Genomic DNA, 52,927 nt, shown 5'->3' with positions numbered 1-52,927 from the left:
GGGCACGCGGCCCCCAGAATCAGTGGCCCGGGGAGGAGAAAACTCTCCGGAGCGAAGCGGAGGGACTCACCCCGTGCGGCCCGCAGGGACGGCCGATTCGAGAGCGCAGCTCGAGGCCGTTGAGATGTGGGGGCTGCTCGTCGACGTTCGTCGTGCACGAATCCCGTGTCCTGGAGGATCGTGGAATTCGTGGGGTTCTGCGTGCGCTAAGCCTGTGTACAGTGGGAGTTGCAAGAAGCGGGACCCCGCCCGGTGTGTAAGACCGGACGGAGCCCCTAGGTGGGTTTAGAAGCCCCACCAGAACCTCAGGAGTGCCAAGAGGGTTCGAGCGCCATTCATGGCCAGGTTTGCCCGCCTGGCTCGGCGCTCGGCCCTCTTCTCCTTTTCCAGTTCAGGGTCCGTTGCCGGTTCCTGCTCTGGAGTCGGAGTTGTTGGTTCTGGTGTCTCTGATGACTTTTCAGTCATAGTCCCCACCTCCTTCCTCCCGACTGATTCGGTGGTCCCTTGCGGGGCCGCCGCGCCGGGCGCTTGGAGGGCCGGTCCCGCGTGAGCGACCGACACCAAAGACTCTAGGTAGGACTGCCGACAGCTACGGGACGCGGGTCCCCGTTGCGCCGCCCTGAGAACCTCGGTTGACCCTTGCAGGCCTTCCGGGCGCTCCAGATCGCCCAACGGCGTCCGGACTAGCCGTCTCAGCACCTGTCGAAGACCAAGTCGCCTGTCGAACGGTCGCGGCGGTCGAGATGACCCGCATTGCGTAATACGAAAATGGAGTATCCTAGGTGCATGGGTTCCGAGACGAAGGTGCAGACGGTCGATGGCCAGCCGGTCACCGACGCTCAGATCCAGGCGTGGGCTGATGAGGCCGAGGCCGGCTACCCGGTCGAGCAGCTCCGCAGGCGGGGCCGGCCGGCGAAGGGCGATGGGCCCGCCGCCGTGGTGCCAGTCCGGATGGACCCGACGCTGCTCGGCGCACTGGAGGCGGTTGCCCTGGCGCAGAACGTGACGCGCTCCGAGGCAATTCGGGCGGCCGTTAGTCAGTACGTCGACGCCCAGTGATCCGGCGCTCTCGCCTGGTCCTGCGTCCCTAGTGAACATCCACAGCTCCGCCCTCAAGCACGGCATCGATCCCGACGATTCACTGCACGCGGCCGCGTCGCCGGTCTACCGGGCTTGGCTCGACGACGACAGCCCTTCGCGCGAGCTCCTCCTGGGTTTCGATCGGCAGGCCCGGCTCCTGGAGATCGTCGTGCTCACCTTCGACAGCGGCGATCAGCTGGTCATCCATTCGATGCGTGCGCGCCGGCAGTATTACGACCTGCTCCAGGGCTAGAGGCAGCGGCCCTCGCCGGGCGCCCCGTTCAGGCGCCCGGCGCGCCGGCGCGGGGCGTGTGGGATCAGCGCGGGGGGAGCGGGTCGCGACGCGCAGAGCGCAGCCTGCGCCGGTTGTCGCGTGCCGCCTCGTGACATCGGGGGCATTCGTTCTTGCCCCGGCGCCTCGCCACGGCGGTGACAACGGCCACTGCCGTCGGGATCAGGCGCATCACGGTGTCTGCGTTGGTCATCATCCAGTCCAACATCGGGTTCGGTCCCTTCCGCTGCGGGCGCTCGGCCGCGACTCGACCGAGCTGCCCTTACACCGAAGAGGAGGTGCCGATCAGCCCCGGGGATCGGACACCGGAGGCCGAACTTTCTTCAGGGGCCCCCGGTGGCCAGTACGGAACGCGTCGCGTTTCAGGGGCGAACCGCTGAGCGAGGGGCACGACCCGTCATTGTCTCCGTAGGTACTGACATACTGCGCTACGGAGCGCCGATAAGTCAGCCGGCAACCCTGACGCCGGCTAGCCGCAATGTCTGAGTCTCGAGGTGGGCGCGGTCGCGTTCCTCAGCGGTGTCGGGCAACAGCGCGAACTCCTGGCTGTCGTCGACGAGGTGCCGGTCGAGGCCAAAGCGGGCGCGGTGGCGTTCCCACGCGGCCACGGACGCTTGCTGCAGGGGCCGTGGGAGCTGGTCGTAGCGGCGCTGGCGCTCGCTGACGCGGGTGGCGTAATCGGGGCGGGGGAGTGCGTCGAGCCAGGCGCGGTGGCGCGCGGGTTCGTCGACGCCGACGCGGATGCGTCGCTGGGCCAGGTGGGTCTTAAGGCGTTCTTGGTCGAGGACAGCGAGGGCGTCGAACTCGGAGCGCCAGGCGTCGCGTCGGCGGTCGCGCTCCGTGGGGTCGAGGGCGTTCCACCAAGCGCGCTCGCGGGTGAACTGGGCCTTGTGGGCGCGTGCTCGTTCAACGTTCCAGCTCGAGGTGGCCGACCGGTAGGCGGCGCGTTCGGCCGTGACCTCGGCCGAGAGTTCGTCGTGGCGGCGGGCGGCTCGCTGGGTGTGCTCGAGGCCGGGTGCGTGGCGCACGACCCAGGTGCCATCGGCGGTGCAGTGCGCGAGGCCGGCTCTGGCGAGCTCGGTGAGGACCTGATGGCCAGTACGTGCTTGTGCGGGGCTGGGCGAGCTGATGGGGGTGTCTGTGAGGGCGCTGGCGTGCAGGACCTGATCAACGGTCAGGGCCTCCGGGCTGGAGGCGAGGGCGCGCCAGAGCGCGTGGGCATGTCCGGGGAACTGGGTCCAGAGGCCGCGGGGGAGGGGGGTGTGAAAACCAGGTGGGGGGATTTCCCGCACCCCCTCGTCAGGGGCCGGGTGAACTTCGAACTCGTAGCTGGAGGAGTCCTTCTTGGCGGGGTCCCAGGTGTCGGTGTGCAGCACCCCGACACCGCTGCAGGCACCTGCAGGGACATCAGCTGGGCGGCCTGATGGGGGGCCGTCGAGGAGGCGTAGGGCGGCGCGGATGGTCTTGCGGTCGCGCAGGCCGGTGTCGAGGACGAGATCTCGTTCGGGGACGGGGACGCGGCAGGTGTCGGTGCGGGCCATGCGGTCCAGGACGTGGTGGCCCACGAGGAGCAGCGAGCGGCGCCGGCGCAGCGGGAGGGTCCAGGCGCGCTCGAGGAGACGTGCACGGGCGGCCGCGACCGCGGCCGCCACGGCAGGGCTCGGCAGGTAGCTGGGCTCCGGGCCAGTGAGGGGGGCGGTGTCCGCCGAGACGGCACGGCCACCGACGGCGGCCGCGGTGCTGGAGTTGGTGGCGTCGCGCTCGACGACGTCGTTCCAGACCCAGGCGATCCAGCGGCGGCGGTTGCCGCGGGCCTTGCTCATCGCGTCGGGGTGGGCGGCGGCGATGAGCGCCCACGCGGACTCGGCGGTGTGGCCGGCGTGGAGCATCGCAGTGGTCGCGCGCAGCTCGTCGGTGGAGCGTGACTGGTCCTCGCCGCCGTGGGGCGGCGCGACACCGGTGCGCAGGTAGGTGGCCCACTGCGGGGGCAGGTCGACGCGTCGGCGCGGCCGCGTGGGCGCCAGCGGCGTACGGGCGACCGACGACCGGCGAGCCGTCGGGCGCGGCGCCTGGGGCGGCATGCCGGCGCCAGGGGCCCGCGGAGCAACGGGTGCGTCGCTGAGAGCGGTCCTGAGGGCTCGCAGGGCCGTGCGGAGATCTCCGTAGGGCTTCGGGTGGCCACCGAGGCGGTGTGGGGCGCTGAGGGGGCGTACGTGGCCGGAGCGGCGGGTGTCGATGGTGCGCGCGGAGGCGCGCATCGAGACACGGAGGCGCTCGACGGTCGCGTGGAGGTCCTCGACGTGCTTGCCGGCGACGACGAAGAGGTGGTGGCGGCCGTCAGCGCCGCCGGAGGGCCGCACGAGGTGCCAGAGGTCGGCACGTCGGCACCAGGCGGCGAGCTGCTCGACCACGGCGTGGCCACGCTCGCCTGAGAGGTCGACGTCGACGACCTGGACCTCGGGGCGCACCCGTCCCACGACGGTGGCCACCGCGCCTTCACCGACCAGAGAGAGCCCGGTCTCGAGGGTGGGGACGCGCACGCCGGGCACGGCCTGGTTGTCCGCGGCGATCGCGAACCAGGCCGTGGGAGAGAACAGCAGCTCGTCGAGCTGCAGCAGCGTGCTCACGCGCAGTCCCCCCCCACGGGGGTAGGCGAGCACCCGGCCGCCACTGCGGTGCAGAGCGGCTGGGTAAAGACACGCGGAGGCGGCGATTTGGGCCTGGCTCCGCCCAGGCACGGTGTTACCATCGGATCGTCTCTTTCGATGGGTTGGAGACGCGTAGAAGCCCTCATCAGGCTTCGTGTGGATTGATCACCGTCTAGCGGTGGCGGTCAGCCGAGTTGGTAGCTCGGACTGCCGAACAAGAGTGACTGCGAGGCCCGCCCCCCAAGGCGGGCCTCAAGTCATTTCAGGACGCGCTCTGCAGAGGCAGCTCCTGGTCGTCGTGGGGGCGCACGGGGCCGTCGTACCAGGCCGGGCGTCCGTTCGCGTCAATCGCGAGGTTCTCGAGGATGAGTTCGAGGGCTCGTCCCTGGCTGACGCCGATGTAGTCGGCAACAGCGTTGACCTTCGACTTCAGTGGCGCGTCGATCTTCGCGGTGAAGTTGGCCTTCGAGCGCACCGAGCCATGCGGCCGGTACGGGCGGTGGGTCGTGGCCATCGGTTCCTCCTCAAGTCGCGAACTTGCGCATGCGCATTACGGGCATTCAATCGCCCGGTGGCCGCAATGCTCGACATTTAAGGGTCGTGTCGGCGTGTCGCTTGGACCGCGCAATGCGTCGGGCGCCGACCGCGGCTACTCGCCGGCGACGAAGTCGTGCAGGGCCGCCTCAAGCTCGGCGACGCGGCCCTGGTCAACGCGGTAGATGACCAGGCGGCCGTCAGTCTCCGACCGCTCTTCGATCAGCACACCGGCGTCATGGAGCAGCTTGGTGTTGATCGACGCTGCACGCCTGGTAACGCCGAGAGCCTCAGCTGCGTGCGATTGAGGTCCCGGCGTCTTGAGGTAGTGGCGGATCAGGTGAGCCCGGAGCGCAGACCCGAAGACCCTCGTAGCGATCTCGACATTCACCGGCGTCTCCGCAGTGGTGACGACGATGACCTTGGGCACGTCGGCATTCTGCCTGACCTGGTTCTACGCATGGCACACCTCCGCAACATGGTTCATTAAACGTGCACATCTGGTAGCGTAGCGGACGCAAACGCTCTGCATTGGTGTGCAGGAATTGACCGATCGGACTGCAGGTCCTCGCATTACAAGTTTCTGCACCGGAACGCGGTGTCGTGACATCGCGAATGGGGCACTCAACCCAGCCGGGTGAGGGCCCGTTGGTTGGCGTTGTCGGTGGCCGTCTTTAGATTTTGATGGTCCAAATACCGCTCGGGAGGATGGACATGGGGAGCTCGGGATCTTCGTCCCGGGTCCCGCCGCGACCGGTTGTCCGGCTCGTGGTGGACCCGGTTGTTGGTGGAGTGGCCGTGAACGGCCGGGCCGTGATCGTCGCGGCTGGCATCGATCCGTACGTCGCTGGTGTGCACGAGGTGGCGCGTACGGTCGCGCAACCTCTGGGGCGCGCCGTGCGCTGTGTGGGGGAGGACCCCGACGGCGTCGTGGAGTTCGTGGTCGACCCGGACGGCGGGAGCTGGGACGTCGTCGACGTCTCGCCCTCACCGGCGGAGACAGTCGCACCGCGCACGGCTCCTCGGTCGGCACCGTCGTTGGCTCCTCCACGGGCTGCGAAACCGAGAGGGACCGGCGGCGGGGTCTCAGCTCGCGGCATCGCCTCGAGCGGGCTCGGTGGGCGGCTCAAGCTCGGTGTCACCGCAGGCGTCATCGCTGTGGTCGGCGCGACGGTCGGTGCCGTGTGGTCGACCAACCAGATGGACTCCGCCGGCAGCGACACCCGCCCGGCGGGGTCGTCCTCGTCGTCTCCCAGCCCTGACGCGGACCGCGAGAGCGACGCGTGTGGGTTCCGTGCGTTCGTGACGAGCGCCGTAGGGCTCAGCGACGCCCAGGGCTGCGACAGCGAGGGCCGGCGATGACGACCGAGACGGCGAACCTTGTCGCGCGCTGGACGGTCGCGCCGATCGACGCCGGCGCGACGAGCGAGCTCGACGAGCGGCAGGACGTTGACGGGGAGCGCGACCAGCTGTGGGCTGCTGTGGATCTGCCGGTGACTCCGACCCGCCCGGCGACGGTCTCGCCGCGGATCACGCGCCCGGCACCGCGAGACGACCGGTTCGTCTGGGTCGGCGCGCACGACGGCGCAGGGGAGACCTCGCTGGCCAAGGCAACCGGCCTGGGGCTGCCGCTGACACGTCAGTGGCCGCTACGCGCGATCGGGTGGCCGGGCGACGTGGTGATCGTTGCCCGCGCGACCTCCGAGGGCCTCTCAGCGGCATCGACGCTGATGCGCGAGGTCCTCTCCGGCGCGATCGACGACGTCCGCCTCCTGGCGCTGGTCGTGGTCGCCGACCGGCGACGAGGTGGCCCCGGTCGCGACGTCCAGGTGCGGTTGCACGAGCTCGAGGCCGTCGCTCCCACGATCATCCGCGTTCCCTGGATTCGTCTGTGGGAGCACGTGCCGGGCGCACCGCGCCCCATCACCCAGCAGCTAGCGCGACAGCTGATCGACCTTCAAGCCCACAGCGGCTGAAGACCCATTCGTCCTACACCCCACCCCACACAGCACCACTCATCTCGGAGGACACCATGAAGATCATTCGCCGCATCGCCACCATGACCACCATGACGGTGGGTCTGACCCTGGCCACGCTCGCCGTCGCTGGGCCGGCCTCGGCGTTCGAGGTCGACCCGGAGCCGACGCTGCCGGGCGGTCTGCAGGAGAAGGCCGACACGCTGCTCGGGGTCGTGATGGGCGTCGCGATGCTCGCGTGCGTCGCGGGCGTGCTGATCGCAGCGATCAGCATGGCCGTCTCGTACCAGCGCGGCACGGTCTCGGAGCACTTCGGCCAGCTGATGATGGTGATGGTCGCTTGCATCCTCGTCGGCTCCGCGACCTCCATCGTGTTCTTCCTCGTCTGAGGCCCTGGCCATGTTCAGGCGAGACGAGTACGACGAGCCCCGCCGGGGCTGGGTGAAGATCGCCGTTGCGGTCGTGATCGGCGTTCTGCTCGCCGGCGTCGCGATCGCCGGGTGGACAGTCGGGCGCGACAACGGAAACGCCAGCAACACCACCGCGTCAGGTGGGTCGCAGAGCACCGACGACGCACGCGAGCCGTCGTCGTCGATCTGCGACCTCCCCGACGGCGACCAGACGGTCCCCGAGGTGCCCTTCGAGGTCGAATCCTGGAACACCGACTGGTCCCTACCGTTCCCCGAGGACTCCGAACTCGGGCCCTGCGAAGAGAGCTCAACCGGGGTCCGGTCCGGCTACGCACGGAACCCGCAGGGCGCAGTCTCGGCGGCCGCCGCCGGCGTCGCGGCGATGAACACACGTGCCGTGATGCTCGAGTACGTCGAGACCCGCGCGACCCGGGCCGGCGAGTACCTGGGCGCCGTGCGAGAAGCCCGAGCTGGCAGCGGTCAGCTGGCGGGCGAAGGCGACCTGGAGGCCGATCTGATCGGTGCACGTCTACTTCGGTACGACTCTGACCGGGCCGTCGCGAGCCTGCTGTATGAAACGCCTGACGGTGCTCTCGTCGTGTTCTCTGTGGACCTGCGCTGGCAGGACGGTGATTGGTACCAGCAGTTCACGTACTTCGACGATGACGAGGTGCCGACCGGGCAGGTCCCGACGACAGAGGGCTTCTTCGCATGGGGCCCGAGCTTTGCTGATGAGCCGGACACCGAAGGTTCCAGCAGCAGCGACCAGGGCGCCGGGGAAGTCGTGGGAGCGACCTCAGCGGCGTTCGGGCCGGGTGCGGGTGCGGCGCCAGTTGTGCGGACGGGCGCGGCGATCACCGTCGAGTCGTCCGCGCTGGCTGCCCCTGCGGTCGCGACTAACCCGGCTGCCCTGCAGGCGGAGGGCGACAACTGCGGAGGGCTGATTGCCGGTTTCAACTGTGGCCTCGGTTCGGTTGCCGGGGACCTGATCGGTGCTGGAGGTGACGCGGTCGAACTCGGTGAGGACGTCGTCGACGTCGTGAGGGACCCGGGGGGCGCGGTCGCTGATGCTGGCAACGCGCTACTGGGTGGTGCGTTCGGTCAGCTGGCGCAGGCGGCCGCGGACGGTGCTGAGTGGGCGTTCACGACGTTGATGACGGCGTGGATGCAGTACCCCGACCCGAGCTTCGGCTCTGGTGGGGTGGTGGCGTGGGCGAACGCTCACCTGGCCCCGATCGTGGCGCTCGTTCTGATCGGGGCGACGTTCGTGACCGCGTACCGGCTGGCGGTCACGCAGCGGTGGGAGCACGGACGGGAGTACGCCTACGCCGTGGTGCGCGTCGTGCTGATCACCGGCGGGCTGGGGTTCGTGCTGACCGTGGCGCTCGAGGCGGGTGACGAGTTCACGAACTGGATCATGTCTGAGGCGCGGGTCGAGATGGACCTGATGCAATTCGAGAACGTGTTGATCGTCTTCATGCTTGGGCTGCTGGTGATCATCATTCAGCTGGCCCAGCTCGCGATCATGATCGCCCGCTCAGCGGTGGTGCCGCTGCTCGCGGCTGCGTTGCCGATCGCCGCGGCGGCGTCGGTGGGCAGTACCGGACAGCAGGCCTACTACCGGATCATCAGCTGGTTGCTGGCGTTCGTGCTGATCAAGCCGGTGACGGCGCTGATCTACGCGATCGCGATCGTGGGCACCTCGAGCGACGACCCGATCGAGAAGATCGGCGGGATCATGCTGATGCTCTTCTCGCTGATCGCCCTGCCCGGGCTGCTGCGCCTGGTGGCGCCGGTCTCGGCATCGATGGGCGGCGCCAACGCCGGCGCGATGGCCGGTGCTGTGGTCGGCGGCGCTCTTGCGACGGGCGCGGTCCTGGCAACCGGTGGTGCGGCCGCGGGCGGCCTCGCGGCTGCGGGCTCTGGTGCCGGGGGCGCCGGGGCGATGGGGTCGGTGGGCCGCCTCGCCGGCGGCAGTGCCGCGTCGAGGGCCGGGGGTTCTCTCGGGGGGTTCGGCAGCGGTTCCGGTGGCGGTTCTGGTGCTGGTGGGGGCTCGGGTCCGTCGGGGTCGGGCGGCCCTGCGGGCGGCCCGGGTTCTTCTGCCGGATCGGGCGGGTCGGGTGGCGCTGACAAGGCGCTGGAGACCCCTGGCGGTGGCGATGCCCCGACGGGCGGCGCGTCGGGCGCCCAGGGCGGCCAGGGCGGCTCGGAGAGCGGCGGTGGGGCCGCTGGCGGAGCTCCTGGTGGACCCGCGACGGGCGCCGGTGCGGCCGGGACGACTACTGGCGGTTCGGGGCCAGCGGGCGCGAGTCCGACGTCGACCTCGACGGCTGGCACTGCACCTGGTGCCCGGCCTCAGGCGCGCCCCGGCTCCGCGGGCAGCGGATCGGGCAGTTCCAGCGCTGGGAGTTCCGGCCCTGGCGGCGTCTCGAGTGGCGGTGGGGGCCAGGCGTTGCCGGGGACGGCTTCTGGGAGTCGGCCGGCCTGGCAGGCCGGGAGTGCGGGCGCATCGGGCGGGCGCCGTGCTGCCGATGGAGCGGGATCGATGATCGAGGGGGATGAGTCATGAGCACCAACGACGCCGCTACGGCGGCGCGCCCGACCTACGGGAACTGGGCGCAGCAGAAGTCTCCGGGCGTGATGGGCGCGGGCTTCGTGGCGACGGTGGTGCTCCTCGGCGGCCTCGTCTTCTCGATGGGCGTCTTCATCTTCCTCCAGTCGTTCCCGACCATGCTGGTCATGCTCGCGGTGACCGGCGTGGCGTTCGGTCTCCTCGGGACCCCTGCTGGGCCGTGGCTGGTCCGGCGAATCGGGTTCGCGCAGGTGCGCAACCGGGGTGAGCACCAGTGGCGCAGCGGGGTCTTCTCCCGTAACGCCCCGGTCGCCGAGGCGGCCGCGGGCACCACTGGCGTGATGCGGCTGCCGGGCACGCTGGGCCGCACGAACCTGCTGGAGAAGACCGACCCGTTCGGGTCGAGCTTCGCGGTGATCAAGAACCCGCTCGCGCGGGGGCTCTACACGATCGTGGCCAGGTGCGTCGCGGACGGACCCGGCCTCCAGGACCAGGAGCGCATCGACGGCTGGGTCGCGGGCTGGTCGCAGGTGCTAAGCCACCTGGGCCAGGACCCGGGCCTAGTGGGCGTCAAGGCCATCTGCGACACCGCGCCCGACCCGGGCGGACGGCTCTCGACGATGGTCGGTTCGATGATGGACCCCGGCGCGCCCCAGCTGGCGCGCGACGTGATGGACGCCTGCGTGGCCGGCTACCCGTCGGCCTCGAGCGAGAACGTCACCTACATCGAGCTCACCTACCGGGGCCGGCTGCTGAACCGCCGCAACGACGAGACCGCGATCCTCTCCGAGCTCGCGCGCCGCGTGCCGCAGCTGGTCTCTCGTCTGGGTGCCGCTGGCGGCGGCGCGGTGTCGATGGTGACCGCGGCCGCGCTGCCGCAGATCGTTTACACCGCCTACGACCCGGCCGCGCAGCCGTGGATCGAGCAGGCCGAAGCCGCCGGCCACCCCCAGGTCCTCGAATGGGGCGAGGCGGGCCCGGTGGCCTACCAGGAGACGTGGGACCGGCTCACCCACGACTCGGGGATCTCGGTGACGTGGGAGCTGTCGCAGGCTCCCCGGTCGGTGATCACCGAAATGGGGTTGAGCCACCTGATCGCGCCGCACCGTGACTTCACCCGCAAGCGGGTCGCGCTGCTGTACCGGCCGATGACGCCCGACCGTGCGGTGACCTCGAGCGAGCGGGACGCGAACGCGGCGATCTTCCTTTCGAGCCAGTCGAAGAAGCGCACCACCGCTCAGGCCAAGCTCCGGATGCAGGCCACCGACCGGTCCCGGCTCGAGGTGGCCACGGGCGCCACGCTGACGCCGTTCTCGATCCTCATCACCGGCACCGTCACCGACGTCGAGGACCTCGACCAGGCGGTGGCCACGATGGAGTCGAACGCGGGTGCGGCGTCCATGCGTATCCGCCGCGCCTGGGGCAGCCAGGCCGCGGCGTTCGCCACCACGCTGCCGGCCGGCGTGGTGCCGTGGGAGCACACCGTGATCCCCACCCGTATCCGGGAGTACTTGTGAGCGCCCGGCGTACCCACGCCGGCGGCCCCGGCCGTCCGACGGGTGGGGGCCTGTGGGCGCGTCTGCGCCGCACTCAGACCGGTCACCGGGCCGGCCAGCAGTCCGGTCGGCAGGCCGGGGCTGTCGCGCGGCCCGGGCGGCGCCCGGGCGTCGCTGCGCCCGGCGCCGGTGGGCGTCACGCCCACCAGGCCCCCGCCCCCCTGTCCGGTGCCGGGGCAGGTGCCGGGCCGGGTGTCGGGGACGAGACGGGCCCTGAGCCGTTGGAGTGGCGGACCAACCCGCGCACGGCCCGGGGGTTCAAGGGCCGTGGCGGGGGCCGGTGGGGAGTCATGCCGACGCCGCCGTGGTGGCGCGGCACGAGCGTGCAGGTGTGCGGTCTATGGCCGTTCGCGGGGGGTTCGTCGCGACCGGCGATGGGTGTCCCGGTCGGCCAGGACATCATCACCGGCACGACCGTGTGCTGCGACGGGATCACGTGGTTTCGCCACGGCCTGATCTCGACGCCGTCGATCTTCGTGTTCGGGCTGCCGGGGTTCGGCAAGTCCACGTTCGTGGTGCGCCAGATCGTCGGCGCCGCCGCCATGGGCACCGTGCCCGTGGTGTGCGGCGACCTGAAGCCGGACTACTCGGCCGTCATCGAGGCCCTGGGCGGCACGGTCGTGCGCGCCGGCGGGCCCGATGACCGGATGAACCCCCTGGACCTGGGCGCCCTGGCCGAGGCCGCGGACCGGCTGCAGGGGCGAGCTCGCGAGGACCTGCGGACCGTCGCGGTCGACCGCTGCACCCAGACCACCGCGGCACTGCTCAGCATCGCCCGCGGTTCCACGCTCCTCGAGGCCGAGGAGATCACGCTGCGCACCGCGATCCGGCTGCTCCATGACACCCGCCCCAGCCCAGGCAGAGATGCGGATGGGGAGGCCCCGACGCTGGCGGACCTCCTGGCGCTGCTGGAGAACCCGCGCCCCGAGCTCGTGCACGCTCTGCGGGCCGAGGACGTCGCGGCGTTCAAGCGCGAGACCCGCCACCTGACGCTGTCGGTGGCCTCCGTCATCGACGGGCGTCTGGGGCCGACGTTCAACGGGCAGACCACGCAGCGTCTGCGGCTCGACGCACCGGCGCTGTCGATCGACATCTCCGCGGTGCGCGACCGGCCCAACGCGATCCTGTCGGCCGTCATGCTCACCGCCTGGTCGGAGGCGTTCGCCGCGATCGAGGCAGCGAACGCACTGGCGGACGCCGGCGTCGCACCGCAGCGGTCGTTCCTGACGGTGATGGACGAGATGTGGCGCCCGATGGGGCTGCCCGGCGTCGGCCTGGTCGACCGGATGAACTCGCTGACCCGGCTCAACCGCGAGGACGGAGTCTCCTACATCTTCATCTCCCACTCGATGAAGGACCTGGAGTCGATGGAGTCGGCCGCGGACGTGCAGAAGGCCCGCGGGTTCGTCGAGCGGGCCCAGATCGTGGCCACGTTCGCGCTCGGGGCCGACGACCTGGAGGCGCTCTCGCGGGTCAAGAAGCTCTCCGCGGCCGAGATCGCCACGGTCGCCGGCTGGTCGACCCCGCCCGGGTGGGAGCCGCAGATGATCAAGAACCCCCACACGGGCGAGGAGAAGCCCGCCCCGCCGCCGGACGCCGGGAAGGTGCTGATCAAGGTCGCGGGCCGTGCCGGCGTCGCGACCCAGGTCGCGATGAGCGCAGCCGAGCTGTCGTTACACGACACCAACCACCGCTGGAACCGCGGTGGGACCACCATCGTGGCCCTGCCAGACGCCGGTGTCGCAGAGGGCGTCGCATGACCGCCCGGCGGTTGCGGCGGGCGGCCCTCAAGACCGCGCTGAGGACCGGCCTGGCCGCCGCGGTGAGCGCGTCGGTCGTGCTCGGCGTCGCCGGGTGCGGCGTCGAGGCCCCGGATCTCGACCGCGCCGCGGACGAGCAGACCACCGGCCCCAGCGCTCCGGGCGAGACCGACGACCCCCACCAGGAGGGCGGGGAACACCTCCACGAGGAGGAGACCGCGCCCCCGCAGGCCCAGGACGCGGTCACGGTCGCTGGCCAGTGGTTGGAGCTGTGGGCGCGACCGCAGGTCGGCTACGCCCAGTGGTGGGCCGACCTGGAGCCGCTGATGACGCCGGCAGGCCAGCAGGCCTACGTGGCCACCGACCCGACGCTGGTCCCGGCCCTGGAGATCCTCGACGCCGGCACGCTGGACCCCCAGACGGTCGACACCTCCGCGGTGGTGCGGTTCACCACCGGCCAGGGCGTGTTCAAGGTGCGGCTGAGCCGCACCGGCTCCCAGGCGGGCTGGAAGGTCGGACGGGTCTACTTCCCCGACCAGGAACCCGACCTCCCCGCCCCCAGCCAGCTACCGGGCCAGACGGGCTGAGCTGATGGACCTCCAGCGCAGTTCCGCGATCCTGCTCGCGCCCGTGGTGCTGGTGGCCGGGCTGGTGTTCGGTTTCGCGCTGCTCGCCACCGCCGGCGGCGCAGACGCCGACGCCAGCTGCCGACCCGGCGGACTGGGCCCCGGCATCGACGTCGACGCCGACGCTGCACTGCCCCCGGTCGTCGGGCAGTGGGACGCCGAGCAGGTCGGCAACGCCGTCGCCATCATCCGCACCGGCGCAGCGCTCGAGCTGTCGTTGCGCGCTCAGACCATCGCCGTGATGACCGCGATGGGCGAATCGAGCTTGCGGGTCATCGACTACGGCGACACCGCAGGCCCCGACAGCCGCGGCCTGTTCCAGCAGCGCGCGAACGGCGCCTGGGGGTCCTATGAGGACCGGATGGACCCGGTCAGGAGCTCGGTGAACTTCTACCGAGCACTCGTGCGCGTCGAGGGCTGGGAGGCGATGGAGCCGACCATGGCGGCCCACAAGACCCAGCGCAACGCCGACCCGTTCCACTACGAGCGGTGGTGGCCAGAGGCCGTCACGATGGTCCAGACCGTCGCCGGCACCGTGAACGGGGTGCCTCTGAGTCCGGAGGCGATCGCGGGCGCGCTCACCGCGTCGTCGGAGTGCTCGACGGACGCGGGCACGGCCCCGATCGCCGTGGGCGACGTGACCTGGCCGGTGCCGGCGCACCTGGCCGACGCGGACCGGGGCAATTGGGGCAACGACGGTGGCAACTGGGCGCGTGGTCACACCGGCACCGACTTCTCGGTGTTGTGCGGCACCCCGGTCCTGGCCGCGCATGCCGGCGTCGTCGAGATCGACACCGGCCAGTCCTGGGCGGGCCCGTGGCTGGTGAAGGTCGTCACCGGTCCGGACACCACGGCGAGCTGGTACGCCCATATGCAGGCGGTCAACGTCACCGCGGGCCAGCAGGTGACGCCCGGTCAGCAGCTCGGCGAGGTCGGCAGCGAGGGCAATTCCACCGGTTGCCATTTGCATTTCGAAATACACAGCAATAACGGCTCGATCTACGAAGACAACGTGAATCCGAGCACCTGGTTGCGCGACCGCATTCAGTAATTCTATGGGTAACTGCACGACTATTCGAGCGGAGATGAGCCGTCATGAGCGGACGTAGCACCGGCCGGAACGACCGGCGACGTGAGCCCGGCGCCAGCTCGGGCGCCGAGGTCATCGCCATGGCCCTGTTTGTGGCGGCGGTCGTGCTCGCCGTGGGCGGCGTCAACGTCGGCATCCGCGTCGGCTACGCGCTCGAGGGCACCGCGACACGGGTGCCGGCGAACCCGTTCGAGGTGGTGTTCGCCGTCGTCGCCGGCGACCTGGCCTGGCCGACCGCCGGCACCTGGGTGCTGGGCGGCCTGCTCGCCCTGGGGCTCGCCATCGTCATGGCGCTCGTGGTGTCGAGTCGTCGTCGACGACGTCGACGCTCACGTGTCGACGCCGCCAGCACCTACATGGGCCGCGGCCGCGACATCGAGAGCCTGACCCGCAAGAGCGCCGCCGCGAGCGCCGCACGGCTGAACGTCACCACCCATGCACCTGGCGCCCCTGGTGGCGCCCCGTCGCCGGGGGTGCCGATCGGGACGGCCATCGCCGGTGGGCAAGAGCTGTTCGGGTCGTATGAGGACCAGCACCTCGACGTCGCGGGGCCTCGCACCGGCAAGACCAGCTCGCGTGCGATCCCGCCGATCCTCGCCGCCCCCGGCGCGGTGCTGGCTACCTCGAACAAGCGTGACCTGGTCGACGCCACCCGCGACGTGCGCTCTGCGGCCGGGCCGGTGTGGGTCTTCGATCCCCAAGGCGTCGCGCTCGAGGAGCCGACCTGGTGGTGGAACCCGCTGTCCTACGTCACCGACGAGGTCCGGGCCGAGAAGCTCGCGGAGCACTTCGCGGCCGCGAGCACTGGTGAGCGCAGTGACGGCCACTTCGAGACCCAGGGCGAGTCGCTGCTCTCGTGCTGCCTGCTGGCCGCGGCCCTCGACGAGCGGCCCATCACGCAGGTCTACACGTGGCTGACCCGGCCCGGGAACGAGGAGCCGGCCGAGATCCTGCGTGCTCACGACTTCGCGCTGTCCGCGGATCAGATGGCCGGCATCGCCACCACCGCCGACAAGGAACGCGCCGGCATCTACTCCACCGCCCGACGGATGGCGGCGTGCCTGACGTACCGGCACATCGCCAGCTGGGTCACCAACACCAACACCGGCACCGACACCGGTGCTGCCGCTGGTGCCGGGGCGGGCGGGTCTGGTCGGTCGCATTTCGACCCCGCCGAGTTCGTGGCCGGCGGCGGCACCTTGTATTCGCTGTCGAAGGAGGGCAAGGGCTCCGCGGGGCCGCTGGTGATGGCGTTGACCGCGGCCGTCGTCGAGGCCGCCGAAGACCTGGCCACCCGATCGGCGGGCGGGCGCCTAGCGGTGCCGATGGTCGGGGTCCTCGACGAGGCCGCGAACGTGTGCCGCTGGCGCCAGCTGCCCGACCTCTACTCCCACTACGGCTCACGCGGGATCGTGCTCATGACGTTCCTGCAGTCCTGGTCCCAAGGCGTCGAGGTCTGGGGCAGAGACGGGATGACCAAGCTGTGGTCGGCCGCCAACGTCAAGGTCTACGGCGGCGGTGTCGCCGAGACCGAGTTCCTCGAGAACCTCTCACGCCTCATCGGCGACTACGACCGCGTCACCTCATCGACGTCGCGCGGCAAGGGCACCCGCAGCGTCTCGCGACAGCTGCAGCGCGAACGGATCATGGACGTGGCCGACCTCGCGGCCCTGCCGCGCGGTCGCGCCGTCGTGCTGGCGTCCGGCAACCGGCCCACCCTGATACGACTCAACCCGTGGATGGCCGGCCCGCACGCGGCCGCCGTACGCGCCTCGATCGCCGCCCACGACCCTCAGGCCGCGGTGACGCTGCACAAGGTCGACACCGGCGTCGACGAGCTAGTCGCCGGCGACACCGTGTCGACCGAGAAGGCGCCCACATGAGCGAGCGGGCCGACACCGAGACCAACACCCCGGCCCATGACTGGGCCGATGACTGGGCCGACGCAGACCTCGACGTCGACCGAGCCGGCGACGTCGACCCCGAGCTCGCAGACATGGTCGGCGAACCAGATCAGTCAGACCCCCCGGACGGGGCAGCTGCTGCCGGGGGCGACGAGCTGTACTACGGCTCGGTCGACGAGTTCGTGCGCGAGTACCTCATCGGCACCTACCGGCGCTCCATCAACGGCCGCAGCCGCGTCTGGGCGGCCCGCTGGTGGGAGTTCCCCGAGGCCATCATCCGTCTCGAGGCGCTCTGGCGGGCCTGGGAACACCTCCGCCTCGATCCCACGACCGGGATGAGCGTGTGGTGGCGCGACCACGCCGACCACCATATGGCCATCCTGATGGACCCCGACGGCCCCTTTGCAGCAGCCAACCCCGACGACACCGCCAACCACGCCGCCAAGGGCAAACCACTGCCGTACGAGCCACCACCCGAGGGGCTGTTCTAGACCGCAACTCGAAGTCTGCACAACGTCGTCGCCGGGTCGCTAACCTGCCGCTTCACTGCCCGACGACCGCGCGATCCGACGCGCTGTCCATCGGTGCATTCACCACGGAGACCTGGGGAGCAAGAAGTGCTGGCTGTTGTGAGCGCTGTCGCCGCCTGCACGGGTGTTCTCCTCAGCATGTTCGCCCTCGCCCTGGACTACCGGCGCCGTCTGCGATCAGCCATCCGTGAGGACCTCGAGCTCGCCGAGAGCTTTAAGGCGATGGATGCTCAGATTGCTCGCCGTCTGCGAGACCGGGCGACCGTCAACGTCACCGACTACCTGAACGTCCGCCCCGACCCCGACCCCAAGGCCGTCCGTCTCGGCTTCGTCGCCGCAGCCTTGACGGCCGGCGGTGTCGTCGTCGTCATCTGGCTCAGCCCGACCTGGGAGCTTCCCCTGACCTTCGGTGCGTCGCTGGCCTTCGGCGCAGCGCTCGCCATCCCTATTTCCATCGTCCAGCACATGGTTCAGGGGTGGCACGACCGGCGACTGCACCGACCGACTTCGGCGACTCCGGCATGACTTCGGCAGCGAAGGGAGTGATGGGGACTATATGCGCCGCATGGGGATCTCTCCCCACGGGAGCACTTCGCGGGTAGTCCGATCGGGTCATTTCTTAACTGTTCCTGAGAATCGCGCCCTCGTTACCGAGGGGTAGGCCGTCTACTTCCGATGCTTGCCTGGGGAGGGTCCGGGCCGATCTTGGGGGAGTGGCCATGTGGCTGCCTGTTACTACTCGCGGCGTCGAGATTCCACGCTGGTTGGCGACCGGTGTCGCCTCGACCGCGTTGCTCGCGATGGTCTTCACGACGAACGAGCTGATCCTGGACCCGCCTGCGGCTGCCGCGGTTGAGGAGCCAGATCCGGCAACTCTGTACGACTCCAACGGCGACGGCATCCCGGACCGCCCCGACCGGGTGTCGGCCGCGCTGCTCGCCCGCCAGATCGATCTCCCGGTGGAGGACATGTCGGCTCGGACCGAGTCGGCGACCACTGTGGTCGAGCCCGACGGCGCCCTGACGCTGGAGGACTTCGGTGGCCCCGTCCGTATTCAGCGCGACGCTATGAATCCTGAGACCGGCGAGGCCGAGCCGTCGTGGGTCGACGTGGACTACACGCTCACCGAGATCGACGGCGGCCGCTACGCCCCCGCCGCGTCGCCGGCCACGGTGATCGTGGGCGGCGCCTGGAACGGGCAGCCTGAAGCTGCCCGGGTCGAGTTCGACGACGGCGCCGCGCTCGCGATCACGTGGCCCGGCGGCGATCTGGGCGAGCCGAGCGTCGAGGGTGGTGTCGCGACCTACGAGATCTCTGAGTCCATGGACCTGGTCGTCGCGATGACCACCGCCGGCGCCTCGGCGTGGGTGCGGATAAACGATGAGCTCACGCCCGCTGAGACCACTGCCATCGAGACCGGGGGAGTGACCTTCGGTCTCCGGACCACCGGTGGCGCCAACCTCATCACCACCGAGGACGCCCTCGCCGCCGACCCCACCCTCGCCCCCGACGTGCACACCGACGGCCTGGTCCTCACCGACCCTTCTGGTGAGGCGGTCGGCGCGACCTCCGAGCTCGTCGCGTGGGACGACTCCACCACCGACGCCACCGGCATGCCCGACGAGACCGTCCCCCTCGAGGTCCAGCTCGAGGCCACCGGCACCAGCGGCACCGGCGCCGAAAAGGTCACCGCCCACGAGCTCACCGTCACCCCGCCCGAGGGCTTCCTCACCGGCGACGACATCGAGTACCCCGTCGTCATCGACCCCCAGGTCGACCGCCTCACCCAGGTCCAGGACACCTGGGTCCGCCCCGACATCAACGGCGGCAACGGCTCCGACATGAAGCTCCTCGTGGGCCCCACCACCGCAGGCGGCAACGCCAACAAGGCGCAGTCTTACCTGCACTTCAACACCGCGCCGCTGGTCGGCAAGGACATCGCCCGCGCCCACCTCGGCCTCTACCAGTACTACGCCGGCTCGTGCGCGGCGAAGACCATGAACGTCCACGGCGTCAACGGCACCTGGACCGAAGGCAACATGGCCTGGAACACCCAGCCCGCCGTGCACTCCACCCAGTTCACCGCCCACTCCGCCAACCGCGGCGGCACCAACTGCACCGGCACCAACGCCGGCCCCGGCTACACCGAGGTCAACGTCACCCCCATCGCCCAGAACTGGGCCGACGGCTACTGGACCAACCGCGGCGTCCGCCTCGCCACCCCCGCCAACGCCGACGCCACCTTCGAGCGCCGCTTCTGCTCGATGAACACCTCCACCGCGTTCAACGTCTGCAACACCGCCGCCTACAAGCCCTACCTGCGCGTCACCTACAACGCCGCCCCCTCCTACACCTCGATCCCCAAGCTCGCGCTCGGCGTCGGGATGACCTGGAACAACGTCCTCAACGTCTCCACCGGCCGCCCCACCTTCGTCAGCGCCTCCGTCGACGAGGACGGCACCTGGATCCAGAACCGCTACGAGGTCCGCCTCAACAACGCCGCCGGCAACGTCGTCTCGACCTGCCTCACCGACTGGATCAGCTCCGGCCAGGCAGAGTCCTGCCAGATCGGCGCCGCACTCACCAACGGCCAGATCTACGTCATCCGCGCCCGCGGCGAGGACGAGAACGGCGGCATCGGCCCCTGGTCCGGATGGCGCACCTTCCGCGTCAACAACGTCGCCCCGGTCATGAACACCAACCACAACTGCGGGCCTTACGCCAACGGCACCTGGTACGAGACCCTCCCCAACACGAGCGGCTCCACGACCTGCGCCGTCAACACCACCGGCGCAGTCGAGGTCCGCTGGGAGGTCAACGGCGAATCTGCCGGCTCCACCCGGCCCACCGCAGGCGGGACCTCCAGCATCAACGTGCCCGTTCCCGCCACTGGCTGGACCAACGTCGTCGCCCAGGGCTTCTCCTCCGCCGGCGTCCCCACCAGCCGCGTCACCTACGGCTTCGGCACCGGCGCCGCCGGCCTCAACGAACCCGTCGCCGACACCACCTCCTCGACTACCTTCCCCGTCCAGGCATCCGCCCCCCAAGGCGCCACCTCCGCCGCCGTCCAGTGGCGCGTCGCGCCCACCACCGAAGGCGACACGACGACCGGCTGGACCAACGCCACCAAGGTGGACGTCGCCGAGACCGGATCGCCCTGGACTGGAACTGTTACCGCTCCAAGTGGCACGTCCATCTCGCAAACTCCTCGCGTTCTGTGGGATGCACGGGGTGAAGATGACATCGACCTGGGCGCACTCGTGCAGGTTCGAGTTCGCTTCACCTACCCGGGCGGTGGCACGAAGGACTCGCCTTTCGAGCGGGTGAACGTGATCAAATCCGCGTTCGGGGAGAACTTTCCTACCCAGGCCGTTGGGCCGGCAGCAGTTGCGCTCGCAACCGGCGAGATGAGTGTCGGCGGGGCCGACATCGAGGTTCCCGGCTATGGCGAGCCAATCAGTATCGGGCGCAAGCATCTAACACTTGCGGGCGAGACCACCGGCCCGCAGTCCGTGTTCGGACCCGGGTGGATCGGAGACTTCAGCGGCCCCTCATATGGCGCTGCGGGCTTCACCCTCGTCGACCGCACCAACCTCGACGGCACCCTGCAGCTCAACGACAACTCCGGCAGCACATACGTTTACGCACACGAATCCGGGACTCGAGCTGCGCAACAGACGGGCCTCTACCTTGGCGTTGGCGAGACCGCCTTCGTTGGCGACAGAGTGAGACTGGATCCCGTCACAGGTGAGCCCGGTGTCTCCCACCGCCTCGTCATCGTCGACACCGAGAACACCACGTCGACGTTCAAGAGGATCTCGACGGGCGCCACCGGCTACACCTGGGTTACCGAGTCGGTGAGGGGCCCTGAGAGCAACTCCACCACCACTTACGCCTACAACGCCGATGGCACTACGGCCTGGATCATTGCGCCCGCACCCAGCGGCGTCAGCTGCAGCCCTACGAGCCTTGTGCGTGGTTGCAGGGCTCTTGAAATGATCTACACCGGCAACGGGACCGGCGCTACCGGGACGAAGCGGCTCACCGAGGTCCGGCTGCGCATCTGGGACCCCAAGCCAGGCACCGACGGGCGACCCAACCCGGTTACCGCAGAAATGGTGTCCGTTCCGGTCGCGAAGTACGCCTACAACAACGACAACATCTTGACTGCAGCGTGGGACCCCCGCCTCGGAGACGGCACCTCGGCGCGAAAGGTGGAGTTCACCTACACCGACATCACAGTCGGCTCGTCACCGAAGAAGATGGTCGCCACCATCAACGAGCCCGGCGTGGTCCCGTGGGAGTTCTCCTACGACACCCAGGGTCGTCTGACCACAGTCGAACGCGCACACGATCCCCTCGTCAGCACGTCCTCCAAAGCAACCTGGCGGGTCAAGTACAACGTTCCCCTGTCAGGTGACGGCCTCCCGGATCTCACATCGACCGCGACCCCCGCCTGGGGCCAGCCTGCGGACGCCGCGCCCATCTATGCGACAGCCGTGTTTGAGCCCGACTACACCGGCAACGCTTCTCCTGCTGCAGGCGACTGGTCGTACGCGACCATCTCCTACTTCGACAAGAAGGGCCGTACCACGAACGAGGCGGTCTACGGGGCGGGGCAGTGGCTGATCGAGTCCCAGCGCTATGACGCCAAGAGCAACATCGTCTGGGATCTGGACGCTGAAGGTCGCGACCGCGCCCTCGAGGACGGAGGTGCAAACGCCGAGCTCTCCGCAACGGCAGCTGACCTCTACGCCTCACACACGGTCTACAACAGTGCAGGCACGCGAGTAGAGGCGACATATTCCCCTAGCCGGGAGGTCGTCCTAGAGGACGGCTCCATCTTCATGGGTCGCACTCTGACTGAGACCGTCTATGACGACGAAGCCCCAGCGTCTTTGATGCCTGGGCGGCCCACCACCGGTATCCCCGAAGGGGATTACGACCTCGAGATCGAACAGACAAGTGCTGTCGTTGGGTCTTACCCCGCCGATGCATCGACCACTCGGCACGACCTTTCCCGCAGCCGTAATCAGTACCACCCGCTGACCGCAACAGACGGTGATGGTTGGACCTTGAAGGCACCCACCCGGGTGCTCGTCGAGGACCCATCCATCACTACGGGCCCCACGCCGGGCTGGGCTGTCTCGCTGACCCGCTACGACCAGCAGGGCAACATCACGGAATCCCGCACGCCAGCGGTTACCGCGATGGCAAATGGCCTCGCTGCGACGTCGTCCGACCCGCGCACCACTCAGACGATTTACTACACCGCCGGTGCCAGCTCCATCACCGCATGCGGTGACAAGCCCGAGTGGGCAGGGCTCGTGTGCGTCGTCCGGCCGGCTGGCACACCCGCCGTGGGCGCCCCCGTTCCGACCGACAGCACCACCGGCTACTCGATGCTCACCGTTCCCGTCCGCGAGGAAGAGTCGTCTGGATCCGCGACCCGGGTCGTAGTGACGCAGCTCGATGCTCAGTCTCGACCCACGGTGGAGACGACCACCGTCGGAACAGAGAACCTCACGACGGCCACCAGCTATCACGAGCTCACGGGTGCGGTCACTTCAGTCAGCAACGGCACCAGCACACAAACCACGACCTACGACTCTTGGGGTCGAGTGGTCACCCAAACTGACGGCGTAGGCAACACGGCCACGAGCAGTTACGGCACTGACGGTCGACTCGCGTCGCTCAGCGACGGTAAGGGCACCTACAGCTACACCTACGACGGCACGGACGCCTTGGGTAAGACCGAACGCCGTGGATTGGTGACGAGCCTCGACACTGGATTCACCTCAGGAGATGGTGACACCATCACCGCTGCGTACAACCACGACGGCAAACTGCTGGTCGAAAACTATCCCGGCGGATACACCGCCACGACCAGCTACGACATGGACGGCAACGCAACCGACCTCTCCTATACGCGCACAACAAGTGGCGGCACCAGCCCCGTCATTGCCTACACCCAGACCTACGACGCCGACGGCCGCGTGCGTTCCGGCACGAGCCCCACCGGCACGGTGAACTACACCTACGACAGCCGAGATCGCCTCGCGCATGTCCGTGACACAGATGCCGCGGGACAGTGCACTAGCCGCACCTACACGTTCACGCCTGACTCGAACCGATCAACCCTGAACTCGTACGGCCCGGGCAATGCAGGCGCATGTCAGACCGACCTCAACCCGGCAACGACCGCCTACACATACGACGCCGCTGACCGCCTCACGGGCGGCAGCATCACCGGGTACGTCTACGACAATCTGGGCCGCACCACCACGGTTCCGAAGGGCCACACCGACCGCTCGACATCTGCGACCGCAGGCGATCTCACGCTCGCGTACCACCCCGACGACATGGTGAAGACCCTTAGTCAGACGGTTCCTGATCCCGCGGGCGGTGCCGGCACCATCACCCGCGCGCAGACCTTTACCCTCGACGCCTCCGGGCGTGTGTCAACAACCTCCACGAGTAGCAACGCCACGACCCTGCAAGAGACGACCCACCACTATTCGGACACTGAGGACTCTCCCGCCTGGACGCACACCCGTCAGCGACCCAACGGCGCGGCCCCTTGGACCGACTCCTGGGAGCGCTTCATCGCAGCCGCTTCCGGCTCGTTCTCGATGACGCAGGACCAGGCCGGGGAGATCAGCCTCAACATCGTCAATTTGCACGACGACATCACCGCGACGATTGACCTCGGGACCAACGCTACGGGACCAGGAATCCTCGAGAGCTACACCGAATACACCGAGTACGGCGCTGCTAAGAACTCTCCCGGAGTGGAGGGTCGCTACGGCTGGCTCGGGCAGAACCAGCGCGAGAATCAGGGCATCACTGGCGGACTGACAACAATGGGCGCGCGCCTCTACAACCCAGCCACGGGGCGTTTCCTCTCCATGGACCCCGTTCGCGGCGGAAACGACAATACGTACGTCTACCCCACGGACCCCGTCAACATGACTGACCTTGACGGCGAATGGGGGGTTCCGAAGTTCGTCAAGAAGGCCGCCAAGAAGGCAAAGAGGCGACTGAAGAAGGCGGCCAAGTTCGTCAAGAAGCACCGGGTCGACATTGCTCTCACGGCGGCTGGTTTCGTCCCCGGAATTGGACAAGCTGCTTGGGCCGTGCGCGGGTATCGCGCGTACAAGGGATACAAGGCCGCCAGAAGCGCGCGCTCCGCAGGTCGCGCGGCCTCTCGCGCAGCCCGCCGGGCGCGATCAGGCAGGCGTTGTCGCAACAGTTTCGTCCCAGGGACGCTAGTGCTGCTCGCTGATGGGTCGACCAAGCCGATCGAGGACGTTGACGTAGGCGATCTGGTGTTGGCGACCGACCCCGCGACGGGTGAGACCGCCGCAGAGGAGGTCACCGACCTGATCCTGGGTGAGGGTCTCAAGGCTCTCGTACGGCTCGGGACCGACGCCGACGCCGACGGCGAAACTGAGTGGGTCACCGCGACCAGCAACCACCCCTTCTGGGTCAAGGCGAGGGGCTGGACGAACGCCGGCGACCTCGAGGTCGGCGATCTGCTGATCAGCGATGACGGCCAGCTCATCGAGGTCACCAGGCTCTCCGAAACCGTACGCATGGCGGCGGTCCACAACCTCACTGTCGACCGTATCCACACGTACTACGTTGTCCCATCTTCACCGGACGGCACCGCGAGTGACCACCCAGTTCTGGTGCACAATTGCTTCTCAGACCATGCGCGGGAGCGGATGGAGGAGAGAGGAATCTCCGAGGATATGGTCTACCAGGCAATAAGGACCGGCAGGAAATCGCGGGGCAATAAGCCGAACACGTGGCATTACAGGGGCAGGAGGGTCTGGGCAGTGACAGACCAAAGGGGCTGCGTTATATCGTGCGGTTGGAACGGAAAGAGGTAAAGACGTGCTGATTAAATTCGATACCGAGGCGGATTGCGCGTATATGTACCTGAAGGAGCAGATTGAAAACGGGGAGGCGCGCCGGAACCTTGACGACTTGGTCAGTCCGACTGACCTAGCGGCCGACATCGTTGTCGATCTTGATGAGGACGGGCATCTCTTGGGGTTAGAAATTATCGGAGCCTCGAACATAATGAGCGCCCTAGCCGTGGATGCCGGCGGCCGCACTGAACGACGGCAGTATCCCGTCCACCTTGACGCGACCAAAGATCTGCTACGCGCCCCGCTTACTTCGAACGAGCGGACGGACGTAACACGCGTGCTGCGATTAAATCTGCCAACAGATGTGGCGGGGCAGATTGATCTGCACATCAACAACAAGGGGCAACTTCTCGGCCTCGAGGTCGACCGCGCCAGCGAATTCGTTCATGCCGATACCCTCGCGGCTGCGACCCGGGTGTGAGTAATCGGACAAAAATTGATACCCGTGGCCTACCGTACCTGGCGGGAAACGGCGCTGAGGCGTTTAGGTAACCGGCGGGCGCGCCGCTTGGCTGGGGCGAGACTCCTCCGATAGTGGATCCCGGCAGGCGTGCGAGCTGGCGACGTTGGAACGGTCTTCGCATCGCACCCGCGCTGCCAAAGTGGCACCACCGGAACCGAAAGGCGCCTTTCGTGGCCCGGGTGCGGCTAACCTACGAGACTCCAGCCCCGAACCGTTCGCGGGCACGAACGGTGACCTGGTGGTGCTGACGCTATGGGTGAGATGACCCGGATGATCTACGTCGATGACTCCGGTGTGGAGGACCGCGGCTGGATCGTCTATGGCTGGGTAGAGGTGAGTCCGGAGGGTTGGCGCCGTGGCCTTCGAGCATGGCTCGATCTGCGCAAGCGACTCTTTACCGACTACGTGATTCACGTGTCCACCGAGCTGCACGCCACGAAGTTCCTTCAGGGTCGCGGCGAGATCACTGCAGCGCCGCCAGTGCGGTTCGCGAATCCTGATGGCACGATCCGATGGAAGGATCTCGGCCGCGAGGTCGGTGAACTGTGCTTGGAGGTCATCCGAGACTGTCCTGAGATCCGCGTCGGAGCAGTGCATCGCCATACCGCCGCCCGGGGGACGGCCTACAACGACGAGAAGCATGACGTGTATGCAGCGCTGGTCAGCCGATTCGACCATGAACTTCGCGCGTCCGACGCGTACGGCTTCATCACGATGGACGGCCAGGACCTGCGCTACCGAGACGCCCACCGGTCTCTAAAGTTGGATGATCGTCACGTGATCGAGGACCCGGCCTATCACGACAGCAGGATGTCCCAATGGACTCAGATGGCTGACCTAGTCGCCTATGTCGCCTACATGAATCTGAACCAGCACGCGGGAAATCAGTTCGCGTGGAATTGGTTCAACCATTACCTTGGGATTTCTGGCACCCTCGACCAGATCTAAGGCCAGCTTGCGCGGGAGGCTCTACCCGTGAACTAGGTCAAGACGCAGCAAGACCCGCCTTGCCACGAGTAGTGGGGCGGGTCCGCTCCAAAAAGGTAGCATCAGTCCTGTCTAGTCGCAAGGGCTTCGAGCTGGCACGAATCGCCGCGTGTCCCGTGGCACAGAGGGATGCGATCGAAGCAGCACCACCCTTGTGCCCTCAAGCCTCCAAGCAGCGGGATCCTCGACGTCACTACCGTGGCCGAGACGAGTCTGGCCCGGCGTCTGACCTGCGCAAACGGCACCGCCGATAATTTATATTATGTCGACCTGACAAGAATTAGCGTGCTCATCGCGCCCGAGCACCTCAGGCCTACGAGAGGTCAGGCCTCGCCGCCAATGATGCGCAGCCGGCGGGGATCGGCGGGGAGGCCCTCCCATTCAGAAACACCACCCACGCGCGAGGGCTTCTCCTCATCGGGAAGTTGGTCGGTGAACAGCGCCAAGGTGTTCCCCCGTCCGGTCGACGAGGGCACCAGGATCCCGCGTCGACCAAGCTGGTGAGCCGCTGCTGCGATGCGCGCGCACGCCTGATAGGCCACGCCATCGTGGCCCTGCGGCTCACACATCAAGATCGCCGCCTCCAGACCGAGATCGAAGCGAGCCGTCGCCCCCCGAAGGTCGACGATGTTCGAGACGTTGACTTCGCACGAGATCAGGGCCAACCGGGCGGCCGGGGCCGTCGGATCGGCGCTTTGATCGCTGGTGTGGCGGTACGCCTCGATCACACACCCGTCGTGATCATCGTTCAAGTACAAGACCCTGAAAGACTTCGGCGGCCCCCAACGCCCTCCAGCGTCACTTCCCGCTAGCGCCGATCCGGTACGGGCACGACGGCTACTGGTGAACCGGTAGTAGTTGCCTTCGATCGAAACGACAGGCACGGCGTCGACGAGGCGGACGAGCTGGCGGTCGTTGGACATGTCAATGGTTTCCGTCCGCGATTCGGTCGAGGAGATTGATGACTTCGTCAGTCCGCCCCTCTGCCAGCAGATCTAGCGGACGCCCCCCGCCGAGCATTCGGTTGCGGGCATGTAGCCACATCACCGCACCGTCGTCCTCGTAGATCTCCCTCACCAGATCCAGGACGTACTGCAGGTCGAGTAGCTGACGCAGCTTCTCTTTGCTACCCGGTCCAGACCTTCCCGCGGCCCAGTTCTGGATCTGGCGCTCCCCCACCCCCACGATGCGCGCCAAGTCCGCAGACGAGAGGTCCGCTTGTTCTCGCGCCCGCGCAATGACACGAGCAACACCTTGGTTGCTGGCACTTTCCTGCGATGCCTGCGCAAAGGTCATATCTCTGCATCTCCTTCTCCCGGTATCAGGGCGCTAGGACAGCAGCCTAGGTCAACCACGCCAGAAGTGCATACCGAAGTGCGGTACGAAATTCGCCGCGAACACCATCAAGAGTTCGTGCTAGAGTTCGTGCCCGGCGACGAGCTCAGGACTCAAGGAGGGCCCGATGAGCGAACTTGTACTGCGGGGGCGTCACAACGATCACCGTGTCATCGAGGAGCTGCTGACGGCTCCCAGTGCTCTCGGGCCACGCCGCGCGAGGTACATCAGACGTGTCGTGGTGGACGCCACAGCTGTCGTGCGCACGACAGCGTTCGCCGAGGCAACGACGGCCGCGGCCGTGCAGATGCTTGTCGACCCGCAGACCAACCTTCTGTTCTCCACACAGGGCGCGGACGACTCGTGGGCCAAGTTGCCGTTCGCGCACTCCCGCGCGGTCACCCTGGACGAGCTCCGGAGTTCAACTGGGCGACGCGCTCTCATCGAGAACATCGTGGAGTTCGAGCTGGACCATGGAGCCACGGCGATCATCCCGCCCTACCTCCACCTGGAGAGGTTCAGCGACCTCGAGATCGAGCTTGCGTGCGCCCTGATGCAAGAGACGCATCACTACGTCCGCGAGGACCTGCGACTCAACTACGACGTGTTTCCCGTCGTCAGCATCGCGCGTCACCGGGCAGGACTCGACGGCGACAAGTGGAGCAACTACTCCGGCCGCGTGATCTCCGGCGCCGCCGCCGTCGCGACTGGACCGTTCGCTCTCGGCCTCTCTGGATCGTCCAAGATCACCGAGGCGTCGCTGCACAAGAACAGTCGGATCTGGCGCCGCGCAGCTCGGGAGGGCAAGTTCATCGCGTGGCACGCGGGGCAGAGTGGCCCGCTCGCGGTTGCCCTCGGTGCCGCCGGGTACGAGGTCGGAATGTGCGCGAGCGAGCGCTACGACGTGACGGGCGAGCGTCGTAACCGCGCGCCCGGGAACGACGGCGACGGCCCTCGGTACACCGGCGCGTACATCGATGTTCTGGGCCGCTCAATCTCGCTCAACGCCGCTCGTGACTTGGGCGCACTCAAGAAGTTGCGAGCCGACCTCGCATGCCTCGATCCGGGTTGCTGCCCACGGGGGGTCGAGAGCAGCTTCGGCGATCGACGCCGTCAGCACGCGGTCCGGAGCCGGATCAACGACCTCGAGGCTCTTGACGGCATCGGCGCCCGCGGATGGAGACTGCACCACCTGGAGCGGCGAGCGAGCGAAGCCGCGGCGGTCGCGCGAACCGTTCGCCTCGCTGCAGACAACCTCGGTCTGCGCGTGGGAGTCGACCCCAGCGAGTACGAGGCCACCAGCCGTGTTATGCTCGGCCTGCTTGAGACCGCTCGCCTCGCGATCGCGTGACCTTGGGACACACACCCGCTCCATGGGCCGAGCTCCGACTTGTTTCTCACTCTGGGACCACCCGCAGGTTGCGGGTTGGTACGCGGCCGGCTAAGTGGAACTTCTCAGCGGCCGCGCTCACCGCCGTCACGGCCCCGTTGGGTGACTTGGAGGCCTAGCGCCCGTCGAGATGTCTGCGACGTCTCCAGGGCCTTGTCAGTGACGGCCGCGGTGACGGCCTCGGTGGCCGGTTTGGCCTGGCTGACGTCGGCGAGCATCCGGGCAGCCACCACGTCGGGGGCGATGCCCTTCGCCTCGAGCTGGGCCGCGGTCTCGGCACGTCGCTCACGACTGTCGTAGGCGGCCACGCCCGCGACGCGGGCCAGCACTGCTCGCTCGTTCGCCGCGGACGCCGCGGCGACCTGCTCAAGGGCCGCGGCCCGCTCGTCGGGATCGGGCTCGTAGAGCGCGGCCGACCGGGCCTGCTCGGCCTGCTGCTCGCTCTGCTGGTCGGTCTGCTGGTCGGCGCGCTGCTCGTCGAGCGTGGCGGTGGCCATCAGTGTCTGCGCCTCGACGCCCTGGGCGGCGGCGCCGACGCGCGCGGCCTCAGCCCGGATCCGGCCCTCCTCGGCGAGCTGCTCATGGGCTCGGACCGCGGCGGAGAGCACCTGGGGGTCGAGCGCTCCGGCGCCGCCGGCAGCGTCGAGCTCGACACCGAATCGGTCCTTGACCTCGGTCTCGATGCGACGCTTCACCCAGTCGGCGTTGAGGTCGTCGGCCGACCAGGCGTAGGCCGTCCGGTAGGCCGATCCGATCATCTCGGGGGTGGCCTTGTCCCACCACTCCGGTCGGGTCACCGCGGCGAGCTGGAAGCCCGTCACGCGGCGCTCGGCCTCGTAGCGCGCGCGGACCTCGCGGGCCTCTTGCGCGGACTGCGCCTGCGCGCGCCGTAGCGCGTTCTCCCGGGCGCGGGCGACCTGCTGCGCCACCTGCAGGGCCGCAGTCATGGCGACCCGCACCAGCCCCTCCATCGCCTCGTCGACGCCGTCTCCGCTACCTGCGGTGTTGTCCATGACCAATCCCCGTCCTCTCGATTCATCCCGAGCTGCTTCGAGCTGCAACACGACCGCCGGGCGATCATCGGGCGGCCCACGCTGCTACCAGGTTGTCCCCGTCCCAGCAGGGGCAACCTCACCTCACCGTTCGACCTCCCCATGCTCGCGGGCGTCCCGCCCGGGGCCGCCGGATCGACGCGACGTCGCCGCCGCAGGCCCGACCGGCGGAGCCGTGCTGGCTTCCGTTGCCGGCCTGGCCTGGCTGGCGTTGACCACCTCGAACATCGCCCGCACCTGCGGGTCGACCGCCTCCAACGCAGCCGCGCGACGGACCGCCCGATCGTCGTGACGATCCCGCCGCCCGGGCTGTTGATCGTGCCTGCGCTCCGGGTGGAGCGGCTCGAGCGGTCGTGCTGCCACCGTGGCGTCCGACAGGCGATCGTGGACGGCCACCAGGGACGCACGCGCCGCTGCGAGCTCGACGTCGGCCTGGCGGTGGTCCTGCGCCGCTCGAGCGGCCGCCATCACCCCGGAGGTCAGGCGGATCATCTGCCGCACCATCACCGCCTGCGCGACCGGTCCACGGCCGCCGTGCGCGACGCTGGCGAACAACATCGCCGCCCCCGAGAGAGCCACCGTGCCGGCCTTCTGGGGGCGCACCGTGCGACGGTAGGTCTGCGCGGACCTAGACAGCACCTCGGACGCCGCGGCGAGCTCACCGGGCACCGCCTCGGTCGCGTTGGACCACGCCGCGAGCGCGCCCGCGCTCTGACGCGCCACCGTCGCCCAGGTGTCGCGGTCGGTGACCGGCACGGCACGCAACCGCTCGACCAGCTGCTCGACGCGCTCGGCCTGCGCGGCCCACTGCGCCGGCGTCGGCTCGACGTTCTCGCGGCCCGGCGCGACCACACGTCGACCACGCTTCGCAGCGGCCCACTCGGCCGCGGCCTCGCTCGCACCGGTGGGGGTGTCCTCCCACCCGTCGCGCAGCCGCGGCAGCGTCAGGTCGCGGCCCAGGTGGCCACCGCCGTACCAGATCGGACGCTCCCCGTACTGGGGACGCTCGGCCACCGAGTAGCCCGTCACCACGTCGGTGCGGCCGTGCGCGAACCGGGCCTGTACCAGCAGGCCGTCGCGTCGGATCCGGCGCACGAACTCGCCCTCGGAACGGCTCGCCGACGCCGACCCACGGACCTTCAACGCGAGTAGGAACCGCGGCTCGTCCGTGCGCATCTCGGCCGCCACGAGCGCGGCCCGGGCGTCGCCGGTGAGGTCCTCCCAGCGAGGACCGCCCGTCTGCTCGCCAGTCGTCCCAGCGGCCGTGTCGCCGGCGTGCTCACGGTCGTAGCGGGCGCGCGCACGTGAGCGTGCCTGGGCCTCTCGCTCGGCCGGGTCGTAGCCGCGCGTGGCGCGCTCGGCCTGCACCGACTCCAACGTCTCCAGGTCGTACTTGATCTCGAGCGCGCGCGAGGCCGCCTGCACGCGCGAGTAGTCCTTGTGGGTGGTGGCCTTGGTGCCGTCCTCGCGCACCAGGTTGACCGCGATGTGGATGTGGTCGTTGTCGTTGGTCGACAACCCGTGGTGCACCGCGACCCACCGGCACGCGGCCTTGGTGCCTTCGTTGTCGTCGAAGCCCATCGCGCGCACGAAGTCCGACGCGATCGCGCCCCAGGTCTCGTCGCTCAGCTGGCCCTCACGGGCCGCTAGCGACAGCGAGCAGTGCCACACGTGGCCGCCGGCGACGTCGACGCCGAACGCCTTGCGTGGGCGCTCGAGGTGACGCGCGATCGCCAACGCCGAGTCGCGTCCCAACGAGTCGTCGTCGTGCCACATCATCAATGCCTCGTCGCCCGCGACGAGGTGCGGTTCGGTGTGCTCGTTCGACCTGCCCGGGCCGGTCAGGTACACCAGCAGACCGGCCATCCGGTCGCCCTTGGTGACGTTCGGCATCACCGGACAACACCCGCCCCAACGCCAGCCCGGACACCGACCACAACACCGGCCACAACACGGGCTCGGACACCGGTCATGACGCTGCTCATCGTGGGCCTTCGCTGAGGGCATCGACCGCGTCGTCGATGCGGAACGCGAGACGGCGGACCGCCTCCAGCGTCACGCTCATCTCGGCCTGGACCTCACCGGTCGCGTTGGTCGCCTTGGCCATCTGGTTGACGTTCGTGGCCAGACCAGCAAGGACCCGGTGAAGCCGGAACAGCTCGGCCAGGACGTCATCACGCACCAGCGAGTGCGTCGCCGCGTTCGCGGCCCCACCGGCCAGCGCCGACTCCACTAGCAACTTCGGGATGCTCACCCCGTAGCGCAGGGCCAGCGCGAGCAGCTGGCCCTCCTCCTCGGGAGTCACCTTCACCTCGTGGCGGTGCTGACGACCACCCACCACGCGACGACGCCGGCGCGGGGACCGGGCAGGCCGACCAGCGGAGCTGTCGGCACCCTCGCCCGGGTCGTTCCCACCCCAGACAGACACAGCCTGTCTCCTCCTCAGCCCAGCGCAGCGACCCCACCCCCTGTGGGGACTGAGACCCCAGTCTGGGGGACGCTAGGCGCAGTCGCAACCAATCAGCCGTGCTGATCCTATAGCTTGCTCCGTCCGGGGCACGATTGGCAGTTCCTAGCGGCGGCAGCCGGTAGAGGTCGCGGGACGCGACCAGTGCGCAGCGCCGGCAGCGCAGCGGCACGACACAACCAAGCGTCTCGGCCTTCCGACCACACCGACCACTCGCCTAGGCTGAGCGCATGTCGAACACACTCAGCGTCGAGGAAGCCGTCGAGCGCGCCAGACGCCTCCAGGACGACCGAATCACTGCTGTGCGCGACGTCGCCACCGCACGACAGAACGTCATCGACGTCCGCGCAGAGACGGACCGCGAACTGGCCGAGCTCCAGGCCAAGATCGCCGAACGCATCAGCACCGCAGAGCGCGAGGACGCCCAGACGTACCGTGCCGCGCTCAAGGCCGGATGGACCGAGAAGGAACTCCGAGAGATCGGCTTCGCCGAGCCCGACAAGAAGCGCCGCACACGACGCACCCGCGCCATCAGCAGCGGCACCAACACCGACACCTCCGACGCCGCGCCGGCAACTCAGGATCACGGCACCGACACCGACACGCAGCCCACCGAACACGCCAACAACTAGGCAACGCGCTCCAGGTCCGTGGGCCCCTCCCCGACGCCGGATCGTTTCACCCTCGCCGGCCCCCGCGAAGGGCGCTACGCGTCACTCCGTGATGCGGCTCCGCCGCACCCTTCACAGAAACCGTCGAGCGCAGAGACGCGGCATCTATCGGGGGCGGGGCAAGAGTGGGGACGTTCAAGACTCATCACACGAGACGGCGCCGCCAGTACCCGATCGCTGACTCGTACTCGTACTTTGTGGGGCGCGCCCCGCGGGTAGGCAATACGCTCCGTTGGTGCACGAGATCGACAGCAGCCAACCTCGCCCGAGCTACAGCGAGACGTACTTCAGTCTGCGCGCCCCCCGGGTTGCGATCGTGTTTCCTGCCTCGACTCCACACTGGGACTACTTCGCGCGCCGGGCGCTATGGCAAGCAAACCAGTTGTGGGGCGGCGCTGGGTTCGTCCTGGTTCCCCACCTTGACGGCGTCGTGTCCGATCACGTCTTACGGGCCGTGGCGGCCTACGACCCCGACTACGTCGTTCCGCACCAAGTCGACTGGCGGGAACTTTTCACCGCTGACCGCTCCGCAAGAGCCATGTTCGGCGACCCCGATGGAGAGAGCTTCGACGCCGCCGTACTGGATGACTGGCCGGCCACAGCAGACGCACACGACCGGAGAACAAACGCGGCTCGCGACCACGTGTCGCTCACCTGCCAGGTGTATCGCCGCCTCGACGAGACCGTTCCGCCACCGGCGCAAGACCGAGAGGCGCTGGTGCGCTGGGACCAGGCGTGGAGCAACCACGAAGAATCGGTCATGTCGCTCGACACCACCGTGGCTTTGTCCCCCGTCGCAGGCGTCGGAGAGGTGCCCGGCCTCTGTGTAGCTGCGCCGCCGGGGCTCCGCGGCCCATGGGGTTCTTGGACGGCCGCCCTCCTGGGATCGGTAGACGAACCCGAACTTCCCAGTCCCGATGAGACCGATGGACCAAACCCTGCCCCCGATGCACTCTCGCCCACCGAAGCTCTCGCAATGGCCGAATGGTTCTACTCCCTCCACGTACGTCAGGCCTTCGGCACGAATCGACGGCCGCCAGCTCACTTGATCCACCACGATGGCGGTCTCAAGCTGGGCGCCGACACCAAGACTCTGCCGCAAGCCTGGGATCGATCCACGCCTGGCCTTGTGTCCGTGGGCGATGCCTCAGCGCGCCGACGGACGACCATCGTGGTCGGCGACACCCCAGACGACTTCGCCTTGGCACTGATCTATGAGCGGCTCTACGGGAAGGCCCTCTGGATCCACAGTGACTGGTCTCCCCTGGCCCCAAACCTCACCGAGGCCGGCCGCCACGGCGCTACCGCCCTCTCACTGCTGGGCGATCAACTGCTCCGACTAGGACACGCGGTGATCACAACCGCATCCGCAGACAAGCAGCTCCTGGACGGGATCGCAGACCTCATCCTGGGCGAGGAAACCGCAGCCAACGACGGCGAAGGCGAGAGCCATTCCGAGGTACCCAACGAGGCGTCAACGGAGCGCCGGACCAAGCTCATCGCACGACGGCGATTGCTAACCGACACGTCCCCACAGTTCCCCGCCCGCGGGATGCTGCACCTAGCCGTGATCGATGAGTACTCGACCAGAATGACGTTGCCCGTCCTGGAAGACGACCAGGCCACCACATTCACAACAACGCCACCACCGCTACGACCCACCAACACTCAGCTCGACGGCGTTGACGTCATCTGGCAGGTCGACCTACGCATCGAGGGGTCAACCATGCCCCTAGGACGCGGTCTTCACGGCGAACAACTCGCTGCGCACGCCGACGCCAAGTACGAGACCTGGATCCGGTCGGGTAACCGCAGCGTCAGTTACGAAAGCCGCCGTTATGACTTCATCGCCGCCGGCGCCACCCTCGAGCAGCGCCTCGCGCGGCCTCGAACGCGATCGCTCAACCTCCAGGCGTGGTGCGACGCAATGGCGGGGCAGGCCGGCTACGACACCGGCTGGTCCGACGCCGGGCGCCGAGCCCACCTACTGGAACAGATGTGGGGCTCCCGGCAAGCAATGAGCGCCGACTTCGCACACAACTTCACCGCGCTGGCGAAGGCGTTCGTCCCCACCGGCAAGAGCACGCGGACGGCCTATCCTGAAGGCGACGGAGTCTTCATCACCGGTGTCGGCGGCTTCCTTCCCTTCTCAACTATCCGAGACATCCTGGTGCCGCGAACGAACGACGACGAGAGCGAAAATGATCGCGCAGCACGGGAGCGTGAGACCCGGATCGAACTCGACATCCATCTCGCGCGTGGCGTGATCCGCCGCGGCCTGATGTTGCAGTGCCGCACCTGCGAGACCCTCAGCTTCGTACCCGTGGACGACCTCGGCCAGCGCAACCGGTGCGGCCGCTGTGGCTCCTACAGCGAACTCACCCTCCAGACGTGGCGTCAGCCTGCCAACGAACCCACCTGGTTCTACGACCTTCACCAGGTCGCGCGAGATCTCATCAAGAACAATGGCCACGCGCCAGCCTGGTTGACTGCCCATCTGTCGAGAAAACCGAAGAACTACACCGACTGCGCCGAGCTGAACCTGTACCAACTCGGAACTCGGCAGTCTGTTGCCGAAGTCGACCTCGTCGCACTCGTCGACGGCACCTTGATCACCGCCGAAGTCAAGACATCCGACTCCCTGGAAGGAACGGCGCCACGCCGCGCTCAAGCTGCCCACAAGCGGCTGCAGTGGGCAGCAGTGCTGCAGGCCGACGAAATCGTGCTCGCCTCTACTGCGGCCGCCTGGGAGTCGTCCAGCATCACCGTCATGCGCACCAAGATGCGCGACGCGATCAACGATCGGGTCTTCGCGCCCGACCGGACACCCCGACTCCGCCTCATCAACAACCTCGGCAGCGACGCTGTGACCGACAAGTACGTCGACCTCTGACACCTCGCCACAGACTGCCGCGGACAACCCACCCAGGACGTGAAGCGCGCGTCTAAGCGTGTTGACCGCTACTGGACGGCGTTGAGATCGTCTTCATTGCGCGCGAGCGCTCGAGCGACCGACGACTTGCCGACGCCAAGCACGGTCGCGATGTGCTGGATGCTGTGGCCGTCCTGGCGCAGCCTGACGGCCGCCGCGGTGCGCTCGGGGGTCATCACCGAGGGCCGGCCACCGACACGGCCCTGGGCACGTGCGTGCGCCAGGCCACGGCGGGTGTTCTCTCGGATCGTGGCCACCCGCAGCTGGGCGAGCACCGCCATGATTCCCACAATCGCCTCCCCCATCGGCGTGGACGTGTCGACGTCAAGGAACGGCTCCGTCAGGCTCCGCAGCCGCACCCCGCGCCGGCCCAGGTCGCGTATCAGCTCGATGGCCATCTGCTCGGTGCCCGCGATGCGGTCCAGCGCACGAATGACCAACGTGTCTCCCGGGCGCAGGTAGTCCCCGCACGCCTTCCACTGCGGCCGGTCCGCAATCCGGCTGGACTCCCCGTGGTCGACGAACACCCGCACCGCGCCAGCGGCTCGCAGCTCGGCCTCCTGGGCCTCCGGGCTCTGCTCACGCGTGCTGACCCGCGCGTACCCGACGACGTTGCTCACCGCTCCATCTCCTCCCCCGGCCCCTCGACCGGACCCGCCGCACTGGCCGGGCGCCCCAGCTGACTCCTCGACCGGTCCCCCGCCTCGTCGACCGTCCTGCCGTGGTCGGCCTCGCGGTCTCGGTCAGCGCGGCCGCCGGCGTGCGTGCTCGAGGGAAACGACAGCCGCGCGAGCTCGGCGGCCTGCCACGCCGGGTCCCGGCCGGCCACGGGGGCCGCCTCGGTGACGATCCGGTCGAACATCGCGCGTAGCAGCGCAAGGTCGTGCTGGTCGGACGCGGCGCGGCACGCGGCGTCGTTGGTCGACCCGTGCACCAGGCGCCAGTCGAGCTGCCAGCCCGCGTCGCGCGCCACCCGGTTCCACAGCACCCGTTGGGTACGGCCGTTGCCCTCACGGAAGGGGTGGATGTAGTTGAACTGGTCGTAGTGGTGAGCCAGGCGTTTGATGAACCGACCGCGCTCCATGCCTCGCAGGTGGTCATCGGCGCGCAGCTCCTCCGCCGCGTACACCGAGGCGCGCTCGATCATCGAAACCGGCAGGAAGTAGCCGGCTCCCTCGACGTTCTTGCGGACGTCGACGGTGCGCAGTTCCCCCGCCCAGTCGTAGACGTCGCCGAACAGGTGGCGGTGGATCGCGCGCAGCTCGTCGAGATCTCCGGTCGCCTTCACACCCCATGCCGCCGGCCGGTCCGTCAGCTGCACCAACCGGACAAACGCAAGGTCGCCCTCGATCTCCTCGAGAGCGACCTTGGTGCGGGCGCCGACCTTGTTGCGCAGCAGAACCGTGTCCGGGTCCAGGTACGGATCGACGAACAAACCGTCGGGCTCAGTCGAGGCCATAGCGCGATCGCGCACGCGCCACGAGCTCGTCGGAGTCAATGCGCCCCGCCACGTACTCCGCAGCGTCGTCGCGGCCGCGGGCCGACACCGTCAGGCCCTCCATCTCGCCACTGTGGATCGCCTCGGCAACACGCCGCTCACGCTCCCCCACCGACGTCGCACGAACCCCGGAAACCGGCGTCTTCGCCATGACTGACTCCTCTCGACCTACACCCGATTCTACCGCGCATCCCGAAAACGATCCAGCGACCGTTTCGGGACAGAATGGTTTCGGTCCTGGGTTTCGGGACGCGGAACGCCGGCGTGTCCACGTCTCCGGACGCCGGCAGCGGGGCGGACCAGAAACGAACGAATTCGATCTGCGTGTTTGTCGGCCTCCCGCTTGCGGCTCGGCCAGGGGGCGCCCGCATCTTCGGAGAATTTTTCTGGGTGGGTGCGCAACCGGACGGTCTGCTCAGTAGTCGTGTGATCAGGTGGCGCCGGGACGATCCGGTGCGGCGGTGATGAGCGGCCACGCGGTGGTAGCGGGACGGGGAAGCATGGTCGGCAGCAGTGCTCGGGCACGAAGGGAGCAACGCGTTCAGGAGATCTACGCCGTGTCGTATCGGCGCCTGGTCGCGCAGCTGACGGTCGTGTCGGGTGATCATGGCGACGCGGAGGAAGCCGTAATGGAGGCTTTCGCCCGTGCGCTCGAGCACCGGGGGTTCGTCGAGCTCATCAATCCTGAGGCGTGGCTGCGCACGGTGGCTCTCAACCTCGCTCGCAGTCGCTGGCGGCGCACCAGACGTCTCACCGACCTGACGCGCCTCGTCGTAGCGGGCGAGCGCGCCCAGGCCCCGACCGACTCGGCCGGCGCCAGGGTGTCCACGGACCAGTTCTGGGCTGAGCGGATGGACCTCCTGACCGCCATGCGTCAGCTGCCCACCGCGCAACGAGAGGCGATCGCCTTGCACCACCTCGCCGACCTGTCTGTGCACGAGGTCGCTGAGACCCTCCAAGTGCCGACCGGCACCGTCAAGGCCCGACTCGCTCGCGGCAGGACCGCCCTGGCCCGGATCCTCGACGACACCCAGCCCCACACCCCAGCACACTCACCGGCACGCTCGTCTGTGGAGGACCCGTCATGAATGACCTCGACCCGCGCCTGGAGCGCGCCCTGCGTCCGATGGTCGACGACGTCGCTGCCGCGACCGATCTGCCTGCGTTCTCCGAGGTCCACGGGCGTGCCCAGCGCCGGCAGCGGCGTCGCCGCACCCAGATGGCGGTCGCCTCGGTCGCTGTGGCGGCCTCGCTGGTGGTCGGTGTGGTGGGCCTCGACGTCCTCGACACCAACGACTCCTCCCCCCAGCCAGCTGGACCAGCCGGGCCGACGGGTTCGTCCTCGCCGGCCCCCACGGCGGTCGAGCCCACCCGCACCGACGAGACGGATGGAACGGACGGAGCGGAGATCTCGGGCGAGGCTGCGGATCTCGTTGCTGCGCCCACCTCGGTGGCGCACAGCTCCAGGACGACCTCCGCCGGGGACGTGGCTACGGTATGGGGCGACGCCACCGGTGAGAACTGGGCGTTGGCGATCCGTCCCGTCGACGGTGAGACCACCGCGGTCTCTCTTCCCGCTGCGGCTGTGCCGCCACTGCTGGTGGCCCACGCCGACGGGTTCCTCGCCTTCGACCCCACCACCTCGACCGCGACGGCCGTGGACCTCGAGGGCAGCGTCACCCAACCCGAACCCACCGGCGGCAACCCGTCCCCCAAGGCCGGGGACGTCGCCTTCGTCGCGGCCCCCGGCGCAGACGAGGAGAGCACCGTCCGGTTGTTCTCACCCGCCCGCGGTGAGATCGCCCAGTTCCCACCTATCGACGCCGACACCGACGCCGACGCCGACGCCGCGGTCGACGCAGTCACGGCCGCGGTGGTCACCGGCTCCGGTGACGTCGTCGCTAGCTGGACCACGTTCGAGGACATCGAGGCCGACCAAGGCGCCCAGGCCGGTGTCGCACGATGGGACGGAAACCAGTGGGAGAGCACCGTGCTCGACACCAGCCCGGTCACCGGCGGCGGGGTGCAACCCACCACCACCAGCGGTCTTCTCGCCGCGGCGGGTACGTGGCTGGTGGCCACCACCTCCTACGATCGCGAGGCCACGTCGGTCAGCACGATGTGGACCAGCCCCGACGACGGCGCCACCTGGACTCAACAAGACCTCCCGGCCACACCCGCCGCCTTCTCCGCCATCGCGATCACCCCCACCGGCACCCTGGTCATCGACGACGCGGAGACCACCAACGTCATCCGGATCCCCGCCGGCGGAGAACCAGCCCGCAGCACCGACCCCGCGCTCGACACCGGCCCCTACCACTACCTCGCTGAGAGTCTCTGGGGCGCCGGCGACACCATCTGGGGCCGTGACACCGACGGCACCACCCTCTGGTCCACCGACGACGCCACCACCTGGACCCCCACACCTGTCGCTGGCCGTTAGCCGACGAAGCCCGAAACAACGAAGAAGCCGCAACTCCGTGGCCGAGAAAGATCACCGGCTTACCGACGACCGCCCGTCTGTGAGAGCCAAGAGGACCGTGATGTGCCCGGCGTAGAGGACAACGTCGAGTCGGTCGACGGCGTACTCGATGCTGCCCTGGCCCTGTCAGCACTGTCATGCGTTTGGGGAGAAGCCAGCGGAGGGAGCCTCTTCGGCATGACAGATCGCGAGGAGTTCGGCGACGTGGTGGAGTTCGAGGACTTCGTCATCAAGCTGTTGGTCATCGACCAGCTGATGAAGGAGGGCGCTGTCGTTCCACCCCACCCCACTGCGCACAAATGGCTGGAGGCCACCCGCGGGATCGACCCTCACGAGGTTGACGACCTGATCTACGACACCTACGCGCACAAGAGGATCCCGGAGATCGAACAGTGGGCGCGCGACCTGGAACTCGACAGGGCGCAGGTCTCGCTGGTGCAGCGCCTGGTCTGGGACGGCGGGATCGAGATCTTCATGCTGATCGCAGCCAGCTGGGACGGCGAGGACGACCTGTTCGACCCGAGAACCTGGGTCGATGTGACCCCTGAACGCTTCCCGATGCTCGAGTCCGTGGTCTACGTCGAGCCCTTCGAGGACGACGTAAGACGGGCCCTAGAGGACGCCGGCGTGACGCTGCGGCACGTCTGACCAGCGCGATGACGACCTAGGCGCCGTAGTTCCGGTCCGCGCTCAACCGCGCGGGAACGCGATCCGGGCGGGACACGCACCTCGCGCCCCCGAATCGAGGCCGGTGTGGTGCCCGGCCCCTCCCCCGGACTGCTCACAAACGACCCATTTTGAGCGGGCTGCTGGTCCCGGCGGACACCGTTCCGCGAGGACCGGGCCGTTTGTCGTCGAGATCTGGCGGCGCTCCACAGCGCGGTCAGCGCGGTCAGCGCGGTCACGTGGATGAACCACGCTTGGTCCAGGAACCTGGAGGAAACGCATCAGCCAGGAGGGCCTTGTGGCCGCATTCATGTTCGACCTGCGTGAACCACTCACCGGGCGCTGCTCTTACCGAGGGAGACGAGGTGGTTCGGGGTGGATGGTTGCGACAATGCGCCCGGACACTTTCTCCACAACCTGAGTCGGGCCGCCAACCTGATTGGCTACCTTGGCCGCGCGCCTACGCGCGGCGTCGAGATCGCCGCCGGGCACCACCAGCCGGTCGATAACTTTCAACGCAGCCAGGTCTCGCGAAGACCATTCGATGTAGCGCACCAGGTACCAGATGGTGTTGGGATTCACGAGATCTCCTCTCTCGCGCCAGCGTCGCGACAGGTCGGGTGGCCCCCGGTGTTCAGCGAGTCGCGTCTGGATGTCTGCACACAGCTAATACTCCGGTGCGTAGATCGCCGAGGTAGACCGGTGGCAGCCCGGGTGGAGCTGCGGCCAGGCGGAGGTCCCAGGTGGGCCCGGCAACGATCTGCCAGTCCTCGAGGGGCTCGTACGTCACGGCCTCCAGGGCGCGGTAAACGTGGCGCCGCAAGGCGACCAGCTCGCTGTCAACGATCCGCCACAGCCGGTCGTCGTCGCGAGGCAAGAACGGCGCAGCCCCCAGCGGCAGTGCAATCACGTACTCATGTCCAGGGTGAGACGCCTCGACGTGGTCGAGCATGGCGTCGACCAGCCGGTGAACTGAGCCCGGCTCGACCGCGGCGATCGGGAGGTCGGGCAATAGCTTCATGACACCTCCACCGTAGGCGAAGTACCGGCGGCTTCGTGACAAAATGTGCATGTTGCAAGCCCGACTGCGATCGGATGGGAACGTGCGCATCCCGGGCGCGGTGTGGGCGCGGTGTGGTGTCGGGCGGTCCGCTTCGCGGGCTCGAGCGTGGCCAAGGGTCTTCCTCCTCAACGATTTCAGTGGTGACGGGGCAGTGTGAGAGTGACGTGGGTCCCCGCTCCGGGCCTCGCTAGCGACGGCGATGGTGCCGCGGTGGGCCACCTGCAAGCCAGGGATCCCCCCGATCTCTGCGCCGATCTATGCAGATCCCCGCGCGTTGTCATGGGGCGGCACCGTCACGCCCGTGTGAGACGGCGGTGCTCGCGCGGTGGCGGTCTCGACGCCCGAGCGTCAAGGCCCTCCGGGGAGCTGCCGGGTGCGCACGAGGTGCTCGGCGACGGCGCGTAGCTTGATGTTGCGGGTCTGCGAGATCCGCGCGAGGGCGGCGAAGGCCTGTTCGGGGCTGAGGTCGAACCGCTCCATCAGCAGGCCGGTGGCCTGACCGATGAGGGTCCGGGTGTCGAGCGCCACGACGAGGTTCTCGCTGTCCTGCGCCGCGGCGAGGGCCACGCCGACGTGGGCGGCGAGCGTCGTGGCGTGGTGGATGTCGTCGGTGGTGAACGCCGACGGGGCGGCGCCGTACAGGTTGAGGGCGCCGAGGGTGTCGGCGCTCGAGAACAGCCGGTGGCTCAGCATGCTGCGCATCCCGAGCTCCCGGGCGACCCGGGGGCCCCAGCGCGGCCATCGGTCGTCGGTCGTCAGGTCGTTGCTGTGCACGAGCTCGTGTCGCTGCAGCGCGTCGAGGCACGGACCCTCGCCGAGCTCGTACTGCCACTCGTCGATGTCGCGGGCGTGGGGATGCGTGAGCACGGGCGTCTCGATGCCGGTCTTCGTCACGATCGAGACCGCCCCGATCTCGCACCCGGTGATGACGGTGCGGGCGGCCTCGACGGCGAGCTGCATGGTGGCCACGGTCGAGCGCTCACCCTGCATGCTGCGTGCGATGTCGGCGAGGTCGCGGTTGAACTGCTCGGGGCCCGTCATGACACCCATCGTGCCCCAGCCCAGACACCACGTCTGACGAACATGCAGCGACCCGGGCCGCGGAGCGGCCAGCAACGGGACGTCGGTGACGAGTCGGACGGCCTGAACTGGTCAACGACGGTGGCGACCGGCTCCCGGGCCCGACCGACCCTTCGCGCCCCAACTTGGCCGCCCCCTTGGTCGTCGCGGAAACGCGTCTCGCCGGGACCCCCTTCTGGCCAATTCCCATCTGAGCGACCGCCGGGCGACGAATAGAAGTTGTCGTGGTTTGTGCCTGTAGGTGCTCCCGGAGGTGTCTCGATGGAAGACCGTTCTGAATGCTTCGCGCCCGGTCGTGAGCTGCGGGTGAGACCGTCCCCGGCGACTCGTCATGGCTGGTCGTAGAGGTGTGCCTTGAGCGCCGGCCGACCGACTTGTGGATGGTTGTCCTCGAGCAGATCGCGAAGGACATCGTCGAAACAGCCGCCGAGACTGGCACCAACGGCGCCCAGACCGTGACCGCGGCCGCGGCCGCGGTCGCAGACGGGGCCGGGGCCGCTCCGGTGAATGACCGCGGGGTGGGTTTCGGGGTCGGGCACACCGAGTGTCGCGCCTCGGAGCTGGAGCAGACGGTGGCGACGCTGCGCGACGTCGTCCGAGTGGTCGACCAGGTCCACGCCCACCTCCAACGTGAGGGCGGAGACCACGAAGAAGCTCGCAGCACCCAGCTAGACGCTTTGCTATCGGCCGGCCGCGGCGACGCCACCACAACCGTCACGCGACATCGGCGGGTGGTCTGATCCACGACCGGGTACAGGGCGTACTTGCGCGCTCGCTACCTCCCCTCGGCGACGACGCGCTCGCTCGCCCAAGTGCCCGTGACGGGGGGACCCGCTCACCGCACGACACGCGCCCGGACAGCCCGGACGGGTCGCCGGCGGTCGAGTGCCGTTGGGGTGTTGCTACACCCCACCTGGAGGTCGCATGACCCACGCCTTCAACATCTCCGCCGTGCTCGCGCTCGGAGCAGGACTGGCCGGAGTGCTGTGGCGGCTCCTGGTCGCTGAACGAATAAGGGATGCGCGCACGCACCGCCTCGAGCTCGCCGGGCGCCATCGCGCCGCGAGGTTGCGGACCCACGCCGGCCTCGCCTCCGCGACCACCGTGACCCTCGCCGCCGCCACGGGCACCATCTACCTCAGCTCCACCACTACCGGCGCGCTAGCTGTCCTGCTCACCGGCACCGCCATCCTCGGCAGCGCCTCCCTGGTCGCCCGCCTCCACGGCCCCCTGATCGGACGGGACCAAGACCCAGCCGCGCGCGGACGCCTCGGCGAGTGAACCCGAACCGCGGCACCCCAACGAGAAGGCCAAGCCCCAGGTGGACCTAGAAGCCGTTCGCACACCATGAGCGTTCCGGTTAGGAATCGCCTATCGGGACGACGGCCTTAGATCAGGCCGCCGTGCCGAGTGCTGAACGTGTTTGTGCGCAGATGCATCAACTGTCCCTAGACGCAAAGACCCTCGGCTCCACATCCACCGTTCGGTAACCAAGCGCGGCCGGCTGTGTCACCCTCAATGCGGGGGTAGGTGTCATGACAATGGGCGAGGTCGACGCCACGGGAGACCCGGACCCGACAACGGGATCCGAGACAGAGCCAGACCAACCACAGGTGGAAGGTCCACAGATCGTGCAGGTCGCCCGTCTGCGGGTGGGCGACCGAGTGGTGCTGTCGTCCCTCGAGCACTGGGGCTGGCTCGAGCTCGTCGCCATCGACGGCTCGGCGGCCACCGGGTACGCCTACCTGCTGACACTGCGAGCGCGATGCGCTGCCACACGACGGCTCGTACACGTCACGACCTGGCGCCACGGCTGGGACACCGCGGCCAGGCTCCCCCTCGACAGCACCTCTGCCACGACCCTCACCGCCGGGAGCCCTCCCGCGCGCGCTCGAAGACGCGGGCGCGGCAGGCGCTGAGCGTCGACGAGCCGCCCCTCGTCTAGCGAGGGTTCAGTGCCGACCCACGAACGACGAACCGACCCCTGGAGTAGGCGGAGCAAACGCGGACAGCCCACGACGACCACAGATGACGAACCTCACGGGTCACCGCGGCGAGCTGACGCTCCTGAGTCTTTGCGCAGGCGACGGAGGTCGTCGGATGTGAGGTCGAGAGCCGCGGGGTGGCGGCCGAGGTCCTGGGCGCCCTCGTCGGCGTCGAGGCCGAGGGCTGCGGCCATGCAGGTAGCCACGCGCAGCAGGTCGCGGCTGGCGGGAGGGGTCGGTGAGCGTTCGACCCGGGCAATGGTCACGCGGGTGCAGGGCCCGAGGACCTGCGCCACAATCTCGGCGAGCCGCGTCTGCGACATGTACTCCCCGCTGGGAAGGCGCGTGCTGCGGCGGACAGCGCGGAGCGTGGCTCCCCACGGCGGCGTCGCCTTCGCGAGGTGCTCGACCAGGCCGGGAATATCGGTACGTAGAACGGTCGGCACCGGGGCACCTGGGTCGCGTTGGGTGAGGATCCCGTCTCGGACGGCCTCGGCGACTTTGGCGGTGGTGCAGCCGGCGATGCGGGCGGTCTCTTCGAAGGTCGCCCACCGGGCGCGTTCGTCGAGCATCTGCTGTAGCGAGGTCTCGGCGACCCACCACCGGCGTCCCTGCTTCACCCCGTCCAGGACGCCGGTCCTGAGCATCTTCAGCACGTGGGCGCGGGTCATGTCGAGGGCGACCGCCGCCTCGATGGTTGCCACGCACTCCTGTGGGGGTTCCGGTCCTCGTCGAGGTCCGGGGTCGGCGCGCCGGGCGAGCTCGCGCTCGGCCAGCTCGTCGCGCCGCCGACGACGCGCCCGCTTCGCCCGTTCGCGCTCGGCCCACCACGCGGCGAACTCCCGCACCGACTCCGCCTCCAACGTCGGACGGCTCCCATGGCGAGGGCGGGTGCGTAACAGCGACTCAGGGCGCCGGCTGTGCCAATCGATGACTGCGATCGAGCAACCCACCAGCGCAGCAGCGTCGGGTTGCGTCAGCCACGTCGGCTCGCCACCGGCCCCGGAGCCCTCCTCAACCGCGTCATCAACGGCTCGATTGCCGGCGCCAGTCGCCAGCTCGACGTCGTCTTGTCCGGTAGTCGTACCCACGACACGAATCATGCCAACGCCGGCCCCGCACGAAAGCGGACTGAAGGACGCAAGTCCCCACGTGAGACTGCTGGCAGCACATCCGGACAACCGGGGTGTCTGCGAACGGGAACCGATCGTTTGAGGTCCTAGCGCCAGAAAACGCGGCGGCTCAAAATTTGCGCACACACTTTGGCCATACTCCGTCTCTGCACCTCAAGGCGGGTGTAAACAAGAGTCCATGGCATCCAAGGCACGTAAGGCGTTCAACACAAGCTGCGAAGACATTGACCGCCTTCTTGAGATTCACGGGTCAATCGCAGGCGACCAGCCTGGACGGAAGCACCAGGTTGAGGTTCTCCACAAAGCGGCAGTTGTTCTACTGACAGCAATATGGGAGGCCTACTGCGAGGATATTGCTGCCGAGGGCCTCGAATTCCTCGTCCAAAAAGCGCCCGACGCGGCATCACTGCCGAAGGACTTGCGAAAGCAGGTCGCCAAGGAACTCGACGAAGACCACGACCAGCTAGCAATGTGGCGCCTGGCGGGAGATGGGTGGCGCCCCGTTCTGGAGAATCGACTGACGGACCTGCAGACCGAACGAAACCGAAGACTCAACACACCCAAAACAGGGCAGATCGACGACCTGTTCAGTCGCGCGCTTGGAATATCGGGAATGTCGCAAACCTGGTCTTGGGAGGGCATGAGCGCGGACAGAGCATCGAAAAAACTAGATGACTTCGTCAGCCTGCGCGGCTCCATCGCACACCGAGGCGCAGCTGCCAGCGCCGTCCACAAGAAGGACGTAACGGACTACTACGAGCTGGTCAAGCATCTCGTGGGTAAAACTGGAGGGAAAGTCAAGTCAGACCTCAAGAAGGCGACCGGCGAGGATCTCTGGAACTGACCCTTGCCGCCGCGCGCGTAAGACTGGGATCAAGTCCAGCTATACCCAGGAAAATCGGCTTAAGGCTTCGAGTCTGCGCGTCGAATGAGCCACTGCCGCACGCCCTTGTCAAGCACAAACACCCATTCCTCGCGACATTTCCCGCAGTCCATTCGCACGTAATGCTCGCGGTTTCCTGGAATATTCTCGTGCTCTTCGACAATCTTTCCGTCGCCGCACGGGCATCGATACTCGTAGTATTCCGAGGTTCCGGAGCCACCGAGATAGTTGGTATCGTCCGTGGCGGTAGTGATTCTCTCGGTGCGGATGCCATCGGACTGCGTCGTCGCAGCTGCGACCTCGACGACGTCAACTCCATGTGGGTCTTGGTCGCCACCCAAGCCGGGTAGACCCGCAGCCTCCGAGTCTTCAGCTAGATCGCGCCAAGCTAGTTCGTGTGTCGGCTCGTCGGCGAACCAGGCAAACGTGCCCGCTGCCAGGTCTTTGAGTCTCTTCCGCGCAGCGGCGTCAGCGCGAGAACGGAACGCAGTCAGGAAACGACAGTGCTCGGGGTCGATACCTTGCGCCGCGGCCCACGTCTCGAGTTTCGCTCGGCGGGCATCGTCGATAGGCCCGTCGCTGTTGACGGCTTCGATGATCCAAAACACAACTGGATCTGGCTTCAGGTCGGCTAATACTGCGTCCGGGAGAAGCGTTGAAGGGTTGATGGTGATGCCGAGAAACCGGAGCAGGTCGTTGTCACCAGCAAAGAGTTTCTCTCCTGGCTCGCTGATGGCGACGACAACGGGCTTCCCCAGACGGAGCGGGGCCCATCCCTCGATGACGCCCTTCAGGATCAGGGAGGCGATGCCGGGCTCGAGCGTGCGGGTGATGCCGCCGGGGAGCTGGACACGGACAGCGGACTGGTCTCGCTTCTCGTAAGTCGCGAAGGCAGCCTTCAACTTCGCGCCCGGCGAGAGATGACGATCGCGCCAGGTCTCGACGGCGGCGTCGAACTCATCTTGCGTCAGCGACGGGTCGAAGAGGTCTGCGAAGTCGTCCTCTAGAGCCCATATGGGGCCGGGGTAGGAGGTGGCCTTGTCTGATCGGCGCCGCACAGCACCCGACTCCAGCCACTTGTGGAACGTTTCGTCGCGAATTGTCTCGCGACTGTTGTCCGCGTAGGAGGGGTTGAACTCGATCCCCCACTCTTGGACAAGATCAGCTGCTGCTCTGCGGCTCTTCGCAGCCGCAATGCGCCAGTCCCGCCGATTGTCATCCGAAGCGTGCTCGAGCGTGGCTTCCGACATCCACATCACCGTCGATGGCCTGGCCCAGACGCTGGGAGACCCTGCCTGAGGTGCGATTGCGTCTACATAGATCATTGCGGCCACCGCCATGCCCGCGACGGGGCTAGACATCACCGTGTCAGAAGCGGCTCGCGGGAAGATCTGAGCGAGTCGTTCTACCGCGAACGCCCGGGTGATGACTGGCCTCATCGGGAGCCGTCCAGGTGATAAAGACCGCGGACAGCCGCTTCGAACTCGTCATCGGGCAGAACCGACAACTGGTCGAGCACCTCGAGGCTTGGAAACGGCAACGCCTCGAGCTCGTACGCGGACAGCGCGACAGACCCGGAGATGCATCGGGTCAGGCTGTCAAGCGTCGTGGTGGCAAGAAGTCGACCCAGCAGCTGCGCGGAGATGGCGGGGCCTTCCTGTCGGGGTCGCAACACGTTGACGTGGTTCTCGACGACGACGCCGCCGCCCCAATCGGTCAGAGTCTCGGGGCTCAGCACAGCTGAGACGAGCCGGCGCCGCTGCTCGGGTGAGGTTGTGCGCTGAACCAATACCGAGGGTTCGGTGAGAACCATCAGGCGGGCGTCGTTGTCGTCGCGGATGGTGAGGTAGCGCAGCGCAGCTCGGGCGGGGTCGCGGTGGATCCGTCCGCCGTCGAGGTCCGCGGCCCAGAGCACCGGGCGTCGTGATCGGGCTGGGTGTTGGTGCAGATCGTCGCGTCTTCTGTTCCACACCAACGGTCCGGTTGTGACTCGCCAGCCCAGGTCCGAGAGTCGAAGGGGCAGGGTGGAAGATCCGGCCGCGATGGGTGCGAGGTCAGCCCGGCGTGGCAGGACCCACGGCCGGCCGCCCCGCGGTGTCGCGATCGTGGCGATCTCCGAGACTCTGGATCCAGCGCTCGTCACTGTGGTCCTGCGTACGCGCTTGCGCGTGAACACGGCGAGACACGTCTCTTGCAGCACCGACCCAAAAACGCCGGAGCGGTCTTCAACGAAACGGATCGACTGCATGCGGGTGTCGCCCGCGAGTAAGCGTCGCAGCGGCTCGAAGTAGCGGCCTGCGGTGAATGACGTCGGGACCAGGGCGGCGAGGACTCCGGCGTCGTCGAGGCTCTGATGCGCGGCAGCCATGAAGATGGCGTAGAGATTGGCGTGTCCGTAGAGGACATCGGCGAACCGCTCGCGGTCCGTGGCCGAGAGTCGGACACGGCCGTACGGCGGGTTCATAAGGACCGCAAGAGCGGGGGGGGCCGGTGCGAGTCCGTCACCCACTCGCGCGAGGGCGGGTAGGGGCCGTCGCCGCGCGGCGGGCACACGCATCAAGGTGGGCAGCATCTCGGCGGCTAGAACCACGTTCGCGATCCAGACCGCAGCTGGGTCGGCGTCGATTCCCTCGATACGGGAAGGCAGGCCCGCCAGAACGATCTGCGGATCCGTGGCAACGCTGGCCGCCAAGTGCTCTCGTAGAGCGGGAAGGAGCAGCGCTCCGGACCCGCAGGCGGGGTCGCGAACGAGCCCGGTCAGCTCCATTCCGTAGTGCCGGCGCCCCAAGCCGGCTCGAGCCATCTCCCAGAGCTGGGTGGCAAGCGCGTTGGGGGTGTAGTGCCGCCCGTGTCGAGCTCGCACGCCGGGATCAAGGGCAGCGACGTATGCGGATCCCAGTTCATCGGGCCGCAACGGCCCCCATGACGGTTCCAGCGGAGGCGCTTCCTCGCTGAGCTCGAGCGGTGGTTCGGCAGAGACCGCGCTGTGGACATCTAGCCAGGCGCCGGACAACCCCGCTGCTGACGCTCGCGCTGACCACCAGGCGGGCACGGCGGCGAGAACAGCGGCGGCGGTGGGGGTCAACTCGGCGGCGGGGTCGGCCGAGCCGACCGTTGAGCGCGACCCGCGGGCGCCCAGCTCCCGGGCGGCAAGTACCAGCTGACTAGCACCGAGAGCGTCCACGACAGAACTTTAGACCGCGACGAACAGCGGCACACTGAGGATCGCCAACTTGTCACCGGGACCTAGGTGTCGCCCCTGGTTGGGCATCCGGTCTCACGGCCCCCGGGGTGCCCCGCGCTGTTCCCCACGGCCCCCGGGGTGCCCCGCGCTGTTCCCCACGGCGGGGAGGGTGCTCCGCGGGGCGCAGATCCCCACGAAACACCCTCCCGCCCGAGCTGGCCGGCCCTCGTCCCGGCTGGTCGCCCTCAGCTGCCGGCGCCGCCCCCGTTGTCGCCCCCGTTGTCGCTGCTGGTGCCGCTGGCGGTGCGGCGGGGGTTCTTCTCGAGCTCGGCGGTGGCGTAGGACAGGGACGCGCCGATCTCGCCGTCGCGCTCGTTGACCACGACGACGTCGCGGGTGCGCTTCTCCCCGGACTCACGATCCGTCCAGGTCTCGGTCTCGACGTAGCCGTGGACCAGGACCCGGTCGCCACGCGTGATGGACTCGGCGACGTTCTCGGCCGGCTGGCCCCACACGGTGACGTTGTGGGCGGTGGGCTCGGCGTCCTCCCACTCCCCCGCCCCCTGGCCCGTGTTGTTGCGGACGCGGCGGTTGACCAGGACCCGGAGGTTGGCGACGGCCTTGCCCTGCGGGGTGTAGCGCAGCTCGGGGTCGGCTGCGGCGTTGCCGGCGAACGTGATGACGGTGGTGCTCATGGCGGTGGTTCCTTCCTGAAGGGTTTCCCCCGGGGGTATCCGGGAGGTACTGAGGTACTGAGGTCCGTAGGCACGGACCCGCGTGGTGTGGCTGAGGTGGCTGGCTAGTGGTGTCAGCTGGGGCGGCCGCCGACCGCGGCGGCGAGGTCCTCGAGCGCGGTGAGCGCGCCGCGGACGGTGGCCGGGTTGTGGTGGTTGCGGGTGGTGTTGAGCAGCTCGCGCGCGGCGCCGAGCTGGGTCCGGTTGGTGGCCGGGTGGCTCTCAAGGGCAGTGAGAGCGCGCTGCGCTCGAGCGGCGGCCTGGGCCTGGTCGCTGATCCGCATCGGCCGTCTCCCTCTCTCGGTCGGGGTGCTGAGTGCTGGTGGGGCTGGTGGACCGGTCTGTCCCCTTGCTCCCAACAACTGCCGCGGATCGCGGTCGTGGTCGTAGGTGAAGGGCCGGCTGGAGCGGAGCGGGGCCGGCATGTCTTGCCCTTCGCCTGCGGGTGCGGCCGTAGAACGATTGCGGCGTTGGGAGCAAGGAAGACCCCCGCTTTCCCGGGTCTGGTTCTGGTCTGTTGAGGGGCTGTCACGCGGCCCCCTGGGGTTGGGGGCCGGGTGTCGTGGCGGGGTTGGTGAGCTGGCGAGCCAGGACCGCCGGCGCGGCGGTGTGCCAGTACCCTCGTTGTGTCGATGGTGGTGGGGCGCGTTCGCTGCAGGGGTGGGCAGCTGGTGGCGTGGCCGGTCGGTCCGGGTCGATCCCGGGCCGACCGGCACCACCCCGCAGGTCGCCCGGATGCGGTGGACCCGGACCGCCAGGGTCGTGTGTCCTGGCGGTCCGGGCACGTGTGAGCGTCAGCGGAGGGCGGCCGCGAACTTCTCCCACGTCGTGGGCGGGACTGCGTTCGTGAGGACGTCGCGCAGGAGGCCCGCGAGACCGGACGCCGCGACCCCGTCATCTGCTCCGGCGGGCGCCTGGTCGCGGGCACCGACGTTGGCCAGGTCGTAGGCGATCCAGGCGAGCGCGCCGTGGCCCTGGAGCCAGGCGGTGAGTCCGGCCAGGATCAGCGGGACCGTGGCGTGCTCGGCGGGGACACGTCGGGCGACGTCGGCCCACAGGTCGTGGTCGACGCTGGCGGTGTCACGGCGCAGACCGCAGGTGACGACGTCGCGCAGGGTCCCGTTCGCGACGTCGACGACGATGCGGGCCACGTCGTGGTCGGCGAGCGGCGTCCGGTAGGTCCGCCACTGCGCGACGACGGCGCGCAGCCACCTGGCCTCCTCGTGGCCCCACTCCCCCACCTCATCCGCTGTGGGCTCGAGGCGCAGCCGCAGCCGGTCGGTGCCGACGGCGGCCCGGCGATCTGCAATGAGGTCGGCCAGCCGGTCGTGGCCCTGCTGGTCGTGGGCGGTGGGGAGCAGGTGCGCCCCGGCCTCGGCGCGGCTGGGCGCGGGGGCACGGCGACCGTCCGCGATCGCGGGGGCGGTGAAACGGTCGTGGTCGGCCTGGGTGACGGGCCCACTGGGGCGGGTGATGATCCCGGCGGCGTGCAGGTCTCGGTTCGTCTGGGGGTTGGTCTCGGGGTCGAGGAGGTCGCCGTGGTCGATCCACCGGTCGCCGGTGATCTGCAGGACGGGGCCGATCTTCCCGGTCGTGAGCATGGCGGCCACGCCGAGCAGGGCGTCGCGGGCGTCGTTCTGGTCCTCGGTGAAGGACGCCAGGACCCACATGGTCTCGGGGGTGCCGTGCTGGGCCGCGACGCCGCCGATGGAGGTTGCGACCTGCAGAACGGCTTCCGCGTCGTGGGGGTGGTCGATCCGCAGGTGCGGGCCACTTCCCCCACCGGTTGACGGGTTGCCGCCGACGCTGAGCACCACGAGGGAGTCGGTCGGGTCGAAGCCGAGCACGACGGGCACGGTGGCCGCGACGTCGGCGGGGGTTGCGATGGTGAGCCTCATGTGAGGGCTCCTCTCTGCGCCGGGGCCGGGTGGTGGGCTTCTGCGTTGCCGACCGTTTTTCGCCCTCCCCGGGCAGGTTCTGATGACGGGGGCCGGTGGAGTGCCCGGA

44 protein-coding genes are annotated in these 52,927 nt (G+C 68.5%); 24 read left to right on the top strand and 20 right to left on the bottom strand.

Annotated elements, in window-relative coordinates; translation table 11 throughout:
* Positions 1-786: 786 nt before the first annotated feature.
* On the top strand, positions 787-1,059 hold the full coding sequence (locus K329_RS0100535; protein WP_028471534.1) for a ribbon-helix-helix domain-containing protein: 273 nt from the start codon (positions 787-789) through the stop codon (positions 1,057-1,059).
* A 31-nt stretch (positions 1,060-1,090) separates the two neighbouring features.
* On the top strand, positions 1,091-1,333 hold the full coding sequence (locus tag K329_RS0100530) for a BrnT family toxin (protein WP_028471533.1): 243 nt from the start codon (positions 1,091-1,093) through the stop codon (positions 1,331-1,333).
* Positions 1,334-1,818: 485 nt separating this feature from the next.
* Here K329_RS0100530 and K329_RS0100525 read toward each other — a convergent pair whose 3' ends face one another.
* From K329_RS0100525 to K329_RS23610, 3 genes are all read right to left on the bottom strand, one after another.
* On the bottom strand, positions 1,819-3,999 hold the full coding sequence (locus K329_RS0100525; RefSeq protein WP_028471532.1) for a hypothetical protein: 2,181 nt from the start codon (positions 3,997-3,999) through the stop codon (positions 1,819-1,821).
* Between the two features lie 283 nt (positions 4,000-4,282).
* Positions 4,283-4,534: a hypothetical protein gene (locus K329_RS0100520; protein ID WP_028471531.1), complete on the bottom strand. Its 252-nt coding sequence runs from the start codon at positions 4,532-4,534 to the stop codon at positions 4,283-4,285.
* A gap of 135 nt (positions 4,535-4,669) precedes the next feature.
* Positions 4,670-4,984 (bottom strand): hypothetical protein, encoded by a 315-nt coding sequence (locus K329_RS23610; protein WP_043641732.1) that lies wholly within the window; start codon positions 4,982-4,984, stop codon positions 4,670-4,672.
* 928 nt (positions 4,985-5,912) lie between these two features.
* On the opposite strand from K329_RS23610, the gene K329_RS29170 reads away from it, so the two are divergent.
* The 13 genes from K329_RS29170 to K329_RS0100445 all read left to right on the top strand — a co-directional run bounded on the left by K329_RS29170 (position 5,913) and on the right by K329_RS0100445 (position 26,326).
* Complete coding sequence (locus K329_RS29170; RefSeq protein WP_052336201.1) at positions 5,913-6,530, top strand: DUF6668 family protein; 618 nt, start codon at positions 5,913-5,915, stop codon at positions 6,528-6,530.
* Positions 6,531-6,586: 56 nt separating this feature from the next.
* The gene (locus K329_RS23600; protein WP_052336200.1) at positions 6,587-6,919 is read left to right on the top strand and encodes a hypothetical protein; all 333 of its coding nucleotides are present in this window, start codon (positions 6,587-6,589) and stop codon (positions 6,917-6,919) included.
* 10 nt (positions 6,920-6,929) lie between these two features.
* Complete coding sequence (locus K329_RS0100495) at positions 6,930-9,509, top strand: DUF8175 domain-containg protein (RefSeq protein WP_028471529.1); 2,580 nt, start codon at positions 6,930-6,932, stop codon at positions 9,507-9,509.
* The gene (locus K329_RS23595; RefSeq protein ID WP_043641730.1) at positions 9,506-11,029 is read left to right on the top strand and encodes an SCO6880 family protein; all 1,524 of its coding nucleotides are present in this window, start codon (positions 9,506-9,508) and stop codon (positions 11,027-11,029) included. The genes K329_RS0100495 and K329_RS23595 overlap by 4 nt, the downstream gene beginning before the upstream one ends.
* A 413-nt stretch (positions 11,030-11,442) precedes the next feature.
* Positions 11,443-12,828, top strand: a complete 1,386-nt coding sequence (locus tag K329_RS23590; RefSeq protein WP_052336199.1) for a hypothetical protein — start codon at positions 11,443-11,445, stop codon at positions 12,826-12,828.
* The gene (locus tag K329_RS0100480) at positions 12,825-13,415 is read left to right on the top strand and encodes a hypothetical protein (protein ID WP_028471528.1); all 591 of its coding nucleotides are present in this window, start codon (positions 12,825-12,827) and stop codon (positions 13,413-13,415) included. Before K329_RS23590 ends, K329_RS0100480 begins: the two co-directional genes overlap by 4 nt.
* A gap of 4 nt (positions 13,416-13,419) precedes the next feature.
* The gene (locus K329_RS0100475; protein ID WP_028471527.1) at positions 13,420-14,505 is read left to right on the top strand and encodes a M23 family metallopeptidase; all 1,086 of its coding nucleotides are present in this window, start codon (positions 13,420-13,422) and stop codon (positions 14,503-14,505) included.
* 44 nt (positions 14,506-14,549) lie between these two features.
* Positions 14,550-16,427 (top strand): type IV secretory system conjugative DNA transfer family protein, encoded by a 1,878-nt coding sequence (locus tag K329_RS0100470; protein ID WP_028471526.1) that lies wholly within the window; start codon positions 14,550-14,552, stop codon positions 16,425-16,427.
* Complete coding sequence (locus tag K329_RS23585; RefSeq protein ID WP_245596392.1) at positions 16,424-16,939, top strand: DUF4913 domain-containing protein; 516 nt, start codon at positions 16,424-16,426, stop codon at positions 16,937-16,939. Before K329_RS0100470 ends, K329_RS23585 begins: the two co-directional genes overlap by 4 nt.
* A 177-nt stretch (positions 16,940-17,116) precedes the next feature.
* Positions 17,117-17,503, top strand: a complete 387-nt coding sequence (locus K329_RS0100460; RefSeq protein WP_157571502.1) for a hypothetical protein — start codon at positions 17,117-17,119, stop codon at positions 17,501-17,503.
* A gap of 194 nt (positions 17,504-17,697) precedes the next feature.
* A complete protein-coding gene (locus K329_RS0100455; RefSeq protein WP_245596393.1) occupies positions 17,698-24,873 on the top strand; it encodes a DNRLRE domain-containing protein in 7,176 nt (2,391 codons plus the stop codon).
* A gap of 4 nt (positions 24,874-24,877) precedes the next feature.
* A complete protein-coding gene (locus K329_RS23580) occupies positions 24,878-25,336 on the top strand; it encodes a DUF2283 domain-containing protein (RefSeq protein ID WP_043641727.1) in 459 nt (152 codons plus the stop codon).
* Between the two features lie 294 nt (positions 25,337-25,630).
* Complete coding sequence (locus tag K329_RS0100445) at positions 25,631-26,326, top strand: DUF3800 domain-containing protein (protein ID WP_028471523.1); 696 nt, start codon at positions 25,631-25,633, stop codon at positions 26,324-26,326.
* 362 nt (positions 26,327-26,688) lie between these two features.
* On the opposite strand, the gene K329_RS0100440 is transcribed toward K329_RS0100445, so the two are convergent.
* Both K329_RS0100440 and K329_RS29165 read right to left on the bottom strand, forming a co-directional pair.
* Positions 26,689-27,288 carry an RES domain-containing protein gene (locus K329_RS0100440; protein WP_084540882.1) on the bottom strand — a complete coding sequence of 200 codons (600 nt, stop codon included), beginning with the start codon at positions 27,286-27,288 and terminating at the stop codon, positions 26,689-26,691.
* Between the two features lies 1 nt (position 27,289).
* Positions 27,290-27,661, bottom strand: coding sequence for an antitoxin Xre/MbcA/ParS toxin-binding domain-containing protein (locus K329_RS29165; RefSeq protein WP_052336198.1), 372 nt, complete (start codon positions 27,659-27,661; stop codon positions 27,290-27,292).
* A 166-nt stretch (positions 27,662-27,827) separates the two neighbouring features.
* On the opposite strand from K329_RS29165, the gene K329_RS29160 reads away from it, so the two are divergent.
* Complete coding sequence (locus K329_RS29160) at positions 27,828-29,051, top strand: hypothetical protein (protein WP_052336197.1); 1,224 nt, start codon at positions 27,828-27,830, stop codon at positions 29,049-29,051.
* A 104-nt stretch (positions 29,052-29,155) separates the two neighbouring features.
* Here K329_RS29160 and K329_RS0100420 read toward each other — a convergent pair whose 3' ends face one another.
* The 3 genes from K329_RS0100420 to mobC all read right to left on the bottom strand — a co-directional run bounded on the left by K329_RS0100420 (position 29,156) and on the right by mobC (position 32,447).
* The gene (locus tag K329_RS0100420) at positions 29,156-30,103 is read right to left on the bottom strand and encodes a hypothetical protein (RefSeq protein ID WP_043641724.1); all 948 of its coding nucleotides are present in this window, start codon (positions 30,101-30,103) and stop codon (positions 29,156-29,158) included.
* Between the two features lie 123 nt (positions 30,104-30,226).
* Positions 30,227-32,035, bottom strand: a complete 1,809-nt coding sequence (locus K329_RS0100415; RefSeq protein WP_211225699.1) for a relaxase/mobilization nuclease domain-containing protein — start codon at positions 32,033-32,035, stop codon at positions 30,227-30,229.
* Positions 32,036-32,123: 88 nt separating this feature from the next.
* The gene (gene mobC / locus K329_RS0100410; RefSeq protein ID WP_211225698.1) at positions 32,124-32,447 is read right to left on the bottom strand and encodes a plasmid mobilization relaxosome protein MobC; all 324 of its coding nucleotides are present in this window, start codon (positions 32,445-32,447) and stop codon (positions 32,124-32,126) included.
* 392 nt (positions 32,448-32,839) lie between these two features.
* Between mobC and K329_RS23565 the strand changes: the two genes are divergently transcribed.
* Positions 32,840-33,241, top strand: coding sequence for a hypothetical protein (locus K329_RS23565; RefSeq protein ID WP_084540880.1), 402 nt, complete (start codon positions 32,840-32,842; stop codon positions 33,239-33,241).
* Between the two features lie 274 nt (positions 33,242-33,515).
* Entirely contained in the window at positions 33,516-36,173 is a 2,658-nt protein-coding gene (locus tag K329_RS30580) for a hypothetical protein (protein ID WP_157571501.1), read from the top strand.
* 68 nt (positions 36,174-36,241) lie between these two features.
* Here K329_RS30580 and K329_RS0100390 read toward each other — a convergent pair whose 3' ends face one another.
* The 3 genes from K329_RS0100390 to K329_RS23560 are packed head-to-tail and all read right to left on the bottom strand — an operon-like array spanning position 36,242 to position 37,861.
* Positions 36,242-36,832, bottom strand: coding sequence for a recombinase family protein (locus K329_RS0100390; protein WP_028471516.1), 591 nt, complete (start codon positions 36,830-36,832; stop codon positions 36,242-36,244).
* Positions 36,829-37,671 (bottom strand): Fic/DOC family protein, encoded by an 843-nt coding sequence (locus K329_RS0100385; protein ID WP_028471515.1) that lies wholly within the window; start codon positions 37,669-37,671, stop codon positions 36,829-36,831. The genes K329_RS0100390 and K329_RS0100385 overlap by 4 nt, the downstream gene beginning before the upstream one ends.
* Positions 37,658-37,861: an antitoxin VbhA family protein gene (locus K329_RS23560; protein ID WP_043641721.1), complete on the bottom strand. Its 204-nt coding sequence runs from the start codon at positions 37,859-37,861 to the stop codon at positions 37,658-37,660. The genes K329_RS0100385 and K329_RS23560 overlap by 14 nt, the downstream gene beginning before the upstream one ends.
* A 349-nt stretch (positions 37,862-38,210) precedes the next feature.
* On the opposite strand from K329_RS23560, the gene K329_RS23555 reads away from it, so the two are divergent.
* From K329_RS23555 to K329_RS29155, 3 genes are all read left to right on the top strand, one after another.
* A complete protein-coding gene (locus K329_RS23555) occupies positions 38,211-38,798 on the top strand; it encodes an RNA polymerase sigma factor (RefSeq protein WP_084540884.1) in 588 nt (195 codons plus the stop codon).
* Positions 38,795-40,153 (top strand): beta propeller repeat protein, encoded by a 1,359-nt coding sequence (locus tag K329_RS0100370; RefSeq protein ID WP_028471514.1) that lies wholly within the window; start codon positions 38,795-38,797, stop codon positions 40,151-40,153. The genes K329_RS23555 and K329_RS0100370 overlap by 4 nt, the downstream gene beginning before the upstream one ends.
* A 102-nt stretch (positions 40,154-40,255) precedes the next feature.
* The gene (locus K329_RS29155; protein WP_052336195.1) at positions 40,256-40,840 is read left to right on the top strand and encodes a DUF6892 domain-containing protein; all 585 of its coding nucleotides are present in this window, start codon (positions 40,256-40,258) and stop codon (positions 40,838-40,840) included.
* Between the two features lie 366 nt (positions 40,841-41,206).
* Here K329_RS29155 and K329_RS30575 read toward each other — a convergent pair whose 3' ends face one another.
* The 3 genes from K329_RS30575 to K329_RS0100355 form a co-directional block, all read right to left on the bottom strand.
* Entirely contained in the window at positions 41,207-41,440 is a 234-nt protein-coding gene (locus tag K329_RS30575; protein ID WP_157571500.1) for a hypothetical protein, read from the bottom strand.
* A gap of 52 nt (positions 41,441-41,492) precedes the next feature.
* Positions 41,493-41,879, bottom strand: coding sequence for a hypothetical protein (locus K329_RS0100360; RefSeq protein WP_028471513.1), 387 nt, complete (start codon positions 41,877-41,879; stop codon positions 41,493-41,495).
* Between the two features lie 390 nt (positions 41,880-42,269).
* On the bottom strand, positions 42,270-42,962 hold the full coding sequence (locus tag K329_RS0100355) for a GAF and ANTAR domain-containing protein (RefSeq protein WP_028471512.1): 693 nt from the start codon (positions 42,960-42,962) through the stop codon (positions 42,270-42,272).
* Positions 42,963-43,381: 419 nt separating this feature from the next.
* Here K329_RS0100355 and K329_RS0100350 point away from each other — a divergent pair, with 419 nt between their 5' ends.
* Both K329_RS0100350 and K329_RS0100345 read left to right on the top strand, forming a co-directional pair.
* On the top strand, positions 43,382-43,741 hold the full coding sequence (locus K329_RS0100350; RefSeq protein ID WP_157571499.1) for a hypothetical protein: 360 nt from the start codon (positions 43,382-43,384) through the stop codon (positions 43,739-43,741).
* Between the two features lie 184 nt (positions 43,742-43,925).
* On the top strand, positions 43,926-44,282 hold the full coding sequence (locus K329_RS0100345; RefSeq protein WP_028471510.1) for a hypothetical protein: 357 nt from the start codon (positions 43,926-43,928) through the stop codon (positions 44,280-44,282).
* A gap of 757 nt (positions 44,283-45,039) precedes the next feature.
* Here K329_RS0100345 and K329_RS30570 read toward each other — a convergent pair.
* Entirely contained in the window at positions 45,040-46,077 is a 1,038-nt protein-coding gene (locus K329_RS30570) for a helix-turn-helix domain-containing protein (RefSeq protein WP_157571498.1), read from the bottom strand.
* A gap of 220 nt (positions 46,078-46,297) precedes the next feature.
* Here K329_RS30570 and K329_RS30565 point away from each other — a divergent pair, with 220 nt between their 5' ends.
* Positions 46,298-46,963, top strand: a complete 666-nt coding sequence (locus K329_RS30565) for a HEPN domain-containing protein (protein ID WP_157571497.1) — start codon at positions 46,298-46,300, stop codon at positions 46,961-46,963.
* Between the two features lie 59 nt (positions 46,964-47,022).
* Here K329_RS30565 and K329_RS31375 read toward each other — a convergent pair whose 3' ends face one another.
* From K329_RS31375 to K329_RS0100310, 5 genes are all read right to left on the bottom strand, one after another.
* On the bottom strand, positions 47,023-48,252 hold the full coding sequence (locus K329_RS31375) for a BsuBI/PstI family type II restriction endonuclease (RefSeq protein WP_211225697.1): 1,230 nt from the start codon (positions 48,250-48,252) through the stop codon (positions 47,023-47,025).
* 185 nt (positions 48,253-48,437) lie between these two features.
* Complete coding sequence (locus K329_RS23540; protein ID WP_169721555.1) at positions 48,438-49,694, bottom strand: Eco57I restriction-modification methylase domain-containing protein; 1,257 nt, start codon at positions 49,692-49,694, stop codon at positions 48,438-48,440.
* 737 nt (positions 49,695-50,431) lie between these two features.
* Positions 50,432-50,881 (bottom strand): single-stranded DNA-binding protein, encoded by a 450-nt coding sequence (ssb, locus tag K329_RS23535; protein ID WP_052336193.1) that lies wholly within the window; start codon positions 50,879-50,881, stop codon positions 50,432-50,434.
* Between the two features lie 113 nt (positions 50,882-50,994).
* Complete coding sequence (locus K329_RS0100315; RefSeq protein ID WP_028471507.1) at positions 50,995-51,204, bottom strand: hypothetical protein; 210 nt, start codon at positions 51,202-51,204, stop codon at positions 50,995-50,997.
* A gap of 510 nt (positions 51,205-51,714) precedes the next feature.
* Complete coding sequence (locus K329_RS0100310) at positions 51,715-52,818, bottom strand: DUF4192 domain-containing protein (RefSeq protein WP_028471506.1); 1,104 nt, start codon at positions 52,816-52,818, stop codon at positions 51,715-51,717.
* Between the last annotated feature and the right edge of the window lie 109 nt (positions 52,819-52,927).

Source organism: Nocardioides alkalitolerans DSM 16699, from assembly GCF_000426525.1.
Lineage (GTDB): Bacteria > Actinomycetota > Actinomycetes > Propionibacteriales > Nocardioidaceae > Nocardioides > Nocardioides alkalitolerans.
The sequence above is the reverse complement of the archived record's forward strand: the minus strand, read 5'-3'. Positions and strand labels throughout refer to the sequence as shown.

Excerpts from the sequence above, each read along its gene's own strand:
- K329_RS0100535 (WP_028471534.1), top strand. The coding sequence starts at position 787 with ATGGGTTCCGAGACGAAGGTGCAGACGGTCGATGGCCAGCCGGTCACC.
- K329_RS0100520 (WP_028471531.1), bottom strand. The coding sequence starts at position 4,534 with ATGGCCACGACCCACCGCCCGTACCGGCCGCATGGCTCGGTGCGCTCG.
- K329_RS29170 (WP_052336201.1), top strand. The coding sequence starts at position 5,913 with ATGACGACCGAGACGGCGAACCTTGTCGCGCGCTGGACGGTCGCGCCG.
- K329_RS23600 (WP_052336200.1), top strand. The coding sequence starts at position 6,587 with ATGAAGATCATTCGCCGCATCGCCACCATGACCACCATGACGGTGGGT.
- K329_RS0100495 (WP_028471529.1), top strand. The coding sequence starts at position 6,930 with ATGTTCAGGCGAGACGAGTACGACGAGCCCCGCCGGGGCTGGGTGAAG.
- K329_RS23595 (WP_043641730.1), top strand. The coding sequence starts at position 9,506 with ATGAGCACCAACGACGCCGCTACGGCGGCGCGCCCGACCTACGGGAAC.
- K329_RS23590 (WP_052336199.1), top strand. The coding sequence starts at position 11,443 with ATGGGTGTCCCGGTCGGCCAGGACATCATCACCGGCACGACCGTGTGC.
- K329_RS0100480 (WP_028471528.1), top strand. The coding sequence starts at position 12,825 with ATGACCGCCCGGCGGTTGCGGCGGGCGGCCCTCAAGACCGCGCTGAGG.
- K329_RS0100475 (WP_028471527.1), top strand. The coding sequence starts at position 13,420 with ATGGACCTCCAGCGCAGTTCCGCGATCCTGCTCGCGCCCGTGGTGCTG.
- K329_RS0100470 (WP_028471526.1), top strand. The coding sequence starts at position 14,550 with ATGAGCGGACGTAGCACCGGCCGGAACGACCGGCGACGTGAGCCCGGC.
- K329_RS23585 (WP_245596392.1), top strand. The coding sequence starts at position 16,424 with ATGAGCGAGCGGGCCGACACCGAGACCAACACCCCGGCCCATGACTGG.
- K329_RS0100460 (WP_157571502.1), top strand. The coding sequence starts at position 17,117 with ATGTTCGCCCTCGCCCTGGACTACCGGCGCCGTCTGCGATCAGCCATC.
- K329_RS0100455 (WP_245596393.1), top strand. The coding sequence starts at position 17,698 with ATGTGGCTGCCTGTTACTACTCGCGGCGTCGAGATTCCACGCTGGTTG.
- K329_RS0100445 (WP_028471523.1), top strand. The coding sequence starts at position 25,631 with ATGGGTGAGATGACCCGGATGATCTACGTCGATGACTCCGGTGTGGAG.
- K329_RS0100440 (WP_084540882.1), bottom strand. The coding sequence starts at position 27,288 with ATGTCCAACGACCGCCAGCTCGTCCGCCTCGTCGACGCCGTGCCTGTC.
- K329_RS29165 (WP_052336198.1), bottom strand. The coding sequence starts at position 27,661 with ATGACCTTTGCGCAGGCATCGCAGGAAAGTGCCAGCAACCAAGGTGTT.
- K329_RS29160 (WP_052336197.1), top strand. The coding sequence starts at position 27,828 with ATGAGCGAACTTGTACTGCGGGGGCGTCACAACGATCACCGTGTCATC.
- K329_RS0100420 (WP_043641724.1), bottom strand. The coding sequence starts at position 30,103 with ATGGACAACACCGCAGGTAGCGGAGACGGCGTCGACGAGGCGATGGAG.
- K329_RS0100415 (WP_211225699.1), bottom strand. The coding sequence starts at position 32,035 with ATGCCGAACGTCACCAAGGGCGACCGGATGGCCGGTCTGCTGGTGTAC.
- K329_RS23565 (WP_084540880.1), top strand. The coding sequence starts at position 32,840 with ATGTCGAACACACTCAGCGTCGAGGAAGCCGTCGAGCGCGCCAGACGC.
- K329_RS0100385 (WP_028471515.1), bottom strand. The coding sequence starts at position 37,671 with ATGGCCTCGACTGAGCCCGACGGTTTGTTCGTCGATCCGTACCTGGAC.
- K329_RS23560 (WP_043641721.1), bottom strand. The coding sequence starts at position 37,861 with ATGGCGAAGACGCCGGTTTCCGGGGTTCGTGCGACGTCGGTGGGGGAG.
- K329_RS23555 (WP_084540884.1), top strand. The coding sequence starts at position 38,211 with ATGGTCGGCAGCAGTGCTCGGGCACGAAGGGAGCAACGCGTTCAGGAG.
- K329_RS0100370 (WP_028471514.1), top strand. The coding sequence starts at position 38,795 with ATGAATGACCTCGACCCGCGCCTGGAGCGCGCCCTGCGTCCGATGGTC.
- K329_RS0100360 (WP_028471513.1), bottom strand. The coding sequence starts at position 41,879 with ATGAAGCTATTGCCCGACCTCCCGATCGCCGCGGTCGAGCCGGGCTCA.
- K329_RS0100355 (WP_028471512.1), bottom strand. The coding sequence starts at position 42,962 with ATGACGGGCCCCGAGCAGTTCAACCGCGACCTCGCCGACATCGCACGC.
- K329_RS0100350 (WP_157571499.1), top strand. The coding sequence starts at position 43,382 with ATGGTTGTCCTCGAGCAGATCGCGAAGGACATCGTCGAAACAGCCGCC.
- K329_RS0100345 (WP_028471510.1), top strand. The coding sequence starts at position 43,926 with ATGACCCACGCCTTCAACATCTCCGCCGTGCTCGCGCTCGGAGCAGGA.
- K329_RS30565 (WP_157571497.1), top strand. The coding sequence starts at position 46,298 with ATGGCATCCAAGGCACGTAAGGCGTTCAACACAAGCTGCGAAGACATT.
- K329_RS31375 (WP_211225697.1), bottom strand. The coding sequence starts at position 48,252 with ATGTCGGAAGCCACGCTCGAGCACGCTTCGGATGACAATCGGCGGGAC.
- ssb (WP_052336193.1), bottom strand. The coding sequence starts at position 50,881 with ATGAGCACCACCGTCATCACGTTCGCCGGCAACGCCGCAGCCGACCCC.
- K329_RS0100315 (WP_028471507.1), bottom strand. The coding sequence starts at position 51,204 with ATGCGGATCAGCGACCAGGCCCAGGCCGCCGCTCGAGCGCAGCGCGCT.
- K329_RS0100310 (WP_028471506.1), bottom strand. The coding sequence starts at position 52,818 with ATGAGGCTCACCATCGCAACCCCCGCCGACGTCGCGGCCACCGTGCCC.